Origin of the sequence: Bradyrhizobium sp. SZCCHNR1002 (assembly GCF_032381435.1) — a bacterium.
GTDB lineage: Bacteria > Pseudomonadota > Alphaproteobacteria > Rhizobiales > Xanthobacteraceae > Bradyrhizobium > Bradyrhizobium aeschynomenes.
In genome coordinates this window covers 1,263,445-1,319,662 of the sequence record NZ_JAUHIS010000001.1, presented here as the reverse complement: position 1 = coordinate 1,319,662, position 56,218 = coordinate 1,263,445, and the positions used below count along the sequence as shown (strand labels likewise).

The following is a 56,218-nucleotide window of genomic DNA, read 5'->3' as shown; positions in this document are numbered from 1 at the left end:
TGCGATGCTTCAAGTTTTGACTTCGCACGATTGTTGGAAGAGGCATCAGCCGGACCAACAAATAAGGTCGTCGTCCCGGGCAAGCCCCGCGCGCGCAGCGCGTGGGGCGCCGACCCGGGACCCATAACCACAGGACGCGGGATGGGGCAGGCTGGAACCACGCGCGTGCCAACCAATCTCCGCCGGTGGTTATGGGTCCCGGCGTTCGCCGGGACGACATCGAGAGCGGTCATCAGCAGCGGGTATTAGGTCGTATGGCGCAGTCGCATTCCCATCACGACGACCACGATCACTCCCACGATCACGCGCATTCCCACTCCCACGGCCATGCCGGCCATAGCCACGCCCCCACCAGCTTCGGCGCGGCCTTCGCGATCGGCGTCTCGCTCAACACCGCCTTCGTCATCGCCGAGCTCGTGTTCGGCTACGCCGCCAACTCGCTGGCGCTGATCTCCGACGCGATCCACAATCTCTCCGACGTGATGTCGCTGCTCCTGGCCTGGGGCGCGCTGTGGTTGGCGGGACGCCGGCCGACCGACCGCCACACCTACGGTTATCGCCGCGCCTCGATCCTGGCGGCGCTGATCAATGCCGGCCTCTTGCTGCTGGTGGTCGGCGGCATCGTCGTCGAAGCGTTCGATCGCCTGCGTCATCCGGGCGAGGTCGCGGGCGTCACCGTGCTGTCGGTCGCGGCCCTCGGCATCGTCATCAATGGCGCGACCGCGCTGCTGTTCATGCGCGGCCGCGACACTGACCTCAACATCCGCGGCGCCTACCTGCACATGGCGGCCGATGCCGCCGTGTCGTTCGGCGTCGTCGTCGCGGCGTTGATCACAATCTGGACCGGCTGGCTATGGGTCGATCCCGTCGTCAGCCTGGTCATCGCGCTGGTCGTGCTGCTGAGCGGCTGGGAGCTCGCCCGTGACAGCGTCAATCTCGCACTCGATGCCGTGCCGCGCGACATCGCGCTGCCGGAGGTGCGCGACTATCTCGCCTCGCTCGACGGCGTCAGCGAGGTGCACGATCTCCACATCTGGGCCATGAGCACCAACGAGACCGCACTGACCGCGCACCTGGTGTGCCCCGGCGGCACCGACGATGCATTCCTGCATCGTGTCTGCGCCGGGCTGTCCCACCGCTTCAACATCCAGCATCCGACGCTGCAGATCGAGACCGACGGCTGCGCCTGTAAGCTGGCCCCGGCCGACGTGGTGTGAGCCGGCGATGCGTCAGCTCCACCCCGCCAGTCTGAGCAGCACTCCGGCGGCACATGCGGCGGCGAGCACCGAGAGCATGCCGAGCTTGAGGCGGAGCACGCCGACAGCCGCAGCGAGCGAGAGGATGAGTGCGCCGCCGTCGACGCTCGAGAGCACCGGCGCATCGAAATCGAGGCCGAAGCCGCCGACGGCCACGGTCTGGCGAAACAGCGTATGCAGCGCAAACCAGATCGACAGGTTGAGGATCACGCCGACGACGGCCGCGGTGATCGCACCGAGCGCCCCCGAGAGCCCTTTGTTGCCGCGCAGCCGCTCGATATACGGCGCGCCGACGAAGATCCACAGGAAGCACGGCGCGAACGTCACCCAGGTGGCCAGCAGGCCGCCCAGCGTGCCGGCGATCAGCGGCGACAGCGATCCGGGATCGCGCGCGGCGGCGATGAAGCCGACGAATTGCAGCACCATGATCAGCGGCCCTGGCGTGGTCTCGGCCATGCCCAGCCCATCCAGCATCTCGGCAGGGGCGAGCCAATGGTAGTGCTCGACCGCCTGCTGCCCGACATAGGCGAGCACCGCATAGGCGCCGCCGAACGTCACCATCGCCATCTTGCTGAAGAACAGCGCGATCTGGCTGAACGTATTGGCAGGGCCGAGCGCCACCAGCAGTGCCGCGACCGGCACGAGCCACAGCGCGAGCCAGACCAGCGCCGTGATGATCGTGCGCCGCGCATTCGGCTTGGCATGCTCGGGCAGGATCTCGCCGAGCGCGCTGTCGCCATCGCCGTTGGAGCCGGCTCCGTGTCCGGCTGCAGCGAACTCGGAGCGTCCAGCGCGTGCACCGAGATAGCCGATCACGCCGGCGGCGATGATGATCAGCGGAAACGGCACCGCGAAGAAGAAGATCGCGATGAACGCCACGGCGGCGATGCCGATCATGACATTGTTGCGCAGCGCCCGGCTACCGACGCGCACCACCGCCTGGATCACGATCGCGAGCACGGCCGCCTTCAGCCCGAAGAACAGCGCCTCGACGAACCAGACGTGGCCGAATGCGGCATAGATCCAGCTCAAGGCCATGATCGCGATGATGCCTGGCAGGATGAACAGCCCGCCGGCCATGAGGCCGCCCGCGGTCCGATGCATCAGCCAGCCGATATAGGTCGCGAGCTGCTGTGCTTCGGGGCCGGGCAGCAGCATGCAATAGTTGAGGGCGTGGAGGAAGCGGCTCTCGCTCACCCAGCGCTTCTCGTCGACGATGATCCTGTGCATCACGGCGATCTGGCCGGCCGGACCGCCGAACGACAGCAGAGCGACGCGCAGCCAGACCCGGAACGCCTCGGTCAAGCTGACGCCATGGGTGGCATCAGCCGCGGTGGGGCTCGGCGATGAGACCATGTCTGTCATGGCTTCACCTTGTTGGTCGGCCAGTTGTGCGTCTCGCTGGTCGCGTCGCGGCACCAACGATAGAAGGCGTCGTAGAGCCCGAGGCCAGCCTCGAGCTGGGTGAGATCGTCATCATGGATGCGCGACAGCCCCAGCGAGGCAGCGAGCAAGCCCGGCGCTTCGGGACTGAGATCGAGACGTGCGGTGTCGGCGGCGCGCACGATGGTGGCCAGCCGCTGCAGGGCCGGCGTGGTCAAGCCGAACTCCTCGACCATGACGTCGAAGGTGCAGAGCTCGCCGCGATGACTCCAGAACGTGTTCTCGATGTCGAATGGCATGGCCTTGAAGCGCTCCGCCACCGCGGTGACTTCGGAGGGCGCGACGTAGAGAAACACGGCCTGCGGGTCGACGAAGCGGCGGATCAGCCAGGGGCAGGCAATGCGGTCGATCTTCGGCCGGGCGCGGGTCACCCAGACCGTGCGTTCTGCCGGGTCGTGCTGCTGCGGCAGCTTGTCGACGGGGACCAGCGGCAGACCCGCGGCCTTCCACGCCTCGAAGCCGCCCTCCAGCGACTCGGCCGGCGCGCCGGCGACGCGCAGCCATGCGGCGGCCCCGTGCGAGAGCTTGGCGCCGCGCTGGCAGATGACGATCACGGCACGGCCGGTGAAGTCCTGGCTCCATTGCGGAGCGCCCTCGGCGCAGCGCCGGATGGAGCCGGGCACCAGCCGCGGATCTGCGGAAAAATCATCAGCGGTGCGAACGTCGATCAGCACCGGGCGATCCGGGGTTCCGATCAATCGGCTGAGCCTGTCAGGAGAAATCGATGCGAAGGATGACATGATGCGTCCTCGTGCCGGAATGGCGGGACGCGATGCTTGGGCATGTCGCCTCGTGGGGAGATCGCGAAGTCCCCATGCGGAGCATTACAGCGGAACCGGTTGGTCCTGTCAATCATGCTGCAGGGCGCTCGCTTCGCTCTGTGGTAACGTGCATATCGCGCCCCGCGGGGCGCGCCGAGGCGGATGCGGGTGAAGCGAGGAGAACGGCCGATGTCATCGCAAGCGGACCATTGGGCGCATGATCACGTCTTCCTCGGCGCCGGGCACGAGCGCAACGAGCGCCGGACATGGTTCGTCGTCGGCCTGACCCTGGTGATGATGGCCGGCGAGATCGCCGCCGGCTCGCTGTTCGGGTCGATGGCGCTCCTCGCCGATGGCTGGCACATGGGCACGCATGCGGCCGCGCTCGGGATTGCCGGCCTCGCCTATCTGTTTGCCCGCCGTCACGCCCGCAACCCGTCCTTCACTTTCGGCACCGGCAAGTTCGGCGAGCTCGCGGCGTTCTCGAGCGCGCTCATATTGCTGATCATTGCGATCCAGGTCGCCTATGAGAGCGGCGTCCGGCTGCTCAACCCGGAGCCGATCGCCTATGGCGAGGCGATCGCGGTTGCGGTCCTCGGTCTTCTGGTCAATCTCGTCAGCGCCTGGCTGCTGGCGGACTCCCACCAGCACCACCATCATGGCCGCCACCACGGCGATGATCACCACGATGATCACGGCGAGCGCGATCACCACCATGGCCATCATCATCACCATGATCATGGTCATGGTCATGGTCACCACGACAACAATCTGCGCGCAGCCTATCTGCACGTGCTGGCGGACGCCGCGACCTCGCTGCTCGCCATCGGCGCGCTTCTGATCGGCAAGGTTCTCGGCTGGAGCTGGGCGGACGCCGCGGTCGGCCTCGTCGGCAGCGCCGTCATTGCCAGCTGGGCCTACGGCCTGATCCGCGACGCCGGTGCGGTGCTGCTCGACGCCAATGCCGACCGGCGGCTGGAGGCCACGATCCGGGCGCGGCTGGAAGCGGGCGGCGACCGCGTCACCGACCTGCATCTCTGGCAGGTCGGGCCCGGCCATCGGGCCGTCGTCGTGTCGATCGTCTCCCATGCCCCGCTGGCGCCGGCGATGTACAAGCAGCGGCTGAGGGACCTGCACGGGCTGAGCCATGTCACCGTCGAGGTGGAGCACGGCCTGCATGCCTGAGAGATGCCCTGCGATCGAGATCGAGGAACTGCCCCGATGACCGTGACGATCTATCACAATCCCGCCTGCGGCACGTCCCGCAACACGCTGGCGATGATCCGCGCCTCGGGCGAGGAGCCGGATGTGATCGAATATCTGAAGACGCCCCCAAGCCGCGAGCAGCTGATCGCGCTCATCAATGCGATGGGCGTCAAGGTGCGCGACGTCCTGCGTGAGAAGGGGACGCCCTATGCCGAGCTGGGGCTCGATGATCTCAAATGGAGCGACGACCAGCTGATCGAGGCGATGCTCGCGCATCCGATCCTGATCAACCGGCCGATCGTGGTGACCGGCAAGGGCGCGCGGCTGTGCCGGCCGTCCGAGCTCGTGCTCGACCTGCTCGAGCATCCCGTCGCTTCCTTCACCAAGGAGGACGGCGAGGTGGTGAGCCGGCCGGCCTGACGCGTTGGTGAGTTGGAAGCATGGACATCACGGCCCGACTTGATCTGACCAATTGGCTCGTCGCCCAGAGCCTGACGGGGGTGCCGGAGAACGACATTCTCCGTGGCTTCTGCGAGCGCTGCCGCGAGGCCGGCCTGGAGCTGTCGCGCGGGCTCACCTTCATCGATACCCTGCACCCGATCTTCGAGGGGCGCGGCTTTCGCTGGAACGAGTCCGCCAGCAACGAGTCCGACAGCTTCGAATATGGCTCCAGCAATGACGGCGAGGCCGCGCAGAACTGGCGGCGCTCGGTGTTTCACCACATGCTGGAGAAGGGCCATGACGAGTTCAGCATCGACCTGACCGATTGCGCCCATCTCGACTTCACAATGATCCATGATCTGTCGGCCAAGGGGCACCGGCATTTCCTCGCCTTCGTCCACCAGTTCGGCGAGGCCGGCACGCTGGGCCAGATGGATTGCTTCTATTCGTACTGGCTGACGCGGCGCGACGGCGGTTTCACCGCGCCGCAGATGGCCGCCTTGCGCGATCTCATTCCGCTGCTCGCGCTCGCGATCAAGTCGGCGCAGCAGGTCGACATCGTGCGCACCCTGGGGCGCGTCTATCTCGGCCGCGATGCGTCTGAGCAGGTGCTGCGCGGGCGGATCTCCCGCGGTGTCACCGAGCGTATCAATGCCGTGCTCTGGTTCTCCGACCTGCGCGGCTCCACCGCGATCTCCGAGAGCATCTCACCGGACGAGATCATTCCGCTGCTCAACGATTATGCGGAGGCGTCGATCGACGCGATCTACGATTCCGGCGGTGACGTGCTGAAGCTGATCGGCGACGGCGTGCTGGCGATCTTCACCGGCGGCGACATGGGCGCGGCGCGGCAGGCTGCGCTGCGCGCGGAGCATCGCTTCCGCCTCAACATCGCCAGGCTCAATGCGCGGCGGGCTGGCGAGGGACGGCCGGTGACCTCGGCCTATGTCGGCCTGCATCTCGGCGAGGTGTTCTACGGCAATATCGGCAGCGACGACCGGCTCGATTTCACCGTGGTGGGCCCGGCGGTCAACGAGGTCAGCCGCATCGCCTCGATGTGCCGCTCGGTCGATCGCGAGCTGCTGGCCTCCTCGGAGTTTTGCGCGGGCCTCGACGAGGAGGGGCGCCGCTACCTGGTCTCGACGGGTCGCTATGCGCTGCGCGGCATCGGCCGTGCGCAGGATCTCTACACGCTCGATCCGGAGATCGCAGCGAGCCCGTCGGCGGCGCGGGCCTACGAGAGCTACCTCGCTGACGAGATGTCGCACCCTTGACCCACGTCAATGCCCGGAAGATGCGAGTCTGCCCCATCATCGGTCGGGGAGATGACGCTCATGTACACGCATATCTTGTTGCCGACGGATGGTTCGGACCTGTCGAAGGCCGCGATCAAGCACGGCGTCGCGCTGGCGAAGGCGACGGGCGCAAGGATCACGGCGCTGGTGGTGTCGACGCCGCTGCATTCGCTGGTCGTCGATCCGCACGCCGCCACCAAGGCGCTGGCGCAGTACAAGTCGCTGGTGGCGGACCAGACCGCAAAATATCTCGACCACGTGAAGGCGGATGCGGAGCAGGCCGGCGTTGCCTGCGCCACGCTCTGCGTCGAGCATGACAAGCCCTATGAGGCGATCGTCGAGACGGCGCGCAACAAAGGCTGCGATCTGGTGCTGATGGCTTCGCACGGGCTGCGCGGCGTCTCGGCCATCCTGGGCAGCGAGACGCTGAAGGTGCTGACGCATTCGACCGTGCCCATTCTCGTCTATCGCTAGGCCGGCTGCGGCTCCGGCTGCCGCGCGATCGCGACGGCGGGCGAGGTCAGGATCACCAGCGCCTGCAGCCCGAAGATCGCGGCGACGAGATAGAGACAGACGTCGGCGCCGTAGCGCCCGCCGACGACGGCGCCCAGCAGCGAGCCCAGCGGCCGCGCGCCGTAGCTGAGGATGTTGATGGCCGAGACGCGCCCGAGCAGCCCGGCCGGTGTCACCGATTGGCGCAGCGTGGTGGTCGAGATCACCCAGAGGATCGGCCCGGCCCCGAGCATGAAGAAGCTCAGCGCCGCGAGCAGAGGAGAGGGGACGAACGTCGTCAGCGCCATGACCAGCGCGGCGGCGAAGCCGGTGACCGGACCGAGCCCGATCACGGTGCCGAACGGCAGACGCCGCAGGATCCGCGTTGCCAGCAGCGCGCCGCAGACCATGCCGATTCCGAACATCGACAGCACCGTGCCCACACCGCCCGCCGACAGGCCGAGCCGGTGCACCGCATAGGGCACGAACACGGCAAGCAGCAGGAAGTGCGCGGTGTTGAAGATGAACTGTGTCACGAACACCGGCCGCAGCAGCGCATGGTTGAGCACGAACGTTGCGCCCTCGCGGATGTCGGCGAGCGGATGGCGGCGGGGCACCGGCGCACGGCTAGGCTCGGCGATGCCGGCAAGGCAGAGTGCCGCGATCAGCGACAAGGCTGCGGCCACACCGAATGCCGGCGCGCCGCCGATCCAGCCGACCAACATGCCGCCCAGTGCGGGGCCGCCGGCAAAGGCAACCGTGCGGGCGAGTTCGATCCGCGCATTCGCAGTGGCCAGCCGGGCCGGTACGACCAGGCTCGGCACCAGCGCCGGTGCCGCCACGCTGAAGACGACGGTGCCGCACACGGCCGCGAACCCGAGCGCAGCGAGCAGCGGCAGCGTGAGCACGCCGCTCGCAAACGCCACGAGGATCGCGAGCAGCGCCAGCGCGCGCAGCGCCTCCGCTGCGGCCATGAGCAGCCGCCGCGGCATACGGTCGGCGAGCAGGCCGGCAGGAATGGCGAACAGCACGAACGGCGCGGTGAGCGCGGTCTGCAGCAGCCCGGTCTCGCCCTCGCCGACGCCGAGGGCAAGCACCGCGACGATCGGCGCCGCAGCCAGCGCGATCTGCTCGGCCGATTGCGCCGACAGGTTCGACCAGGCGAGGCGATGGAAGCTTGTGGGCAGGGCGGGTGGAGAGGGCATGGCGAGGAACCTGATGTGATGAGCCAGCATCATCGGCGTGAAGCATCCGCGCGCCCACCCGCTTTCCGATCGCGCCGGAGGCCGCTTCCGGGCCGACGGGCATCATCGGATCGTAGGGCGGCCTCGGGAGATCCGGTGAGGCCGCGGGCTGGTGCAAGAGCACGCCGAAGTCGAGCACGCGCATGTCGGCTTCGTACGGCGTCCAGCAGCGGCCACCGCCGCCGCATTGTCAGCGGGACGATTGATCCGATAGTCTGGATCCACGGCTTCATCGCCATCGTTGGAGATGTGGCTCCTGAACGACCCGATGCTCCAGTCGTTGAACGCGTCCGTGAACGGAAGGCGGCAAGCTGCGCGGCGCCATCGGCACGCCGGACAGAGGGGCGCATGCGAGGGTTGGCAGGGCCGGTTCATGTCGACGACGCCGTAGCAGTTGCCGGGGACCGTCACAGATCTTGCAGGGCGCAGGTGAATTCGGAACTGAGTTGGGCAGACAGCATGTTGGACCTCATCCGTGGGCAGGCGGCCTGTCGCCGATTCGCGCGCGTTTCAGGCAGGCGACGACGTAGCAGAGGCGGTCTCGCCCGATGATCAAACGGTATCGGAATAATTCCAGGATCCGCCACAATTCGCTCTTGCAAATAAGTTGCATTAAAGGTCGGTTTCGTTCAGGATGACGGCATGGACGCAAAATCGTCAGACCTTTCGCAGCTGCATGCCATGGTTCCGCCGAGCGACCGCCCGATGACGGGAGGATGGCGCGGCGAGCGCGGGGAGCCGTCTCTGGGCGACATGTTCGCCACGGTTCGCACCGCAACCAAGGGATCGCTCTGGCGAAAGCTGCTGGCGTTCCTCGGACCCGGCTATCTGGTCGCGGTCGGCTACATGGACCCCGGCAATTGGGCCACGTCGCTGGCGGGCGGGTCCAAGTTCGGCTACGTGCTGCTCTCGGTCGCGCTGCTGTCCAACCTGATGGCGATCGTGCTGCAGTCGCTGTGCACCCGGCTCGGCGTCGCCACCGGCCGCGACCTGGCCCAGGCCTGCCGCGACTCGACCCCGCGCTGGGTCTCGGTGCCGCTATGGCTGTCGGCGGAGATCGCGATTACCGCGACCGACCTCGCCGAGGTCATCGGCACGGCGATTGGTCTCAGCCTGCTGTTCGGGCTGCCGCTGTCGATCGGTGTCTGTGTGACCGCCCTCGACGTCTTCCTGATTCTGGCGCTGCAGGCGTTCGGCTTCCGCTGGATCGAGGCGTTCGTGGTCGCACTGCTCGGCATCATCGCGCTCTGCTTTGCGATCCAGATCGCCATGGCGCAGCCGGACTGGGCTCTGGTGATCAAGGGCTTCGTGCCGAGCAGCCAGCTGATTGCCAATCCGGAGATGCTCTATCTCGCGCTCGGCATTCTCGGCGCCACGGTGATGCCGCACAATCTGTACCTCCATTCGGGACTGGTGCAGACCCGCGGCTATGGCGACAGTCCCGCGGAGAAGCGCGAGGCGATCACGCTTTCCACGATCGACTCCACGATCGCGCTGTGTCTGGCGTTGACCATCAATGCCTCCATTCTGATTCTGGCGGCGGCGACGTTCCACCGAACGGGGCAGCACGACGTCGCCGAGCTCGATCAGGCGCATTCGTTCCTGGCTCCCTTGCTGGGATCGACGCTGGCTCCGACATTGTTTGCGATCGCGCTGCTGTGCTGCGGCCTCAATTCGACGATCACAGCGACCTTGTCAGGTCAGATCGTGATGGAAGGATTTCTCCATTGGCGCATCGCGCCATGGCTGCGCCGCCTGATCACCCGCATGATTGCGATCGTGCCGGCGGTGGTGGTGACGATCTGGGCCGGCGAAAAGGCCACCGGGCAGCTGCTGATTCTCAGTCAGGTCGTGCTCAGCCTGCAGTTGCCGTTCGCGATCGTGCCGCTGGTCCTGCTCACCGCGAGCCGAGCGAAGATGGGACAGTTCGTGGCGCCACGCTGGCTCACGGCGATTGCGGCCCTGATCGCGGTCGTGATCATCGCCCTCAACGCCAAGCTGGTGTGGGATCTGGCCACCGGATGATGTGAGGCGAATGGCGAAGAGGGAGTAGCGAATAGGCGAAGCTGGAAGCGCGCTATTCGCTACTCCCTCTTCGCCATTCGCCCTCTTTCACTCCTGCGGCTCTGGCGCGGTGTCGCCTTCGGCATCCACACGGAGCCAGCCGGCCGCTGCAAGCCGCTGCTGCGGCAGATAGCGGCTCTTGTAGTCCATCTTCTTCGAGCCTTCGATCCAGTAGCCGAGATAGACGTAAGGCAGTCCCTGGCGCCGCGCCCGCGCGATGTGGTCGAGGATCATGAAGGTGCCGAGCGAGCGCGTGGTCTCGGACGGGTCGAAGAACGAGTACACCATCGACAGGCCGTCGCTGAGCACGTCGGTCAGGGCGACCGCGACCAGCTCGCCCCCCCTGGCGTTTGGACCGTTGCTCAGGTTGCGCCGGCGATATTCGATGATTCGCGTTTCGACATGGCTGTCCTCGACCATCATCGCGTAGTCGAGCACCGTCATGTCGGCCATGCCGCCATGGCGATGGCGCTGATCGAGGTAGCCGCGGAAGATCGAATATTGCTCGGACGTCGGTACCGCGCTGCGCTGCTCGCCGACCAGGTCGGAATTGCGCGCCAGCACCTTGCGGAAGTTGCGCGAGGGACGGAATTCGTTGGCGATCACGCGGACCGACACGCAGGCCCGGCACTGGTCGCAGGCCGGCCGGTAGGCGATCGACTGGCTGCGGCGGAAGCCGCCATGGGTGAGGAGGTCGTTGAGATCGGTCGCCTTGTCGCCGACCAGATGCGTGAACACCTTGCGTTCCTGCCGGCCCGGCAGATACGGGCAGGGCGACGGCGCGGTCAGGTAGAATTGCGGGGTGTCACGCGAGTGCTGGGTCAAGGAACGTCGTGAGCCTCCGAGGCGGTCAACAACAGAATTGCGCTCCGAAGCCGGCCGGTCAATCGGTTTTGGTGGGTCACCTGCGGTCTCACCACGTCCGAGCCGGTTGGGCGAGCTGCGAGCGGACGGACGTATTGATGACGACCGTACCGAGCACGTAATCGTGCAGCAGCCGGCGGCGTCCGTTGAACAATCCGATCAGCAGGATGAAGGGCGACAGCGCCGATACCGAGATCCAGAAGCACACCGCATGCACGGCACCGAGCACAAAGTAGCCGGGCGCGCCGTACCAGGTTCGCAGCTCCAGATCCATGACCCGCATGCCGATCGTTGCCGAGTTCGGCCCGCCGATGGTCGCGCCGTAGTAGACGATCGCCCAGATCACCGAGGCTGGCGAGACCAGCCAGAACAGCGCCCAGCCGAGGCCGAGCGTGACCACGCCGAACACGGCAATGAAGATGACGGCCAGGATGACGGGGACCGCGAGGACCAGGAGGTCGATCAAGAACGCAATCATCCGCCGCGTCAGCACGCCGCGAAACAGCTCCGGCTGCTGATAGGGATCATAGGCATGCGGCCGCGGGCTCGCCCCGCCGCCGTCGTTGCCGGGGCTCGCAGACGCCATCGATGGACCCTCCCGAATTGGCAACCAGGACATGGGAACAGCGCGCGCGCTTGCAAGGGGCGATCCCTGCAACGCGCGCGGCAAATTTCCGGCGTTTTCGCGATTTGTCGCACGGAGCGCCGCACGCCCGGGCGTCGAAACCGCGCAGCGCGTCTGGCCCCGCTCAGCCGTGGCGGCGCAGCCGCTCGGCGGCCTGAGGCGCGAAATAGGTCAGGACGCCGTCGGCCCCGGCGCGCTTGAAGGCGAGCAGGCTCTCCATCATCGCCCGGTCGCCGTCGATCCAGCCATTGTTGGCGGCCGCCGCGATCATCGCATATTCGCCCGACACCTGGTAGGCGAAGGTCGGCATGGCGAACGTGTCCTTCACCCGCCTGACGACGTCGAGATAGGGCATGCCCGGCTTGACCATCACCATGTCCGCGCCCTCGGCGATGTCGAGCTCGACCTCGCGCAGCGCCTCGTCGCTGTTGGCACTGTCCATCTGATAGGTGCGCTTGTCGCCGGTCAGCGTCTTGGCCGAGCCGATCGCGTCACGGAACGGGCCATAGAAGGCTGAGGCGTATTTGGCCGCATAGGCCATGATCTGCACGTCGAGGAAGCCCGACTGGTCCAGCGCCTGGCGGATGGCGCCGACCCGGCCGTCCATCATGTCGGAGGGCGCGATGATGTCGCAGCCGGCTTCGGCCTGGACCAGGGCCTGACGCACCAGGACCGCGACGGTCTCGTCGTTGAGAATGCGGCCGTCCCGGATCAGACCGTCATGGCCGTGACTGGTGAACGGGTCCAGCGCGACGTCGCAGAGAACGCCGATGTCCGGAAACTCCTTCTTGATGGCGCGCACGGCCTGGCAGACCAGATTGTCCGGGTTGCACGCCTCCGAGCCGTGCTCGTCGCGCAGCGACGGCTCGGTGTAGGGGAATAGCGCAATGCAGGGGATCTCCAGCTTGGCGGCGCGCTCGGCGTCGCGGACGATCTCGTCGACGCTCAGCCGCTCGACGCCCGGCATCGAGGCCACCGTGCTGCGGGTGCGGTCGCCTTGCACGACGAACAGCGGCCAGATCAGGTCGTCGGTCGTCAGCACGTTCTCGCGCACCATCCGGCGCGCCCATTCGGCCTTGCGGTTGCGCCGCGGCCGGATGGTCAGATCGAGCACCGGCGGTGTTCCCGCGGCGGGGTTGCGCGCGACGTCGCGCAGATCGATCGGGCGCCCGAATTTGATCGCCATGGGGTGCTGGCTCCTTGAGCTGGCCGGCGAGCCGGAGGATTTTGATTTGTTGTAATTCCAACAATCTGTAGCACTTCGTCCGCCGCCCGTCACTTGACCTGACGCAAGCGGGCCAGGGTTGATTTCCGGCCCGGTTGATTTCACGGTGCGGGATGGCCAAGAAGCGGCCAAGAATCGCCATCCTCCTGGTCTTGAGAGGCCCGATGTTTTCGATGAAGACCTGCCCGATCTGCCTGAGCCGCCATGCCTGAGATCCCCTCGGCGCGAGACCTGGCGCGCGACAACGCCGCCATGTCCATTGCCGCCATGTCCTCAGATCGGCGCGAGGGTGACGAGAATGTCTGGACGCGACGGCTCGTGCTGTTCCTGCGCGTCATGGCGATGCTGTCGATCGTCAAGGGACTCTATCACTGGGCGCAGGTGACCGGCTTCATCGGCGGGGAGGACGATGCATTCGAGAACCAGGCCATGGCCTGGCAGGCCGCAACGGTCTATTTCGCGGTGATCGAGCTGGTCGCCGCCGTGGGCCTTTGGCTGGCAACGCCGTGGGGTGCGGTGGTGTGGCTCACCACGGTGGTCTCGATGGCGGTGATCGAGCTGATGTTCCCGGGCATCTATGGTGGCAATCTGGTGGTGGTTGCCGGCGAGGCGGTCATGCTTGCCGCCTATCTCGTATTGGCCTGGATGGCTGCGCGCGAGCGACCACCATAGGTGGTGCGTTCCAATCGTTGCCCGGCGTAAATCCTTTCAACGCATTGCGGGTAATGTTTCGAACACCTTAAGAGCGTTTGCCACAGCTGTTACAGACACCTTAGCGTGCAAGCCGTAGCTGTTTTGGAATGCGACAGCGGGATGAAACGAACCGCGAACATCGGGCATCGACCGTCAACGGACTCTTGCAAAAGCCTCTGTAATTACTGAATTAAAAGACGATTCACTCTCCGCGATTCATTCTCTCTTTATGCTCTTATTTAAGGCGATCTTCAAAGCACGCCCCTTAAGTTCGCTCTATCAGACGGGACACAAGTTTCGTCGAATAAGTCGACAAAAACGACGACAGGGGAAGTGTCATGATGAAAGCCGTTGCGACGGCCGTGGAGACTGCTGCGCCGGGTCAGGGCGGCACCGTCCAGTCGCTCTATCTGGAAGCCCTGACTCTGGTGGAGCGGCTGCATCGCCGCCTGCTCGACGTCATCAAGGACGAGTTCGACCGCCGCGGTCGTTCCGACATCAATTCGGTCCAGGCGCTCTTGCTCTATAACATCGGCGACAAGGAGCTGACCGCGGGCGAGCTGCGCACGCGCGGCTACTATCTCGGCTCCAACGTCTCCTACAATCTGAAGAAGCTGGTCGAGCTCGGTTTCCTCGATCACCAGCGCTCGCGCGTCGATCGCCGCTCGGTCCGCATCCGCCTGACCCCGCAGGGCCAGGAGATCCGCCGCATCGTCGACTCGCTGTATCAGAAGCACGTCAAGACCGTGGAGCAGGTCGGCGGCATTTCGAGCGAGGAGTTCTCCACGCTGAACAAGTCGCTGCATCGCCTCGAGCGGTTCTGGACCGATCAGATTTTGTATCGGCTCTGACACGCGCACATCGTTTCGGTTGAGCCGGCCTCCCAACGCGGAGATCAAGACCGGACAGCCGTCTGAGTTCGACCTTGCGTCGGTCCCGCTTGGGGCCGGCGCTTTTTCTTGTGGTGTTCCTATTCGCTGTTGCGAGAAACTTCCGCTCCGAGCTGGAACCAACCAGGCCTCCACGACTTGTCCCCGCCGGAGGTTGGATCATGCTGCACGATCGCGGAATGCAGGTGATGAACGTGGAGGTGGTCGCCGACTCCTACGCGATCGCGGCCAACTATCTGCGCCTGTCAGGTGTGCTGCCGGACACGATCACGCCGAACGAACAGCTCGTCGACATCATCGTGCAGCTGATCCACCGCGGAGAATTCAACAAGCTCAGGCTCGCGAACAAGGCGATCTCGATGTTCGAGATGGCCTCTGCGGCCTGACCATCAAGAGGGGATGATATGGAAGCCGCCATCGATCGGATCATGCACACTTACGACCTGCTGGCGAACCGCACTGCGGCGGCCAGCGAGGAAGCGCGGCGCAAGGTCAGCGCCTACATCCAGACCTTGTTCGAAGCTGGCGAGCGTGACCCGCATCGTCTCACCGTGTGCGGCCTGACCTATCTGCGCCAGCTCGACGGCCGCGTCGATCCGGTGAAGGCGGGCTACACCGGGCTCTGATGACCCTGGCGCAAGATGCTCGCGCTTGGCGCTTGCCTCATGATACCGGCAACCTGTATGAGACCGTCTGGTTTCATGCAGGTTGTTTTTTTGGGGGGAGCCGTCGATGCTTTTGCTGTCCCGAATGATACTGACTACCGCAGTCATGGTGTTGGTTTGCGGGGAGCTGGTCGTCTCTACGAGTACGGCCGAGCCGGTTGCCTCTCCGAAGGGACCGAACAGTCGCAAAGCCCTAGCGAAAGTTGGGGCCTGCGCAGAGACGACGATTACGAGAATCGCCGATCGGTTCGACGAGCCGCTATCGCCGACACCGTTCAAAAGCGGCGAAAAGCGCGACGAGGACGGTGAGCCGCTGATGGATTCTGGCACCTACGTTCAGTATCAGAACGGTGCCGAGCAGATCGACGCAGAGTGGAATGCCGGCGTGGCCCATTCCAAGCTGGGCGACCCCGTCCGTCTCTGCACGGTCTGGAAACCGAAGAAGTGTCCTCCCGGCGACGATCGGGGGCGGATCTACAAGGCGACCAACCTGCGGACCAACGAGACCTGGCAGATGTCGGAGAGCTGGCACTCCTGCGGCGGGGCGTGAGCAGGGGCTTGTTCCAGCGGCCGTCCACCATATCTGGCGCAAATATCCGGTTTGACCCGCAACCGCTTGACCTGTCCCTTGGCCTGCCGCCGCCCGTATGGTAAGGGCAGGGGTCTTTTCCGACCGCCTTCACTGAACCGACCGCCGGCCCCTCAAGGCCTTGCGGACGTGGAGATATTCCGCCGATGACCGCTTCCAGCGCCAAGCCCGCCTCGTCAGTCGATTCTTTCTTCTCCGCCACCCTGGCCGAGGCCGATCCCGAGATCGCCGCCGCCATCAAGGGTGAGCTCGGTCGGCAACGGCACGAAATCGAGCTGATCGCCTCGGAAAACATCGTCAGCCGGGCGGTCCTGGAGGCCCAGGGCTCGGTCATGACCAACAAATACGCCGAGGGCTATCCGGGCGCGCGCTACTATGGCGGCTGCGAATGGGTCGACGTCGCCGAGAACCTCGCGATCGACCGCGCCAAGAAGCTGTTCGGCGCCAATTTCGCCAACGTCCAGCCGAACTCCGGCAGCCAGATGAACCAGGCGGTGTTCCTGGCGCTCTTGCAGCCCGGCGACACCTTCATGGGCCTCGACCTCGCTGCCGGTGGCCATCTGACCCACGGCTCGCCGGTCAACATGTCCGGCAAGTGGTTCAAGGCCGCGCACTACACCGTGCGCCGCGACGACCACCTGATCGACATGGATGCGGTGGCCAAACAGGCTGAGGAAGTGAAGCCGAAGCTGATCATCGCCGGCGGCAGCGCCTATTCGCGCCCCTGGGACTTCAAGCGCTTCCGCGAGATCGCCGACAGCGTCGGCGCCTACCTGCTGGTCGACATGGCCCACTTCGCCGGCCTCGTCGCCGGCGGCGCGCATGCCTCGCCGGTGCCGCACGCTCACATCGTCACCACCACGACCCACAAATCGCTGCGCGGCCCGCGCGGCGGCCTGATCCTTTGGAACGACGAGCAGTTCACCAAGAAGCTGAACTCGGCGATCTTCCCCGGATTGCAGGGCGGCCCGCTGATGCACGTCATCGCGGCCAAGGCGGTGGCGTTCGCCGAGGCGCTGCGGCCGGAGTTCAAGGTCTACGCGAAGAACATCGTCGAGAACGCGAAGGCGCTGGCGGAATCGCTGCGCGCCCAGGGTTTCGATATCGTCTCCGGCGGCACCGACAACCACCTGATGCTGGTCGACCTCCGGCCGAAGGGGCTGAAGGGCAACGTCTCGGAGAAGGCGCTGGTCCGCGCCGGCATCACCTGCAACAAGAACGGCATCCCGTTCGACCCCGAGAAGCCGTTCGTCACCTCGGGCCTTCGTCTCGGCACCCCGGCGGCGACCACCCGCGGCTTCGGCGTCGCGGAATTCCAGCAGGTCGGCAGCCTGATCGCCGAGGTGCTGAACGCGATTGCGCAGTCCTCGGAAGGCAGTGCGCCGCTGGTGGAAGCCGCGGTCAAGGACAAGGTGAAGGCACTGACCGACCGGTTCCCGATCTATCAGTAAGGCTTGAAGCCACAATGCGCTGCCCGAGCTGCAACAGCCTCGATACGCAGGTGAAGGACTCCCGCCCCACCGAGGACTCCTCGGTGATCCGGCGGCGGCGGGTCTGCGTCACCTGCAACTTCCGCTTCACGACCTTCGAGCGGGTGCAGCTGCGCGAACTCACCGTCATCAAGCGCAACGGCCGCCGCGTGCCGTTCGACCGCGACAAGCTGATGCGCTCGGTGCAGATTTCCTTGCGCAAGCGCTCGGTCGATCCGGAGCGGGTCGAGAAGATGGTGTCGGCGATCGTGCGCGAGCTCGAGAGCGGCGGTGAATCGGAGGTGTCCTCGGAGGCGATCGGCGAGATCGTGATGGAGCATCTGCGCGACCTCGACGACGTCGCCTATGTCCGCTTCGCCTCGGTCTATCGCAATTTCCGCGAGGCCAAGGATTTCGAGGCCGTGCTCGGCGAGCTCTCGGCCGAGGACGAGACGCCGCGGCTGGCGCCGGTCCGCAAATGATCTTCCGGGTCCTGGTCGATCAGGTCGGTGAAAAGCTGAAGGCGCAAAAGGACGCCGACCGCCGCTTCATGCAGCTGGCGCTGGCGCTTGGCCGGCGTGGGCAGGGTCGCACCTGGCCGAACCCGGCTGTCGGCGCAGTGGTGGTCAAGGATGGCATCATCATTGGCCGTGGCTGGACCCAGCCGGGCGGGCGTCCGCACGCCGAGCCGGAGGCGCTCCGGCGGGCTGGCGCGGCCGCCAAGGGTGCCACGCTCTATGTGACCCTGGAGCCGTGCTCGCATTTCGGCAAGTCGCCGCCTTGCGTCGACGCGGTGATCGCCGCCGGCATCAGCCGCGTCGTGTCCGCGATCGAGGACCCCAATCCCGAGGTCGCGGGGCAGGGGCATGCGAAGCTGCGTGCCGCCGGCATCCAGGTCGAGGTCGGTCTCTGTTCGGCCGACGCCAAGCGCGACCATGCCGGCCATTTCCGCCGTATCCGTGATGGCCGGCCGCATGTGATCCTCAAGCTCGCCGTCTCGGCCGACGACAAGATCGCAGCCAGCGGCAGCACGCCTGTGGCGATCACGGGCGCGGCCGCACGGACGCGCGTGCATCTGTTGCGCGCCCAGAGCGACGCGATCCTGATCGGCGTGCGCACCGCGATCGCCGATGATCCGCTGCTGACCTGCCGGCTCCCGGGGATGGATCTCCGCTCTCCGGTGCGCGTCGTGCTCGATCCGATGCTGCGGCTGCCTATGACCAGCCGTTTGGTGCAATCAGCGCGAACCACGCCGCTCTGGATGGTCGCGTCCGCGCTAGCGGAGCCCGCGGCGGCGACCAAGCTCGGTGCTGCCGGTGCTCAGGTCATCCGCGTGCCGCCGCAGGCCGAGCCATCGGCGCTGGAGCCGCCCGCGGTGCTCAAGGCGCTCGCCGAGAAGGGCATCACCCGCCTGATGATCGAGGGCGGCAGCCGCGTCGCATCATCCTTCATGGCGAGCGGTCTCGTCGACGAGATCTGGCTCCTGCGCGGTCCCGGCACGATCGGCGCCGACGGGATTGCTGCGCTGGATGCATTGCCGCTGACCGCAATCACGCAGTCGCAGGCCTATCGCGTTCGTGCTAGCGAGACGCTCGATCCCGACACCCTTACGATTTACGAGCGCGTGTAATGTTCACCGGCATCGTCACCGACATCGGCGAGATCGTCAGCCTGACGCCGCGGACCGAGGGCAAGCTGCACCGGCTGCGGATCGCCTGCAGCTATGATCAGGCCACGATTGCCGATGGCGCGTCGATCGCCAACAACGGCGTCTGCCTTACGGTTGTGCAGTCGGGTGTCGCCGACGGGAAGACCTGGTTCGAGGTCGATGCCGCCGCGGAGACGCTGGCGCTGACGACGGCCAGGCACTGGCGCGTCGGCTCGAAGCTCAACCTGGAGCGGGCGCTGAAGATCGGCGACGAGCTCGGCGGTCACATCGTCTCCGGCCATGTCGACGGCATCGCGACCATCGTCAGCCGCGAGAACCTGCCGGACATGGCGCGGTTCGTGTTCAAGACGAGCCGCGAACTGGCCCGCTTCATCGCCACCAAGGGCTCGATCACCCTCGATGGCGTGTCGCTGACGGTCAACACCGTCGACGATCTGACCTTCTCGGTGCTGATCATTCCGCATACGCTGAGCGTCACCACGCTGTCATCCTGGCAGGCCGGCAGCGAGGTCAATATCGAGGTCGACCTGATGGCGCGCTACGCCGCGCGCCTCACGGAAATGAAGTAGCCTCCAAGCGAGGCTTTCCGTCTTGGCTTTGCCGGCGCTCGCGCCTACAAGGCCAGCCCTCATGGCGAGGCGGCGCTGCTGCGCCGGTTCGCAGCATGAGGCCAATTTCATCTCGTCCTTCGCGATGCGGCCCATTGGCCGCTCCCTCAAGGGCGAGGCAGCTGAAGACAATGGAAACCGAACCATGGCAGACGCACGGCGCGCGCCGCTGAAAGACCAGACCGACATCACCGGCGCTCGCGCGCTGATCGTCGAGGCGCGCTTCTACGACGACATCCAGGACGCGATGCTCGAGGGCGCCACCGCCGAGTTGAAGGCGGCCGGTGTGAGCTACGACGTCCTCACTGTCACCGGCTCGCTGGAGATCCCGGCGACGATCGCGATCGCGCTGGATGCGGCGGCCAAGACCGGCAAGCCCTATGATCTCGCGATCGCGCTCGGTTGCGTCATCCGAGGCGACACCATCCATTTCGAGATCGTCTCGCAGGAATCTTCGCGGGCGCTGATGGACCTCTCGGTCGCCCGCGGCCTGCCGCTCGGCAACGGCATCCTGACGGTCAACAATGAGGACCAGGCGTGGGCGCGCGCCCGCGTGTCCGAGATGAACAAGGGCGGCGATGCCGCGCGGGCTGCGCTGGCCGTGCTGCGCATCAAACGCCGCCTGGCGCGAGGCTGACATGGCCGAGAACAAACCCTTCAAGGGCCCGATCCGCGCCAACAACGACCGCAAGGCCAACCGCCGCGGCGCCGCGCGTCTCGCCGCTGTCCAGGCGCTCTACCAGATGGATATCGCCGGCGCCGGGATCAACGACGTCCTGGCCGAATTCGAGAGCCACTGGCTCGGCAACGAGGTCGAGGGCGAGCAGTATCTGCCCGCCGAGGCCGCGTTCTTCCGCGACATCGTCTCCGGTGTGGTGCGCGACCAGACCAAGATCGATCCGGTGCTCGATACCGCGCTGGAGCGCGGCTGGCCGCTGCAGCGGATCGACGCGATCCTGCGCGCGGTGCTGCGCGCCGGCGCCTATGAGCTGGAGCGGCGCAAGGACATTCCGGCCCGCGTCGTCGTGTCCGAATATGTCGACATCGCCCACGCCTTCGTCGAGCGCGACGAAACCGGCATGGTCAATGCCGTGCTCGAGCAACTGGCCAGGCAGTATCGCGGCGACGAGATGGGGCCGAAGTAGGTGGTGAGCCGGGCCGCAGCAGGGCTGTTGCGAACCGGCGCGGTGCCAGCGTGCTTGCTCAACTGTCATCACCCGCGAAAGCGGGTGATCCAGTATTCCAGAGACGTCGGGGGGATACCGAGGGGCCGCGGCGTACTGGATCGCCCGGTCAAGCCGGGCGATGACAGCGGAGTGCAGGGAGGGCGCCGATGACCCAAGCTCCGTCCGGCGAAGATTCCCTCATCGCCCGCTACTTCAAGCCGCTGGCGACCGACCCCGGCGCGTTCGGCCTTGTCGACGACGCCGCCATCATTCCGGCCTCGGGCGACGACCTCGTCGTCAACACCGACGCCATCGTCGAGGGCGTTCACTACCTCCCGGACGATCCGCCCGATACGGTCGCGCGCAAGGCGCTGCGGGTGAACCTGTCCGATCTCGCGGCCAAGGGCGCGGTGCCGGCTGGCTTCCTGCTGACCCTGGCGCTGCGCCGGACAGATGAAGCTTGGCTCGCCGCCTTCGCCGGCGGTCTCGGCGAGGACGCCGCGACGTTCGGCTGCCCGCTGCTCGGCGGCGACACCGTGTCCACGCCGGGACCTGTCATGATCTCGATCACCGCGTGGGGGCGTGTCCCCCGGGGCCGGATGGTCCACCGCTTTGGAGCGGGTGCCGGCGACCGGGTGATGGTCACGGGCACGATCGGCGATGCTGCGCTCGGCCTGCGCATTCTTCAGGGCAGAGCAGAGGCGGGCGCGCCGAACGCCGATCCCGCCGCGCGGGATATGCTGATCGGCCGCTATCGCCTGCCGCAGCCGCGCTGCGGGCTGGCGGCGGCGGTGAGGGACTACGCGACAGCGTCGATGGACGTCTCTGATGGCCTGGCCGGCGACCTGACCAAGCTTTGTGCTGCCTCTTCCGTGAGCGCCGACATCGATCTGTCACGTGTTCCGATCTCAACAGCAGCTGCACAGCTTCTCGCTGCCGGATCGGTCCAACTGGAAACGCTGATCTCGGGCGGCGACGACTACGAGATCCTCTGCACCGTTCCCGCAGCGCAATGCGAAGCATTCCGCGCTGCAGCTACGACGGCCGGCGTGGACCTGACCGAACTCGGCGCCATCGCCGAAGGATCGCATCCGCCGCGCTTCCTGGACGGGCAGGGCCGTCCAGTTGCGCTGACGCGCCTGTCCTTCAGTCACTTCTGACATTTGTTCGCAACCGCACATTGCGACCAAAGAAGCGTCTGAATTTGGAGCGGTTCAGGCGTCGCGGCGTTGCGTCATCATGGCGATTTTGGCAAGGTCCATGACGTTCGAGGCGGCTCCGCCCGGAGCGGCCTGACAGGGGGCGTGCGTCGCACCATCGCGGCGTGACGTAGTTAGAAAAGCAAAGAGCCGAGGAAACTAAATGTCAGCTTTATGGGTGATCGTGCTCTGCGGAGCGCTGTCGATCGTCTATGCGATCTGGGCCACACAATCGGTGCTCAGTGCGGACGCCGGCAATGCGCGCATGCAGGAAATCGCAGCGGCCGTGGCCGAGGGCGCTCAGGCCTATCTCCGCCGCCAATACACGACGATCGGGTTAGTCGGCGTCGTGATCTTCGTGCTCCTTGCGTATTTCCTCGGTATGCTCGTCGCGATCGGCTTTGCGATCGGCGCGATCCTCTCCGGCGCCGCCGGCTTCATCGGCATGAACGTCTCGGTGCGCGCCAACGTCCGCACCGCGCAGGCCGCAATCACTTCGCTCGCTGGCGGCCTCGAGCTCGCCTTCAAGGCCGGCGCGATCACGGGCCTGCTGGTCGCCGGTCTCGCGCTGCTCGGCGTCACCATCTACTTCGGCATCCTCACCGGCTTCATGAAGCTCGCGCCCGACAGCCGCACCGTGATCGATGCGCTGGTCGCGCTCGGCTTCGGCGCCTCGCTGATCTCGATCTTCGCCCGTCTCGGCGGCGGCATTTTCACCAAGGGCGCCGACGTCGGCGGTGACCTCGTCGGCAAGGTCGAGGCCGGCATCCCCGAGGATGATCCGCGCAACCCCGCGACCATCGCCGACAACGTCGGCGACAATGTCGGCGACTGCGCCGGCATGGCCGCCGACCTGTTCGAAACCTACGCGGTGACCGCGGTCGCCACCATGGTGCTCGCGGCGATCTTCTTCGCCAAGTCGTCGCTGCTCGCCAACATGATGACCCTGCCGCTCGCCATCGGCGGCATCTGCATCATCACCTCGATCGCCGGCACGTTCTTCGTCAAGCTCGGCGCCAGCCAGTCGATCATGGGCGCGCTCTACAAGGGCCTGATCGCGACCGGCGTGCTGTCGCTCGCCGGTGTCGCGATTGCGATCGGGTGGCTGATCGGCTTCGGCAAGCTCGACGGCGTCGACTACACCGGCACCGCGCTGTTCGTTTGCGGCGTCGTCGGCCTCGTCGTCACCGGCCTGATCATCTGGATCACCGAGTACTACACCGGCACCGACTTCCGCCCGGTGAAGTCGATTGCGGCGGCCTCGGTGACCGGTCACGGCACCAACGTGATCCAGGGCCTCGCCATCTCGATGGAATCGACCGCGCTGCCAGCGATCGTGATCATCGCAGGCATCCTGGTCACCTACAGCCTCGCCGGCCTGTTCGGCATCGCGATCGCGACCACGACGATGCTGGCGCTGGCCGGCATGATCGTCGCCCTCGACGCCTTCGGTCCGGTCACCGATAACGCTGGCGGCATTGCCGAAATGGCCGGCCTGCCCAAGGAGGTCCGCAAGTCCACCGACGCGCTCGACGCCGTCGGCAACACCACCAAGGCGGTGACCAAGGGCTACGCGATCGGCTCCGCCGGTCTCGGCGCGCTCGTGCTGTTCGCGGCCTATAATCAGGACCTGCAGTTCTTCATCGCCGACTCCGCGAAGCATCCTTACTTCGCGGGCATCAAGCCGGACTTCTCGCTGAACAACCCCTACGTCGTGGTCGGCCTGTTGTTCGGCGGCCTGCTGCCGTATCTGTTCGGCGCGATGGGCATGACCGCGGTCGGCCGCGCCGCAGGTGCGATCGTCGAGGAGGTGCGCCGGCAGTTCCGCGAGAAGCCGGGCATCATGCAGGGCACGGACAAGCCGGATTACGGCAAGGCCGTCGACCTGCTGACCAAGGCGGCGATCAAGGAGATGATCATTCCCTCGCTGCTGCCGGTGCTGTCGCCGATCGTCGTCTACTTCCTGATCTACGCGATCGCGGGCGGTGGCGCGGCTGGCAAGTCGGCGGCGTTCTCGGCCGTCGGTGCCATGCTGCTCGGCGTCATCGTCACCGGCCTGTTCGTTGCGATCTCGATGACCTCCGGCGGCGGCGCCTGGGACAATGCCAAGAAGTACATCGAGGACGGCCATTTCGGCGGCAAAGGCTCGGATGCGCACAAGGCGGCCGTCACGGGTGACACCGTCGGCGATCCCTACAAGGACACGGCGGGCCCGGCGGTGAACCCGATGATCAAGATCACCAACATCGTGGCCCTGCTGCTACTGGCGATCCTGGCGCACTGAGTAGTCGTGGTCCGAAAACAAAGCCCCGCGGTGTGAGCCGCGGGGCTTTGATTTGAACTCGGTTCGTTGTTGAGAAAGACTACTCCGCCGCGCGCTGTCGTGTCCGATAGCTTTGCAGCATGCTCTGCGCCATGCGCGGCTGCATTTGCGTGAAGCTCGCCAGGTGCTGATCGAGCTGCGGGCGCGCGCTGCCGCTGACATGCGCCTGCATGAACAGCAGCGTCGTCGTCGTCACCCAGGACAGGTCGAGCGCCTTGGCGATCACCAGGAGCTGGTCCGGCTGCTTGCGGACGAAGGCGCGCTCGACCAGATCGAGCGGCAGCTTGCACATCAGGGACAGCGCCAGCGTGACCTTGTCGAAGCTGCCTTCCTTGGCAAAGCCGTGCAGCTGCGCCTCGTGCAGTTGGCCGGTGGCGTGGAGCTGCTCGACATAGGCCTTGGCATGATCAAAATCGTTCGAGCGCGTCCGCGCCGCGGCTTGCATATGGCCCGACGCTTGGGCGACGGCGAGCTCGACGATCTCGGAGCGCGCCGCGTCGGCACTGGCGAGTTGGTTGCGCACGGCATCAGAGGCTTCGACGAACAGGCGGACCAGCACTTCGCGCGGGCTGTCGGGGCGGCTCCAGAGCTTCAGCGCCAGGCCCGGATCATCGGAGGCCTTGGTCACGAGGCCGGAGAAGCCGTGATTTGAGAAGCGGGCGCCGTCATTGTTCGCGGTGTTCGAAACAACGGCCTGGTCGCCGCGATCGACCAGCACGTCGGTGACGGATTCGGTCAGGGTCTTGCGGCCGGAGATGGCAAGCAGATGCTCCTGGCCACGGGTCTGTGCGGCCGCGACCAGCGTAGTCTCATCAAGCCGGTCGCTCTGGCGCAGCACCGGACCGGCAACCGCAATCGTTTCATCCGCGGCCAGGTGCTTGATCAGGCGCGGCGGCGCATCGGGAAGCACCGCGAGCCGGCTGCCGAGTTCCGCGCGCGCGGCGATCGCCACGTTATCGAGCAGCTTGAACAGCACGTGGTCGAACAGATCGACATGCTCTTCGTTGAACTTGCCCGAGCCGACCACGAACAGGTCGGTCACGCGTTCCAGGATTTCCGCGCGCCGCGAGACGTAGCGGCTGGCAAGAATGTCTTCGAGCTGATGCAGGACGCTATTTGGCAAGACGCGGGCTCATGCGATGGACATCGCCGGTGCCTGCCCCTCGGACGGTCACCGGGCCGCCTCTTTGGAGGGAAGAGGCCCGGCATCCGCTGACGGTATCCAAAAACCAGATCAAAGACACGCGGCCGCCATCTATCGCACCACCCCGCTTAAGGTGCCGTTACACCATGGACTGTATCGGGCTACTGCATGCTGGATCGCAGCCGGCGGGATCCGGCGTGCCGGTCACTGCGCGTCCATCTGCAGGCCTTCCTTTTGGATGATGGACGCGAACTTGCTCGTCTCTGCCTGCACGAAGTCGCCGAATTGCTGCGGCGTGCCGTAGTCGGCCCGCGCGCCCATGGCCGCGATATTCTTGCGGATGTCCTCGCGCTCCAGCATCGCCTTGACCTGCAGGTTCAGCGCGGTGACGATCTCGGGCGGGCAGGCCTTGGGCAGGAAGACGCCGAACCAGGACGAGACGTCGAACTTGGCCAGCTCCGGCGCGCTCTCGCGCATGGTCGGCAGGTCAGGTGCATTGGCGCTGCGCTCCGGCGTCGTCACGCAGAGCCCGGTCAGCTTGCCGTCCTGGATCTGCGGGAGCGATGGAAACAGATTGTCGAACAGGATCTGAATGTCGCCGGCGAGCGCGGCCTGCAGCGCCGGGCCGGCGCCGCGGAACGGGATGTGCGTCATCTTCAATCCCGTGAGCTGCAGGAACCATGCGCCGGTGAGGTGCGGGCTCTGGCCGACGCCGGAGGAGCCGTAGTTCAGCTTGTCGGGATTAGCCTTGAGAAATGCGATCAGCTCGGGAATCGACTTGATGCCGGTGGAGGGATGCGCCGAGACGATGTTCGGGATGCGGATCATGTTGGACACCGCCTGCAGCTGATCCGGCTTGTAGGCGAGGTTGCGGAAGATGGAATAGGCGATCGCGTTCGGGCCGGGATTGCCGATGAGGATGGTGGAGCCGTCGCCCTTGGTGTTGCGTGCGACCTCGGCGGTGCCGATGGTGCCGCCGCCGCCGGAGCGATTCTCGACCACGGCCGATTGTCCCCACGCCGTCTGCAGATGCGCCGCGAGCAGCCGGCCCATCACGTCGGTGCTGCCGCCGGGCGCGGCCGGCACGATCAGCTTCACCGTCTCGGTGGGGCGCCAGTCGGCGAGACTCGTGCGCGGAAGAATGGCGGCGGTCGAGAGCGCGGCGGCGCCCGTGAGAAGCTTGCGGCGCGATAGCGCGGTGCGATGAGCCAATGATTCCTCCCTGCTGTTGTTTTGTCGCAGGGTAGGGAAGGTTGCTGCGCCAGCGCAAGCGCATGGATCACGCGCATGCTGCGCCAATCAGCGCAGCGAGCGCATTTTGTGCCGTGGCCCGGAATCATATTCCGGACGACGGCGATCGGCGCTGGATCAGTTGAAGCTGAGCAGCTTGAACAGCGGCGTCAGGTAGCTGAGCTCCTGGCCGGAGGTCGCCGTGGTGCGGCTGACGAAGTCGAAGATCTTGCCGTCCTTCATGCCGTAATTGGCGAGCCGGCGGACCTGGCGGTTCTTGTCGAAATAGACCGCGATCACGCGCTGATCGACCACCTTCTGGTTCATGAAGGCGACGGGGCGCTCGGCGCGCTGCGAGATGTAGTAGAACACCTCACCGTCGAGCGTGGCGACGGTCGATGGCGTGCCCATCACGATCAGGACCTGGTCCTGGCTCGCCCCGATCGGGATCTGCTCCAGCGCGCCGGGCGGCATGATGTAGCCCTTCTGGAACTGCTCGCCGGTGCAGGCGGCCAGCGCCAGACAGGTCAGCGCGATGGCGCCGGCAGTGCGCAGACGGGTGCGGAGGCCACGGGTAAGCAGGCTGGCAGTCGTTCGCATTGTCTGGGTCATCTTCTCAAGATCGGATCCCGTCCCCTTGCGTCGGGCAGGGCGTTGACGTACCGGGCAAACTTGCGGATTGCAACATGCCGTCCGAACCGGGTCGGGAAAACTCAGCCGCGGAACCTTCATGCTCTGGCCATTCAACCATCTCAGGAAATTGCGACCGTCCCCGCGCGGGACCATCGAGCCGATCTATGGCACGATCGTGGCGCAAACCCGAGAACCGTTGTTTTATAGACACTTAAATGTCCCCGACACGGTCGAGGGACGGTTCGATCTGCTGATTCTGCACCTCTGGCTGGTGCTGCGCCGGCTGCGCGGGGTCGGTGCGGAGCTGTCGCAGGCGCTGTTCGACCGGTTCTGCGCCGACATGGACGACAATCTGCGCGAGATGGGGGTTGGCGACCTCACCGTGCCCAAGCGCATGCAGAAATTCGGCGAGGCCTTCTACGGCCGCACTGCCGCCTATGATCTCGCCTGGTCGGAAAGCGAGGCCCGGCTGGCGGAGGCGCTGCAGAAGAATATCTTGAATGGAGAGCATCCGGACAGCGCGGCGGAACTCGCCGCCTATGCGGGACGGGTGGCGGCGCACCTCGCCACCCTCGACGACAACAAGCTGCTCGGCGCGACCTGGAGCTTCCCGCGCCCGGTGCAGCAGGACTGAACGACATGAGCAGAGACAGAGACATTTCCCGCGACCCCGGCCGCGATCCGACAAAAGATCCCTGGCGGGCCGCGCCGGTGATCGTGGCGCAGATCCCGGACGCCGGGCTTCATCGCGAGATCGAGGCGGACGCGGCCACACGAAGCGCGCTCGCGGTCATGGGCGAGCTGCGCGAGGTGATGTCGGCGCACGCCGCCTTCGATGTGGTCCAGAAGCGTGACGGCAAGGTGCACGTCGAAGGCCGGGTGCGCGCCCGGATCGGCCAGACCTGCGTGGTGACGCTCGATCCGATCGAGACCGAGATCGACGAGCCGATCGACCAGATGTTCGCACCGCCGGAAGACATTCCGGAATTGGCCGAGTTCGTCGAGGACGACCCGAACAGCGAGGTCGATACGGCCGATCCGCCCGAGCCGATCGTCAATGGCCAGATCGATCTCGGGCGGCTGGCCGCCGATGCGCTGTTCCTGGGGATTGACCCCTATCCGCGCAAGCCGGGCGCGGCGTTCGAGCAGCCGGCCGAGGCCGCCGACCCGGAGGATCACCCGTTTGCGGCGCTGAAGGCGTTGAAATCCGCCGGCGGCGCAACGTCCGGCCCGGCCAAAGCGAAGAAAACGGGTGAGGATTGATGTCTGAATGTGCAGGCCGGCCGCGCTCCCGTCCTGTCACGAAGCCTCCCGAATTCGGCTCAAGTTGCTGATTTCGATGGCAAAGACCGATCCGTCTCCCGCTCCTTGCACCGCCGCGGTTGCAAAATCCGTCGCCGCCGGGAGGTTGTTTCGACACGGAGAGACGCTATTGTCGCGCCGGGTCGGGGTGCGACGAAAATGCTCGGCGGCTGTGGGATTGTGCCTCAACTCTCCCCTGGCCGTGCAGTGCCTCTGAACGACCACCAAAACACGGCTAAGCAAGGCCAAGCGAGTCAAGGCCAACACGAGATCAAGCTCGAGATCAGGTTTCCGGGACGTCATGCCTCAAAAGGTTCGAATCGCGCTGGACGCCATGGGCGGGGATTTCGGCGCGGCCGTCGTCATTCCCGGAGCTGCGATTGCGCTGAGCCGCCATCCGGACGCGGAGTTTCTGCTGTTCGGTGACAGTGCCAAGATTGCTCCCGAGCTCGACCGGCATCCGCGGCTGAAGGCGGTCTCGCGCGTCGTTCACACCGACGTCGCCGTCAGCATGGAGGACAAGCCCAGCCAGGCGCTGCGGCGCGGCCGGAAAACCTCCTCGATGTGGATGGCGATCGAGGCCGTCAAGAAGGGCGAGGCGGACGTCGCGATCTCCGCCGGCAATACCGGCGCGCTGGTGGCGATGGCGCGGTTCTGCCTGCGGACCCTCGACGGCATCGACCGGCCGGCGCTGGCGGCGATCTGGCCGACGATGCGCGGCGAATCGGTCGTGCTCGACCTCGGCGCGACGATCGGCGGCGACGCCCGGCATCTGGTGGCGCTGTCGGTGATGGGCGGCGCACTGGCGAGCGTGCTGTTCAACAAGCCCAGGCCGACCGTCGGCCTGCTCAACATCGGCGTCGAGGAGATCAAGGGCCACGAGGAGATCCGCGAGGCGGCCGAGCAGCTGCGCGCGATGAACCTGCCGCAGCTCGACTATATCGGCTTCGTCGAGGGTGACGGCATCGGCAAGGGCGCGGCCGACGTGGTCGTGACCGAAGGCTTCAGCGGCAACATCGCGCTGAAGGCGGCCGAGGGGACGGCGCGCCAGGTCGCGGAATTCCTGCGCGGCGCCATCCAGGCCAGCTTTTTGGCCCGGATCGGCTATCTTTTCGCGCGCGGCGCCTTTGCCGCGCTGCGCGCCCGGCTCGACCCGCGCAAGTCCAATGGCAGCGTGGTGCTCGGGCTCAAGGGCATCGTGGTCAAGAGCCATGGCGGAACCGATGCCGAGGGCTTTGCCTCGGCCGTGCGGGTTGGCTATGAGATGGCCCGCTACGATCTCCTGACCAAGATCACTCAAACACTCAATCGCGACGGCGGCGCATTGGCGTCCGAACCGGTCGCCCAGGAGGCTGTCTCGTGACAATTCGTTCGGTCGTGCTCGGCTGTGGCTCCTATCTCCCGCAGCGGGTCGTGACCAATGCCGAGCTGGCAAGCCGCATCGAGACCTCCGACGAGTGGATCGTTCAGCGCACCGGCATCCGTGAGCGCCATGTCGCAGCCGACGGCGAGTTCACGTCGCATCTCGCGATCAATGCCGCCCGCGCCGCGCTCGCCGCAGCCGACGTCGATCCGCAATCGATCGACCTGATCGTGCTGGGCACCTCGACCCCGGACAACACCTTTCCGGCCACCGCGGTGGCCGTGCAGAACGGGCTCGGCATCAATCATGGCGCGGCCTTCGACCTGCAGGCGGTGTGCTCCGGCTTCGTCTATGCGCTGGCGACCGCCGACAATTTCCTGCGCAGCGGATCGTTCAAGCGGGCGCTGGTGATCGGCGCGGAGACCTTCTCGCGCATCCTCGACTGGAACGACCGCACCACCTGCGTGCTGTTCGGCGACGGCGCCGGTGCGCTGGTGCTGGACGCGCAGCAGCAGGGCGAGGGCGCTGCCGGCCGCGGCGTGCTGACCACCCATCTGCGCTCCGACGGCCGCCACAAATCCAAGCTCTATGTCGACGGCGGTCCGTCCTCGACCCAGACGGTCGGCCATCTCCGGATGGAAGGCCGCGAAGTGTTCAAGCATGCCGTCGGCATGATCACCGACGTGATCGTCGATGCCTTCGAGGCCACCGGCCAGTCGGCCGAGACCATCGACTGGTTCGTGCCGCACCAAGCCAACAAGCGAATCATCGACGCCTCCGCACATAAGCTGCACATCGCCCCCGAAAAGGTGGTCCTGACGGTCGATCGGCACGGAAATACCTCGGCTGCCTCGATTCCACTGGCCCTCGACGTCGCCGTCAAGGACGGCCGCATCAAGAAGGGCGACCTCGTTCTGCTCGAGGCCATGGGCGGCGGCTTCACCTGGGGCTCGGCGCTGGTGCGCTGGTGAGCCATTCCGCCGGACGAGATTGCTTGGGACGACCTGCGCTGCGGCATGCAGTTCCGTTCACGCTGCTGTTGACCATCGCCGCTTAACCTCTTAATTTCCGGGCCGAATTATTCGCCGTGAGTGTGGGGCAGGCGATGGCGGGAACCGGAAAAACAGTTACACGCGTCGATCTCTGCGAGGCCGTCTACCAAAAGGTCGGACTGTCGCGGACGGAGTCGTCTGCGTTCGTCGAGCTGGTCTTGAAGGAGATCACCGACTGCCTGGAGCGCGGCGAGACGGTGAAGCTGTCGTCGTTCGGGTCGTTCATGGTGCGCAAGAAGGGTCAGCGCATCGGACGCAACCCCAAGACCGGCACCGAGGTGCCGATCTCGCCCCGGCGGGTCATGGTGTTCAAGCCGTCGGCGATCCTGAAGCAGCGCATCAACGGCCAGCCGGCCTCCGGCAAGATGAACGGCGAGGCCAGCGCCGAGTTCGGCGCCGAGCCGGAATAGGGCCGTTCGGCGTGGCCTGAGGGCCGGAGTCGGCGTCGCATGCGTTCAATTCGTCCAATATCGTCAGCGTAGTCGTCGCGTTTCTTGGCAGCACGATCGAAGGGGAACGGGCATTTGGACAAGGCGCCCGATGCGTTTCGGACGATCAGCGAGGTCGCGCAGGAGCTCGACATCCCGCAGCACGTGCTGCGGTTTTGGGAGACGCGGTTCGCCCAGATCAAGCCGATGAAGCGGAGCGGCGGCCGGCGCTATTACCGGCCCGACGACGTCGATCTTCTCAAGGGCATCCGCCGTCTGCTCTACAGCGAAGGCTACACGATCAAGGGCGTGCAGCGCATCCTGAAGGAACACGGCGTCAAGTCGGTCCAGGGGCTGGCGGATACCTCCGCGGCCGTCTCCTTCGGCGCGCTCGAGGAGACCCTCGGCCAGGCGATGATGGAGGAGGAGCCGCTCAGCGAGGAGGAGGTCGAATCGGAGGATGAAGAGGAGGAGGCCTCCGAGGAGGAGGGCATCGATTTCCGCTTCGTCGACACCGAGGACGACATTCTCGACACCTTCCGTGTCGGCCCGCCCACCCGTGCCGGCATGAAGCCGGAGGAGCGCGAAAAGCTCGAAGGCGTGCTCAAAGAGCTCGTCGACTGCCGCGCGCTGCTCGACCGCGCGATGAAGGAGGTCTGAGGGAGCCTCCGCGTGCCAACGGGCGGATTCGTTCGCTTCGGCGCGCATCGCGCCTTGGCTCACCCCCGATCCCAAGGTTTCGGAGCAGAGAGCGCGCGACGAGCTGCGCCCCTCCCCCTTGCGGGGAGGGGGCAGGGGTGAGGGGCGCCAACCTCCGCTCCCTCCATGAGCCCCCACGAAACCCGCCCGCCGTACCTTGCATCCCATCCCGATCACGGCTACAGGATCGGCCATCGGAGCGTGGCGCAGCCCGGTTAGCGCACTAGTCTGGGGGACTAGGGGTCGTGGGTTCGAATCCCGCCGCTCCGACCATTTTTCGAGATGCGATCTGGCTCGTTGGAGTTCGCTTTGTCCCGAGCGGCGATCAGAGCAATTCGACGTAAGGCCTCAGCAGGTTGACGGTTTCGAGCAAACCATCGGCCTCCATTTCCAGAAGCAGCGGCTGACCTTCCGTTAAAGATGAGCGCGAGGCTGACGAAGGCAGGCTGACCGAGCGGAAGCCGATTGAGCCGACCAAGCCTGTCTGGTCGGGCTGACGGGGCGTGATCAAGGCGTGGAGAGAAGCCGCTTGGCAAGATGATCTCGCGAGACAGCAGCAAGACGCCAAACGCGTTGGAGCGATCAACGCGTGCATGCTCTCAGCGACACTGGCTTTTCAACGTGCTGACGGCTGCTTAAACTCCGCGGCGGCTCCCGGTGCGCTGGCTCGCGTCAGAGGCCATTTTCGTTTCTGTCATTGCTGTCGAGTTCCTCATGGACGCCGCCGTCGTCGATACCTCTTTTGGCCATTTCGAGAACGCCGAGCAGATCGCCTTCTGGAACGGCGCGGGCGGCGAGCGTTGGGTGGCGCGGCGGGCGGAGCTGGATGCGATGCTGGCGCCGGTGCAGGACGCGCTGCTGGAGCGGGCGGCCATTCAGCCGAACGAGCGGGTGCTCGACATCGGCTGCGGCTGCGGCGCCACGCTGATCGCCGCGGCGGACCAGGTCGGCCGGGGCGGCAGCGTGCTCGGCCTCGACGTCTCCGCCGCCATGTTGACCGCGGCACATGAGCAGGCGCCGGCCGAGGCGCCCGTCAGCTTCGTGCAGGCCGATGCCATGGTGCATCACTTCAAGGCCGCGAGTGCCGATCTGGTGATCTCGCGTCTCGGCGTGATGTATTTCGCCGATCCCGTGCGCGCCGTGCTGAACATTCGCACGGCCCTGCGCTCCGAGGGGCGGGTCGCATTCGCCTGCTGGGGTGAGCTGCGCGACAACCCATGGGCGCTGGAGCCGCTGCAGGCGGCCTATGATCACGTGCCGAAGCTGCCGGGTCTGCGGCCGCACGCGCCGGACGATTTTGCGTTCGGCACGGCCGAGTGGGTGGAGAAGGTGCTGACCGACGCGGGGCTGCGCCGCGTCCGCCTCGAGCGCTGCGACGTCGCGTTGGATCTCGGCGCCGGCGGCGGTCTCGATGCCGCCGTGCAGACGGCGCTCGCGATCGGGCCCGCCGGCCGCGCCGTCGCCGGGCAACCGACCGAGGCGGCGGAGGCCGCGACATCGGCGGTGAGAAAGGCGCTCGGGCGGTACGCCAAGGCGCACGGCGTGATGGTGCCCGCTTCGTTCTGGACCGTGACCGCCGTCGATCCCTGACACGGGCCGGAGACCACCAGCGCGCTCTGCACCCTCGACAACGCCGCAAGATCGGTCGAGCGCGCGATATCCGGGCGCGATTAGCTTGTGCTGCCACGGAGCTCGGAACGATGAAGGCGGCGCTGCGAAACCACCATGCCCGGATGCAACGGGTGCTCGATCACATTGACCGGCACCTCGACGATGATCTGGATCTCGATACGCTGAGCGGCATCGCAGCCTACTCGAAATATCACTTCCACCGGCAGTTCACCGCGACCTTCGGTCTGTCCGTGCATCGCTACATCCAGCTCGCCCGTATGAAGCGTGCGTCCTACCAGCTGGCCTACAGCGATGCCCAGAGCGTCACCGATGTCGCGATGGATGCCGGCTACGACGCACCGGATGCCTTCGCCCGCGCCTTTCGGCAACGGTTCGGGCAGACGCCGTCGTCGTTTCGGAAGTCTCCCGACTGGGAGCTGTGGCTTGCGGCCTTCGGGCCTTTCGACGATGCGAGGAGCAAGCTGATGCAGAAAACCTTCACCGCCCATGACGTCACGGTGCGCGACGTGCCTGCCACGCGCGTGGCCATCATCGAGCACCGCGGCGATCCGGCGACGCTCGGCGCCACGATCCAGCGCTTCATCGCGTGGCGCAAGACCGCCGGCCTGCACCCCAGGATCAGCCCGACCTTCAATGTCTGGCGCTCCGAGCGTCGTCCGGCATCGCCTGCGGATTACAGCGTCGACCTCTGTGTCGGGACGGACCAGCCGATCGCGGCGCATGGCGAGGACGTCAAGGCCGGCGAGATCCCCGGCGGACGCTGCGCCGTGCTTCGCGTCGTCGGCAACACCCACAATCTGGAGCCGGCCGCCCTCTTTCTCTATCGCGACTGGCTTCCGGCCAGCGGCGAGGAGGCCCGTGACTTCCCGATCTATTGCCAGCGGCTGAGCTTCTTCCCGGAGGTTCCAGAGCACGAGACGGTGGCTGACCTGTTCCTACCGTTGAAATAGCGTTCGAGGCGGCCCGTCCGTCTGAAGACCTGCGGCGGCCCGTTCGTCGATCCGTTTCGACCAGTGCCGGCGCACTTTTGAAAGGTTCCAGTTCCATCCGCGGAACCGGGGCCTGTGCCTTCGCGTTGATGCGCCGGAGAAGCCGGGGCCCACACCCTGGCATTGAACCTTTGCGCGCACGCGCGCACCAACCTGGTGTTCGACTCGCCGCAGAGTCGGGTTTTCAGGAAATTTCAGACGGATGTCGGGGTTCACCTCGATGTGCTGCTCATTGTCGTTCAAGGAGGCGCGTATGGTCCTCAGGACTTTGAAAGTTTCGCTGTCCGTTTTCGCCGCTGCAACGTCGGTGGTGTCGCTATTCGCCGTCGGCTGGGTGGGTCTCGCGCTGCTCGGCTACTGATAAGTTCACGGAATGATGCATAGAGACGCACCGGCGTCTCATGTCCTGCAAGGCGCGCCCGGATCAAGCCTGATCCGGGCGCGCTTGTTTTTGCGGATGCGAGAGGAGCGCTCCGGTTCTACGCGAACGCCTTCTCCACGGTTTCGATCAGCACGCGGAACGATTTGTCATGGCGCGTGATCGGCGGAATCGCCCGGGTGATGCCGAGCAGCTGATAGACCGCCATCTGCGCCGCGCGCACCGAATATTCCACCGTGAACACGACGTCGTCGGGGATCTCGACGAACTGGCTGACGAAAGCGAGGTTCTTCGAATTCGCCGGCACCGGCAGCGGGCGGTCGCTCCTGCTTCGCGGCATGAACATGCTGGTGATGTAAGGCAGGCGGCAGGGCACGCAGGTCGCCGCTTCGAACACCGCCAGATCGAAGTTGAGGTGACCGCAGAGCTCCTTGAGAATGTCGGCGCCGCCGCAATCGGCCATCGCCTTCCCAACGAAATTGCCGATGCGGTCGGGATGCAGCGCATAGCCCCAGAACACCTGCACATCGTCAGGTTGACCGGCGAAATGCGGCTGGTGATACAGCACGACCGACATCAACCAGTTGGACTCGGTGAAGGTGACGAGCCCGCCGGTGCCGGCCGCGTTGCCGCTGAACGTCTCCATCGCGTCGAAGAAGCGCGGATTGCGGCAGGTGACGGTGAAGGACTCCCAGCAGGATTCCGGGATTGATGAGTTGAACGCGGCGGGATTGCCGAACTCCGGACGCCCCCTCGCGATCTTCTCCCACAGCGCCCAGCCCTGGCTGTCCTGCTTGCTGAGCCGCGGCGGCGGCGCATCCTGGGTGCCGAGGCTGGTCGCGTCCGTCATCGAGCCGTTCTGCAGGAAGACCAGGTCGTCGCTCGAAAGTGCGATCGTCTCCGGCCTGCCGCTGCGATCGAGCTCGAGGCGCTTCACGACGTGCTTGCCGCCCTCCGTCTCGATCGCGATGTCGGTGACATCCACGCCGCCGGCGAAATGGACGCCGTGACCCTCGAGCCATTTGACCAGCGGCACCACGATCGCATCGTACTGATTGAACACGGTGCGCTTGACGCCGGCCAAGGTCTCGATGCGCGGAAACTCGTTCATGAAGCGATGCAGATAGCGCTTGAACTCGACCGCGCTGTGCCACGGCTGGAACGCAAACGTCGTCTGCCACATGTACCAGAAGTTCGTGGTGAAGAACGGCGGCGACAGCCAGTCGGTGATGCGGGACTTGCCGAGCTTTTCCTCGGACGCCTCCGTCAGCCTGACCAGCTCGAGCCGGTCCTGCATCGAGAATCCCATCGTGGACACGTCGATCTTGTGCCGGTTGCGATCGACGAGGCGCGCCTGCGAATGCGCGACGTGGTCCCTGTTGAAGGCGATGGTTTCGTCGCGCACGGTGCGGCTGGGATCGCTCGCGCCGGGAATGGTCGAGAGCAGGTCCCACGTGCATTCGTAGTGGTCGGTCGTCAGCATGCGGCCGCCGCGCAGCGAGAATGAGCCGTCGGGCAGTTGCGTGCCGTCGAGGCTGCCGCCGAACGGCAGATGCTTTTCGAAAATCGTGATGTCGCGTCCTGCCACGCCGCCGTCGCGGATCAGGAATGCCGCGCCTGCCAGCGCGCCGATGCCGCTGCCGATGAAATAGGCCTTCATGATGGTTCACCCGGATCGTCTGTACCGATCCGGGGATTAGCGGCCGTGTGTCGCGACGGAACTGATTCAGATCAACCGCGGCAGGCCACTGACGATCACAATCTCGCGCGCGAGGTCAGGCGAAGGATTTGATGGCGGCCTGCGCCAGCACCTTCAGCGATTTGTCCCACGGTGTGACCGGCGGAATGGCGCGATCGATGTTCATGAGCTGATACACCGCGTGCATGGCCCCGCGCACCGAATATTCGATGGTGAACACGGCATCCTCCGGCAGCTCGACGAACTGGCCGATGAAGGCGAGGTTCTGCGAATTGGCCGGCACCGGTAGCGGCCGGTCGCCCATGCTGCGCGGCATGAACTCGCTCATGATGTAGGGCATCCAGCACGGCACGCAGGTGGCCTCGTCGAACACGGTGAGCGGGAAGCGCAGATGCCCGCACAGCTCCTTCAGGATCTCGGCGCCTGTGCATTCCGACATCGGCTTGGGCACGAAATTGCCGACGCGGTCGGGGTAGAGTCCATAGCCCCAGAAGATCTGGATGCCCTCCGGCTGGTCCGGAAAATAGGGCTGAGTGTACAGCACGATCGACATCAGCCAGTTGGAGTCGGTGAAGGACACGAGGGCGCCGGTGCCGGCGACATTGCCGCTGAAATTCTGCATCGCATCGAAGAAGCGCGGATTGCGGCAGGTGACCGTGAAGGATTCGAAGCTGGATTCCGGGATGTTGGAGTTGAAGATCGCGGGATTGCCGAACTCGGGACGGCCGGCGGCGAGCTTCTCCCACAACGCCCAGCCGCGGCTGTCCTCCTTGGTCAATTGCTTCGGCGCGCTGTCATGGCTGCCGAGGCTGGTCGCATCGGTCATCGAGCCCGCCGTGTAGAACACGAGATCGTCGGGGGCGAGTTCGATGCTGCGGCTGGCGCCGTTCTGCGTCAGGTCGAGCCGCGTGGCGCGATGCCTGCCGTTCTCCGTGACGAGCGCGATGTCGGTGACATCGGCGCCGCCGACGAAGTTGACGCCGTGCTCCTGAAGCCAGCGCATCAGCGGCTTCACGATCGAGTCGTTCTGATTGTAGACCGTGCGCTTGACGCCGCCGAGCGTATTCATCGTCGGGAATTCGTTCATGAAGCGGCGCATGTAGCGCCTGAATTCGACCGCGCTGTGCCACGGCTGGAACGCGAACGCCGTCTGCCACATCAGCCAGAAATTCGTGGTGAAGAACGGCGGCGACAGCCAGTCGGAGATCAGCGAGTTGCCGAGCTTGTCCTCCGAAGTTTCGGTAAGCCTGGTCATCTCGATGCGGTCCTGCATCGAGAATCCCATGGTGGAGACGTCGACCTTGTGCCGGTTGCGGTCGACCAGCCGCGCCTGCGCATGCGTGACGTGCAGCTTGTTGAACATCTCGGTTTCGCTGAGGATGTTCTCGGACGGCTGCGAAGCGCTCGGGATCGTCGAAAGCAGATCCCAGGTGCACTCGTATTGCTCTGTTGTCAGCATGCGCCCGCCGCGCATCGAGTAGGAGCCGTCCGCAAGCCTGGCGCCGTCGAGACTGCCGCCATAGGGCAGGCGTTTCTCGAACAGGGTAATGTCGCGCCCGGCCACGCCGCCGTCGCGTATCATGAACGCTGCGCCTGAGAGTGAGCCGATGCCACCGCCGATGAAATAGGCCTTCATGATGTCGACCTGCTGTTTAAAGGTTTGAAGGAAAATGAGAAATATGCCGGCAGGCGCGGCCGGTCACCGGCCAAACAAAGCCCGCCGGAGCGCAATTTACCGCAGCGGGATGAATTAGTCGTCAACACGCTGAGGTCGTTTGCCCGGGTGCGGCGCAATGTCCCGGCATGGGCACGCGCCAGTCTTTCCGTTGTCATTGCGAGCGCAGCGAAGCTCATGCCGCCGATGCTGGGGGTCTTCAACGGCTCCCTCAGGCAGCGGCGACATCTTGTGGCGTGGCCGGCCAGCACCTCGACGAGCTGGCGCTGGCCGTTGCCGGAAACGCTGGCAATGCTGATCATGTCGCTGTGCCGATGGTCAGAGCCAGATCATGGACGGCGCAAGCGCCGGCGTCATCGCGCGTCAAGTCACAGCCGATCATCTCTTTACGAGTGTGGACAGAAGAGCTTGCACCGAACTTCTCCATGTCAGTCGATGGCGCATTGCGCCGAGCAATTCGAACGCATCGCGGAATGATGCTTCACGGTTGCGCAGCGTCGCCTCGATGGCATTCGCCCATTGTTCGACGTCGGGATCGGGGTTCGCGTCGTTTCCCGTCATCTCGACGCTCACGCGAGCGGCCACCTCGGCGGCCAACTGCTCTTTCAAGAGTTCGGCGAGTCCACTCTGACTGCTAAGGAGGATAGGGTGGCCCGACACGATCGCCTCAAGCCCAACAAGACCAAATCCCTCGCTCCGCGATGGCATCAGCACAAGACTCGATGAACGCAGGTCCCGATCCAGGGTCTCCGGGTCGGTCGAGTAGTTGCGGACCGTGATGAGTAGACCCGGTGCTGCCGCCCATTCCGACAATCTGGTCTGCAGGCCATCTGCATCTGCAGGTTTTGCCCCGCGAACGACGAGTTCGATTCCCGGCAACCCGTGGGGGCGACGCTTGAAGACCCGGCCGATCGCAGCCGCAGCGATATCCAGGCCTTTGAGCTTTTCATCCTCGGCCCGGCCCAACAGAAGAATCTTCCAGGGCGCACCAGGCGGTGGCGTTCGGGCCGAGCTCACCGCCGAATCGAAGCCCGGGTCGAAGCGCAGAGGCTCCGGCGTGCCGAACGGATGCAGGTCGCGCAGAAAGCGGTTGCAAAGCCGCGGTCCCACGGCGACCGCCCGATGGGCCGTGTGTGCGAGGTCGAGCTCGAGTTTCGTGCGGTCTTCCGCACGCTGCCCGGCAGGCAGCTCGCGGTCGAACTTGTGCCATTCGATCTCGTCCGGTGCCATGTGCAGAAAATGCAGACGCTTTGCGCCCGGGAAGACATCCTCCGCCAGTCGCAGGGCTGCCGGTCCGGTGATCCGGCCGTGACCGATCACGTAGTCCGGTTTGTAGTCCAGACCGAGATCAGAGGGGCGGCGCGCGAGCCATTCCCGCTCATCCACACCAGACGTGGCGCGGGCCGCGACGAGCCGCACACCCAACGATGCGGCCTCGTCGATGTCCTTCTGGGCGGGAGCGATGGCAAGGCAGCTGACATCGGCACCCGACGCGGAAAGCGCGATGCAAAGTTGCCGGTTGAAGGTGCTGAGGCCACCCTGACCCGAAGCCCATTCCGTCCCGACGGTGAGAATCCGTATCCGATCAGCCTGCACCACCTGCGCGACGTCTGCGCCGGTCCGGTGTTGCGGCAAGACAGGCGTGCCGTGCTGGGGACGGATGACTGGGGCCGAAAGCCCTGACAGGCTCGGCGGCAGGATTGGGAATTCGAGCGCCGGGTTCGGCTCCGAGAGCGTAGCGACGCGCGTATCCCACTCTCGGATCAACGCGCGCTCCATGGTTGCGGCGTCTCGCGGCAATGGTCCGTCGATGTAAAGTTCGGCAAGCGCGTGTCCGCGAGCGAGATCGCCCGTCCTGAGGGCTATCGAAGCCGCAAGCCAAGTATTGCCTGCCCGTGTGTCATAGATCCAGTTGATTGGAAATCTGTCGAGAGCCTTTTGGGCCTCTTCCGGTTGTTCTGCTCCCAACCAACAGAAGGCCTCATGGAGCGCCAGATGGAGGTAATTCGGAAATCTCCGTCTCGCGATCTGCGCCCGCTCGGCTCCACCCCTCCATTCTCCCGCCCGCTCGTGGAGAATGACGTTTGCCAGGGCCACCTGCTGTTCAAGGTCACCTGCCGCTTCAGCCCAGTCTCTGACACGCGTCAGATCAGCAACAGTTGGCGTAGCAGCAGCACACGCCAGCACCTGCTCGGTCAGACGCGCCTTGTTCTGCCCCTTTATGAACGCTGCCCCCTCAAGTAGCGTTTCGATCGCCTCCACGTCGCGTCCCACATGATTCAACGCGAAGCCATAAACCTGATAGACGGAGTAGAGGTTCTTCGCCGGGTGCACCGCCGCAACGGCTTCAGGCCCAAGGGCAATGACCGCCTCCGGTCCGTGCACGAGTTCAGTGAGCTGCATTCGCAGGACCCATGGAGTGCTGAAATCCTGGCCGACCGTCGCGCGGGCCGCATGACCGAGCGCTCGCACCATATCATCGCGTTCACCGCGCAGCTCCAACCGACGGGCAAGATGGAATTCCGCAGCAGCCGGTCCCGGCTGCTCGAGAATGAGTTCGAGCAGTGAAATCTGAGCATCCCGCTCCGCCTCGGTCGATGGCATGCGGGCGCCCCAGTCGAACCGGCGCTCGATATACGGGCGGACGACTTTGACCGCCTCCAGCAGGGCATCACGGGCCTCAGCCGCCAGCAAGTGATGACGCACGGCGCCAAGGTGCTTCGCGATCGCCGCATCATCGCTCCTCGCGACTGCCTCGCCCAGCTGCGCTGCATGCCAGCGACCCACGCGCAGGTTTGCGACGCAGAACGCAGCCTTGTCGCGTGTCAGGCGCGGCAGTTCGACCTCGCGGACCAACGGGTGTGCAAGGCGAAGCGACTTCCGCTGGTCAACGAGAAATCGCTTCTGCAATTCGGCAAGTAGTGTCTGCACGTTGCCCAGATGCGCGGCCAACGCTCCGAGCAGGCCGATGGGCGCGGGTTCCAACAGGATGGAGAGATCGCGCAGGAATTCGCCGGCGGCGTTGGACAGACCTTCTTTTGCCCGATCGAGCAGACTGCGCTCGATCTGCTCGGACAGCTCCTCGAGGGCCAATCCCTCCTGAACGGCCTGAGGCTGTCCGATCAGTTCTTCCAATGCATAGCTGCGCATCAGATTGCCAAGCAGCCGTAGGGCTCGTGGATTGCGCCCGAACCGCGAGGCAATCTCGGCGTGGCGGCTTGCGGGGAGGCGTTCGGCCGCATCCGCCGTCCCCAGCGCCTCGACCACGATCCGCACCACGTCAGCCGTGTCGTCGGGGGGCTCGAGCACTGCCGTGTGGAATGGCTCGCTCCACACGGGGTCGACGTTCCGGTTCGTGAGCAGCCAAAGGCAACCGCCATCTGGCGGCCGACGTGCGAGTTTCTGCAGCTGCTCCGCGTATGGCTCGGGGGGAATGCCGCACGGGATCTGCAAGAGGCGTTGAAACTCGTCGATCACGACGAGGCCGCCAGCGCGAAGCACGTGCCGCACGCCGCTCACAAAACTCGGCTCCCTCGCCACCTGGCCCGCGAGGTCGAGCGCAGCTGTATCCCGCAGAGCCTCGGTGAGGACCCCGAGCAATTCCTGATCGAGTTGCGTCGGACGTGCCGGCACATCGAAATGCATGGCCGGGAAGCCCTCGGCACGGGCAGACCCGACGAGAGGCAGGGCAACTCTTTCAGATTTCCCGGTTCCGGAGAATCCGACCAGGATCGCCGCCGGGCGACGACGCTCGCGGAAGGTTGCCCATAAGTCCGCGGCGACAGCCTGACGTCGCACTCCCGATAGTCCCTGAAGTTCGTTCAACGCTGCCCCCAGACCGAGCACGGGCAAGATTGGCCGAGCAATCAAAGATTTAATGCAAGGCCGGCCGGCAATGAAGATGTTTGTCGCTGGAGTGCTGGCGCCTTGAACAGCTGTTTTCGCTCGGCCGCTCTATCGCAGTGCAACCTGCACCTGTGTCGGGCATGTCGCCCGACTTTGACCGCTGCCTTGGGAATGATGAGGGCAGGATACCCGCGACTGCGGAACCGATGGGGCTTTGTTGGTCCCCCTCAGTGCCCCGCCATGTGCCGGCCGAGCTCGGTGAGGTCGGCGTCGCTCGCCCGGGTCTCGTAGACCAGCTGGCCGTGAAACATCACCAGCAGGCGGTCCGAAAGCTCCAGCAACTCGTCGAGATCCTCGCTGACCAGCAGCACCGCGGCGCCGCGGTTGCGGGCGGCCATGATCTCGGCGTGGATCTGGGCGACGGCCGCGAAGTCGAGGCCGAAGCAGGGGTTGGCGGCGATCAGCACCTCGACGTCGTGGCCGAGCTCGCGCGCCAGCACCGCGCGCTGCACGTTGCCGCCCGACAGCGCCGAGATCGGCGTATCCGGCGTGCGGGTCTTGATCTTGTAGCGGTTGATCTTGCTGGTGGCGTCCTTGCGGAAGGCGGATTTGTTCAGCCACCAGCCGCCGCTGGCGAACGGGGCGCGGTCGAACTCGCGCAGCGCGATGTTGTCGGCGACGCTCATGCCGCCGACACAGGCATTCTTCAGCGGCTCCTCGGGCAGCAGCGACATCTTGTGCCGCCGCATCTCCTCGCGGCTCGCGGAATAGGGCGCGCCCGACACGCGGACGGCGCCGCTCTCGGCCTCGCGCTGGCCGGCGAGCACCTCGACCAGCTGGCGCTGGCCGTTGCCGGAGACGCCGGCGATGCCGACGATCTCGCCGGCGCGCACGGTGAGCGAAAGATCGTGCACGGCGAGGCCGCCGGCGTCGTCGCGCGCGACCAGCTTTTCGACTTCGAGCCTGACCTTGCCGGCCTCGCCGGTGCGCGACGGCTGCACCGTCAGCTGCTCGGCGCCGATCATCATCCGCGCCATGTCATCGGGCGTCAGCTCGGAGACCTTGCCGCGGCCCGCGAGCTTGCCGCGCCGGAGGATGGTGACCTCGTCGGCGAACGCCATCACCTCGCGGAATTTGTGCGTGATCATCAGGATGGTCAGCTCGCCGGCCTCGACCATCTTGCGCAGCATCCCCAGCACCTCGTCGGCCTCGCCCGGCGTCAGCACCGAGGTCGGCTCGTCCAGGATCAGGAAGCGGCGCTTGAGATAGAGCTGCTTGAGGATCTCGCATTTCTGGCGTTCGCCGGCCGAAATGTCAGAGACCTTTGCGTCGAGCGGCACGCGGAACGGCATGCGCGACAGGAACGCCTCCAGCTGCTGCTTCTCCTTAGGCCAATTCACCACCGCCGGCACATCGTCGCGCGCCAGCACCAGGTTCTCGGCCACGGTCATCGCCGGCACGAGAGTAAAATGCTGATAGACCATGCCGAGGCCGAGCGCGTGGGCGTCCTTCGGGTTGCTGATCGCGCGCTCGCGCTCGGCGATCAGCACGTCGCCCTCGGTCGGCCGGTAGTAGCCCATGATGCATTTGACCAGCGTCGACTTGCCGGCGCCGTTCTCGCCGAGCAGCGCGTGGAACGAGCCGGGGCGCACCTTGAGCTCGACATTGTCGAGCGCGGTGAACGCGCCGAAGCGCATCGTCATCGCGATGGCCTCGACGCCGAACGCGCCCGTTGGTGTCGGATCGTCGCCGATCACGACAGCGCCTCGATCAGCGCGGAGGAGGTTGCGACCGCGCCGAACACGCCGCCCTGCATCTTGATCATCTTCAGCGCGTGGTCGTGATTGCTTTGATCGGTGGCGCCGCAACAGTCCGACAGCAGCACGCATTCGAAGCCGCGATCATTGCCCTCGCGCATCGTGGTGTGGACGCAGACGTCGGTGGTGATGCCCGTGAGCACGATGTTCTGGATGCCCTTGAGGCGCAGGATCAGCTCCAGATCAGTGGCGCAGAACGAGCCCTTGCCGGGCTTGTCGATGATGATTTCGCCAGGCAGAGGAGCCAGATCCGGGATGATCTCCCAGCCGGGCTCGCCGCGCACCAGGATGCGGCCGCACGGTCCGGGATCGCCGATCCCGGCGCCGATCTGCTGCGAGCGCCAGCGCTTGTTGGCGGGCAGATCGGAGAGATCGGTGCGATGGCCCTCGCGGGTGTGGATGATCAGGAAGCCTTGCGCCCGCATCACCGTCAGCAGCTTCTTGATCGGCTCGATGGGGGCACGGGTCAGCGACAGATCATAGCCCATCTTGTCGACATAGCCGCCGACGCCGCAGAAATCGGTCTGCATGTCGATCACGATCAGCGCGGTATTCTCGGGGCGCAGATCGCCGTTGTAGGGCCAGGCGTAGGGCTCGGAGCGGATGGTGCGCGTTGTCATGCTGAGGCTCCCGTTAGCGTGTGTTGGGGCCTCATGGTTCGAGACGCGTCGCAAGGGCGACGCTCCTCACCATGAGGGTTTGGTTGGCCGGTCGCCGCGCAAAGACTCCTCATCCTGAGGAGGCCGCCAAAGGCGGCCGTCTCGAAGGATGGCCGCAGCAAGATTGCCTGCTTCAACATCTTCAGCCTGCCCACTGATATCACCGCGTGATCGACAGCTCGGCCGGCGCGCCACTCAGCGTGCGCTTGGGCGAGCAGGTGATGATCATGATGAGCAGCGTCAGGATGTAGGGCGCGGCGTTGAACAGATGATAGCCGGAGGTGACGCCGACCGATTGCAGGGCCGGTCCGAGCGCGGCGGCGCCGCCGAAGGCGAGCGAGGCCCACAGGCACAGCATCGGGTCCCAGCGCGCGAAGATCACGAGCGCGACCGCGGTGATGCCTTGTCCTGATGACAGGCCCTCGTTCCAGCTGCCGGGATAGAACAGCGACAGGAACGAGCCGCCGATGCCGGCGAGGAAGCCGCCGGCCATGGTCGCACGCAGCCGGATCATCAGCACGGAGTGGCCCATCGCGCGCGCCGCATCCGCGCTCTCGCCTGCGGTGCGGATCAGGAGGCCCCAGCGCGTGGTCTTGAACGCCCAGAACAGGATCGGCGCCAGCGCGACGCCGAGCAGGAACAGCACGTTGATGCGCAGCGCGGCGCGCACCTGCGGCACGTCGCTCCACCAGCCGAAATCGATCGCCGGCAGCCGCGCCGCGGTCGGCTCGATCAGCGGCTTGCCGAGGAAGAAGGCGAGCCCGGTGCCGAACAGCATCAGCGAAATGCCCACCGCGACGTCGTTGACGCGCGGCAGCGAGCAGATGCCGGCATGCAGCGCGCCCAGCAGCGCGCCGGTGAGGCCGGCGGCGAGCACCCCTAACCACGGCGAGCCCGAGAGATAGGAGATGCCATAGGCGCTCATCGCGCCCATCACCAGCGTGCCCTCGAGGCCGAGGTTGATGCGGCCGGAGCGCTCGGTGATGCATTCGCCCAAGCTGACAAACAGGAACGGCGTGGAGACACGGATGGCGCCGCCGAGCACCGCGAGCGGAACGGTCCAGAGTCCGATGTTGCCGTCAGCCATGGATCAGGACTTTCCCTTTAGGAAGCCGATGCGCCCGTACAGCGCGTCGCTCGCCAGCACCGAGATGAAGATGATCCCTTGCAGCACCAGCACGGAGGCATCGGGCAGGCCGAGCCGGCGCTGCAGCAGCCCGCCGGAAGCGTTGATGCCGCCGAGCAGGATCGCGACCGGGATGATCGCCAGCGGATTCTGCCGCGCCAGGAACGCCACGAGAATGCCGGTGAAGCCGTAGCCGACCGCGAGGTTCGCGTTGGTGCGGCCCTGCACCGCGGCGACCTCGACCATCCCTGCGAGGCCTGCGCAGGCTCCGGCCAAAAAGCACACGGTGAGGATCAGCTTGCCGACGGAGAGACCGACGATCTTCGCGGCGCGGATGTTGCCACCCGCCACGCGCGCGGCGAACCCGAACGTGGTGTGATAGATCAGCACGTAGGACGCGACCGCCAGGATCAGCCCGAACACCAGGCCCCAATGTACGTCGGTGCCCGGGATGGTCCCGATCATGTTGGCGGCGCCGATCTCGCGCGTCGACGGCTTGTTGAGGCTCGCCGGGTCGCGCATCACGCCTTCGACGAGATGGTTGAGGATCGCGAGCGCGATGTAGACCAGCAGCAGGCTGGAGATGGTCTCGTTGACGCCACGATACTGACGCAGGCCACCGGACAGCAGAATCCACAATCCTCCGCCGGTCATGCCGGCGATCACCATGGCGATCTGCACGACGAGCGGCGGCATCCCTTGCAGCGCCAGCGCCGCTGATGTGGCGGACAGCGCACCGATCAACAGCGCACCTTCGCCGCCGATGATCACCATGCCCAATTGCGCGGGCAGGGCGGTGCACAGCGCGGTGAGAATGAGCGGCGCGGCGCGGCTCAGCGTGTTCTGCCAGGAGAACCAGGTGCCGAACGCGCCGTAATACATGTACCAATAGAGATCGAGCGGGTTCTTGCCGAACAGCGCCACGAACCCGCCGAACACCAGGAGCGCGGCGACCAGCGCCGCGCCCGGAATGAGGATGTATTCAATGCTCGCGCCGTAACGCTGCAGGAAGCCTGCGTCGGCGGCCGGCGCGATGGCGGCCGCATCAACCGGATCGGCCGCCTCCGTGGTCACGACGTGGCTCCGATCACGCCCTCGACCAGATAGTCCATCTTCTCGAGCTCGGGATCCTTCTGGCCGCGCTCGGTGCCCGCGGTGATCACGGTGTTGCCCTTGTTGTCCTTGATCGGGCCCTTGAAGATCGTATAGCCGTCGCCGAGAAACTTGGCCTTGATCTCGTCGGCATGCTTGCGCGCAGCTTCCGAGACGGCCTCGCCATAGGGCGACACCTTGACCAGCTCTTCCTTCAAGCCGCCGCGATAGAAGTTCGGAATGCTCTCACCCGCGGCCAGCATCTTGACGAACTTCGGATACAGCGCCTCCCAGTTCCACTCGGCGCCGGTCAGATAGGCCTTCGGTGCCAGCGGCGACTGGTTGACGTGGTAGCCTGTCACGAAGGCGCCGCGGCGCGCGGCGTTCTCGACCATCGTCTTCGGACCGTCGACATGGCAGGTCAGCACGTCGACGCCCTGGTCGATCAGGCTGTTGGTCGCCTCGGCCTCCTTGACCGGCATCGACCAGTCGCCGGTGAAGATCACCTGGGTGGTGGCCTTGGGATTGGCGAGTTGGGCGCCGAGCGTGAAGGCGTTGATGTTGCGCAGCACCTGCGGGATGGGCTTGGCGGCGACGAAGCCGAGCTTGCCGCTCTTGCTGGTGTAGCCCGCGACGATGCCGGCGATGTACTGCGCCTCGTCGATGTAGCCGAAATAGGAGCCGGCGTTCTTCGGGTCCTTCTCGCTCCACAGGCCGCCGCAGTGCTCGAAGCGCAGCTTCGGGTACTTGTTGGCCATCTTGATCATGTGCGGGTTGTAGTAGCCGAACGAGGTCGGGAACAGCAGCGTGGCGCCGTCGAGATTGATCATCGACTCGATCGTCTTCTCGACCGCGTCGGTCTCCGGCACCTTCTCCTCTTCGATCACCTTCAGCCCGGGCAGCTTCTTCAGCGCCGCCGCGCCCTGCGCGTGCGCTTGGTTGTAGCCGTAGTCGTCGCGCGAGCCGACATAGATGAAGCCGATCGTCGTCTCCGCCGCGAAGGCCGGCCGCAGGCCCGCGGCTGCGCCGAGCGTCAGCGCCGCGCCACCCTGCAACAGATGCCGTCGTGAAATCCTGCCAAAGTCCATTGGTGTGCTCCCTCGGCGGGCTATCGTGCCCGCGCCTCTCGGCTTCGCCGGCACGGCGCAGCCTCGGCGGGGATCGCAAGCTTCGTGCCAGGGGCGTTTGGCCCGGCAGGAAACCTAAGCCACTGACGGACCACTGCTTTGTGATTGGCTGCGAATTGGGCAACGATTGCTGCGAACGAAATGTGGCCTAATTTTTAATCAATCGACTTCAATTGTATGCAACAAGTTCGGCGGAGCGAGACTGCCCTAGCGAGACCTCTGCGGTCAGCGCGCGTTCTGAAACGCGGTTGTGAGAACTCGGTCCGGAGACGGGAAACGGGTCTGCTCTCTCCACGTCATTGCGAGGAGCGCAGCGACGAAGCAATCCAGAGTCCCGTCAAGAGCCCTGGATTGCTTCGCTGCGCTCGCAATGACGGAGGAAACAGCGGCGCGCACGTGTCCACACGCCATGCTTGGCGAGGCCTTCTGTCACGTCATGACGATGCGCGTCGCGCCGATCAGATGCCGAGCAGCCAGACGGCGACGATGGTGCCGATCACGGCGAGCCCTGAGATGGTCCAGCCGGTGACATAGGCGCCGTCGCCGGGACCGGCCGGATCGACCATCGTGTCGCGCCAGCTCTCGTCCTGCCAGTGCCCCTGTTGGTACGCCATGCGAACCTCCTCGAGCCTGCCTCCCCACGGAATAAGTCGGAGCGCTGCCGCGCGGGTTCAACCCGGGCGTGAAATGTTTCGCTTCCGCGCTGCAACGGAGATCGTCGACATCGGCTCTGGTCAGGCGCGCCAAACGCCCTAAGCTCATCCCCGCGTTCCGAGAAGAGAACGAGCAAGTCGCCGGGACGGCCGCGGCCGACCCGCAGCAGGGAAGGACAGACGTCGATGAAGGATTTCGCCGGCAGGATCGCTGTGATCACCGGAGGCGGCACGGGCATGGGCCGCGAGCTGGCGCGCCAGCTCGTCGCTGAGGGCTGCAACGTCGCGATGTGCGACGTCTCGGCCGAGGCGATGGCCGAGACCAAGCGGCTGTGCGAGTCGGAGGGACTGCCGCAGGGCCTGCGCGTCACCACCCACGTCGCCGACGTCTCGATCGAGGCGCAGCTGCAGCGTTTCCGCGATGAGCTCATCGAGCAGCAGGCGACCGACAAGATCCATCTGCTGTTCAACAATGCCGGCATCGGCGGCGGCGGCAGCCTGTTCACCAATTCCCGTGAACAATGGGAGCGCACCTTCAACATCTGCTGGGGCGGCGTCTATCTCGGCGTCCGCACCTTCCTGCCGATGCTGCTGAAGGCCGACGAAGCCCACATCGTCAACACGTCCAGCGTCAACGGCTTCTGGGCCTCGGTCGGCATGGGCGTCTCGCACACCGCCTACAGCGCCGCGAAATTCGCGGTGAAGGGTTTTACCGAAGCGCTGATCAACGACCTCCGCCTCAACGCTCCGCACATCAAATGCTCGGTGGTCATGCCCGGCCATATCGGCACGTCGATCGTCTCGAACTCGCGCAAGGTCCAGAGCGGCGGCGAGTCGGACGAGCTCAGCGAGACCGAGCTCGCCCAGGCCCGCCAGCGCATGAAGGGCATGGGCATCGACGTGTCAGCGATGAGCGATGCCGACATCCAGAACGCCGCCCGCGAACGCGCCCGCAGCTTCCTCGAGGACGCGCCGACCACGGCCGCGCAGGCGGCGAAGATCATCCTCGACGGCGTGAAAGCCGAGCAGTGGCGCATCCTGGTCGGGGAGGATGCGAAGCTCCTGGACATGCGCGTGCGGCAGTCGCCGGAGCAGGCCTACGAGCCGGAATTCTTCCAGCGCTTCGCGCAGGAGGCGGGGTGGAAGCTGGGGTAGGGAATACCTGTTAGTTGTGGACATCGCTCGTACGGCGCGGACAGTGAGTTCCCCTCCCCCTTGCGGGCAGGGCTATCGCATATCGCGATCGATGTTTTGCGCCCATCTCCCTCCGCGTCGTCATGGCCGGGCTTGTCCCGGCCATCCACGTCGTCCAGCATGCTGAGAACGACGTGGATGCCCGGGACAAGCCCGGGCATGACGATGTGGAGACGGTTTCGCGACACACTCAGATTGACCATATGCGATAGCCCTGCCCTGGAGGGGAGGGGAGACGAGACCGCCGCGCCGTCCTCGCAGAACGCGGCGACCGAGCGAAGCGTAGCAGCGTACGTCAGCTCTCTCTATGCGAGCTTTGCTGCCTGTGGGCGGGCGCTCCGAGACCTGAGTGCGGCAGATTGCTGCTCACCGCGACGACGCCACCCGATACGCCATCCGTGTGTGGCTCGGGCAATACGGCAAACCCTCGATCGGCTTCGAGCCGCAGAAGCAGAAATCATCCGCGCCGGGCGTCGAGATCGGCCAGCGGCAGCGTTCCTTGGAGAGTTCGAACAGCGAGCAGCCGTTCTCGACGGGGCCGGCGGGCGGCTCCTCGACCATGATCGGCGGCGGATCGTTGCTCACCGCGCGCAGGATGCGGCGCCGCAGTTTCGGCACCGGGCGGCGCGCGCCGTCGCGGGTGGTCTCGGCGCGCACCACGCGCCTGGAGTCGCCGCCATTGTCGCGCGTCAGCGCGAGGCGGGAGATCTTGCCGATCACGGCATTGCGGCTGACGCCGAGCTCGGCGGCGATCTCGCGGCAGGTCAGCCCGGCTTCAAAGTGCTGCTTCAGGGCCCGGAGGCGTTCCTCGGTCCAGGTGGGTTGGGTCTGTCGTTCGGCGGGCATTGTTGTCGCTTCCAAGTTTGATCCGTCCTGGATCGTCCTGGCCGACGGCCGCACCGAAACTGTCGCCGCGTGTCGTGTCCCTGTTAGGCCCGTCCGTTGTCGCGAATCGACAGCAGCCCGTCCTTGATGGCGAGCCGGATGCCTTCTTCAATCAACGTTCTGCAGACACCCGGAACGCTGGTGCCGTGGGTGCCCTGTTTCACGAGCTTTTCGAGATAGCCAATGGTTGCCAGGGCCAGGGTTACGGGGATGCGGTCAGTTTCGGCTTTTTCCGTCGCCATGCCTAAAAGCTAGTCCGTAACCGGTGTACAGAAAAGTAACTTTTTAGACTCTATTAGGAATCCAATAGGTTGTACAGCGTCCTGGGGATAAGTGGTTAAACTATTGAATTTTATAGAAATCTGACGAATCGGGTGGGTCGCGGCGGTGACTCTCCGCGCGCTCGGCGAGTCCGGGCCCGGATGGTACGGTGCACGAGCGGGTGGAGAGGATTCGCGGCGCAACCAATGGAACTTCATCATGCGTCGGTCTCCCCCGGCCGATCGGGTGTTCGCCCCGGTTGCGCACGGCGAGTCGGGAACCGCCTCGAGCGAGGATGCGTTCGGCAATTTCTATAATCCAGAAAATAACGCTTTCGTTTTTCCGGAAATCGTGCTCTATTGCACGCATCCCGCCTCACTCGGAAGGGGCGTTGCGCGCGATCGTCACGACACGCGAGGCGGGGAGCGATGGCCGCGAGCGAGCCGCAGCGTGTCCGAGAGGATGCGCGGACGAACGGTTCGGCGCGGACGTGAAGTCGCAGCGTGCTGGCACCCCGATGCTGGTGCTACGTTCGTGACGGCGCTTGCGCGCCGCGCGGGCAATGGTGGCCAACAAGCCCGGCGCACCAGGCAGACTGCGTATAAGCGTGAAGACCATCGCGCAGGGAAGGCCGGGCGTTTCTCGGCTGCACCTGTGGTACCTGCCGCCTGCATTTTTTCTCGCAGGCGGGCCGCAGGCGTCAGCCGACGCCTGGCCTTCCCTGCGCCCTCCGAACTTCGTGAGGGTGAGATGAGCGGCATGACTCGGCGCGAGCGGCGCGCGAGGATGAAAACGCTTGTCTGTTGGGATAGGCGAGGGCGCGTCACATTCGATCGTCATCCCCGCGCAGGCGGGGATCCAGTACGCCGCGGCCTATCGAGGACCCACCATGGCCGCGGAGTACTGGGTCGCCCGGTCAAGCCGGGCGACGACAATGGAGCGAGCCGCGCGAGCGCGGCCCACGACGACCTCACCCGTGCACGACCGACTTCGCGATCATGCAATGAATGCCCTTGGAGCCGTTGACCGTCTGCGTCACCCGCAGATCCGCCGCGAGGCTGCACAGCGTGTAGGCGTCCTCGCGCGACAGATTGCGCTTCTCGCCGAGCAGCACGATCATGTCGCGCAGCGCGCGCACCACGCACTGGTCGAGATCCGGGTCCATCGCCATCGTCATGTAATGCGTGGCGGTCTCGGCGCGCGGATAGTCGAATTTGAGATCCTTGCGCACGGTGAGACGAAAGCGGCCCTGAAGCGCGGTCTCGATCGCGGTGACGCAGACCTCGCCATCGCCCTGCACGCCATGGCCGTCGCCGCAGGAGAACAGCGCGCCCGGCACGAACACCGGCAGATAGAGCTTCGCGCCGGGCCTAAGCTCCTTGTTGTCGAGATTGCCGCCCATCGCGCGCGGGATCAGCGAGGTGATGCGGCCCCAGGCCGGCGGCGGCGCTACGCCCATCACGCCGAAGAACGGCGCCAGCGGCAGCTCCAGCCCCCACGGCATCTTGCCGACCATGCGCTCCCGGTCGAGCGGGATGTTCATCAGCCGGCTCTCGTGGAAATCGTCGGGCAGGGTGCCGGCCAGCGGACGGATGAAATTGTAGCCCCAGTCCTGGCGCAGCTGCACGTCGAGGATGTCGACCTCCAGCACGTCACCGACCTCGGCGCCATGGACCGCGATCGGCCCCGTCAGGATGTGGCCGGGCACCATGCGCTCACTGCGGGCGTGAACGTCGAACAGTTCCGGCGGCACGTGGAATTTGCTGGTATCGGGCACCACGTCGGGCCCGCCGCTGATCGAGTCGATCGTGACCTCGTCACCGCTGTCGACCGTGAGCACCGGCTTCAGCCGGGATTCGAAGAAGCCCCAATGGCAGGTCTCGGGGCTGGCGTGCAGATGGTGATGGGCCATGATGCTCTCATTGTTGCCGGATCTCGCCCGAGCTTAGCGCATCCGATCGCGTTCGCGGAGAGATGGCGACGCATGGCGGCTGTCGTGTATGAGGGCGGCCATACGATCTCACCCCGCGCCGGAGCCCGGAATGTTCTTCGTCCTGTCCAAGACGCTCGGCCTGCTGGCACTGCCGACCAATTTCATGATTGCGCTGGGCCTCGTCGGCGCCATCCTGATGCCGACGCGGTTCACCGTGCTGGGGCGCAGGCTGGTCGTCACGGCCATGCTGCTGCTGGCGATCGTCGGCCTGACGCCGCTCGGCAGCCTGATGCTCTCTCCGCTGGAGAGCCGGTTTCCGAAATGGGACCCGGCGAAGGGCGCGCCGGACGGCATCATCGTGCTCGGCGGTCCCGTCGACTCCGACCTCTCGGTGATGTACGGCATGCCGGTGACGGTGGCGGGCGCCGACCGGGTGATCCAGGCCGCGGTGCTGGCGCGGCGCTATCCGAATGCGCGAATCCTGTTCACGGGCGGCAGCGCCAACCTGATCGCGACCGAGGCCAAGGAGGCCGACGTCGGCGCAGAAATCCTGGAGAGCCTCGGCGTGCCCAAGGAGCGCCTGCTGCTGGAGCGGCAATCGCGCAACACCTACGAGAACGCGATCTTCTCCAAGGCGATGATTGCGCCGAAGCCGGGCGAGCGCTGGCTGCTGGTGACCTCAGCCTATCACATGCCGCGCTCGGTCGGGCTGTTCCGGAAAGCGGGCTTTCCGGTCGAGCCCTATCCGGTCGACTGGCGCGTCGGTCGCGTGCTCGAATTCGACGGCATCTCGCTGCTCGGCCTGCGGCGCGCCGACATCGCCGTGCGCGAATGGGTCGGGCTCTTGGCCTACCGCCTGCGCGGTCGCACCGACGATCTGTTTCCGGGACCGACCTAGGCCGTCGTCTTGTTGAAGCCGGTGCTCATCGCCGCGAGCTCGGTGCACACGGCGTGCACGACCGGCTCGAAGCGGCGACCGGCGTCCTGGCGGAACAGCCGCGCGCTCGGATACCACGGGCTGTCGTGGCGATCCCTGAGCCAGCGCCAGTCGGCGAGGTGCGGCAGCATGATCCAGGTCGGCCGTCCGAGCGTCGCGGCGAGATGCGCGGTGCTGGTGCAGACGGTGACGACCACGTCGAGACAGGACATCAGGGCCGCCGTTTCGGCGAAGTCGGCCAGATCAGCCGTGAGGTCGCGGATGCGGCTCTGCTGCGCGAGCAGCGCCCGGTCCGCTGGCCGCAGCTCTTTTTGCAGGCTGATGAAATCCGCCGCGACATCGAGCAGCGGCAGCAGCGTCGACAGCGGCATCGAGCGGTTGCCGTCGTTGGCCTGGTGCGGATTGCCGGACCAGACGAGGCCGACGCGCAGCCGGTCGTGCCCACCGAGCCGCTGCTCCCAGGCGGCGACGCGATCGGCCGGCGGCGGGGGCAGATAGTTGGCCGGTGGGATGGTGTCGAGCGTGGTGCCGAAGGCGAGCGGCAGGCTCATGATCGGACAATGCATGTCGAAGGCCGGCCGCTGCAGGTCCGGCGTGAAGGCGAGGCACTGCGACACGCCGTCGATGCCGGCCATCAGCCGCCGCAGCGGCTCGCGTACGACCAGGATCACCTTGGCGCCGCGCGCCGCGACCATCGGCAGATAGCGCGCGAACTGGATGTTGTCGCCGAAGCCTTCGTCCTCCTCGACCAGGATGGTCTTGCCGGAGATATCCTCCTGGCCCAACCATTTTGGCTGCGTGAAACGCGGATAGTCGGGCGAGAAATCCGGCATGTTCCAGCGCGCCTCGCGGTGCGCCCAGCCGGCGGCATAGTCGCCGCATTGCAGCTCGATATGGGCGAGCTGCCATTCTGCTTTGGCGTTGTCCGGTTCGAGCGCAAGGACCTTGCGGTAGACCGCGGCAGCCTCCTCGAAACGCAGTGCTTGCAGCAGCGCGAAGCCCTTGTTGTGCAGCACGTCGACGAAGCCCGGCCGCAGCGCCAATGCCCTGTCGAACCAGACCAGCGCCTCGTCGATCCGGCGCAGGCAGACGAGGGCATCGCCGAGATTGTTGCAGACGAGCGCATCGTCGGGCGCCAGCGCCTGCGCGCGCTCGCAATCCGCCAAATAGTCGTCGTAGCGCTTCAGCTCGCGGACGCATCTGGCACGCATCTGCAGCGATTGCAGGTCGTTCGGCTGCTGCGCCAGGCACACCGTGAAGGCCTGCGCGGCCTCGTCATAGCGCTGCTGCTGATGCAGCAGCAGGCCGCTCTGGAATGCGGACTCCCGATGCGCGGGATCGATGGTGAGGGCATGCTGATAGCTCAACAGCGCCTCGGCACCGCGATCCAGCGCCAGCAGCACGCCGCCCATGTGCTTCCACAATTCGGCGTCGTCGGGCCTGAGCTGGATCGCCTTGTCGAACACCGCGAGCGCGTCGTCGAGCCGGCCCATCTGCTTGAGCGTGAAGCCGAGGCTGGTGAGATAGTCGATCTTCGGGCTCTGCCGAATGGCGCGCGAGAACCAGGCCACGGCGTGGTCGTGCTGCCCGGTCTGCAGCGCGATGATGCCCATCAGCGCAAGGCTGTCGGCGTGGGTCGGCTCGGCCGCCAGCGCCTGCTCGCAGCAGACCTGCGCGTCGAGCAGGCGGCCGGCGCCGAGGTGGTGCAAGCCCGCCTCGTACAGGGCGGCCGGGGACAGAACGTTCGTTCCGCCCGGGCCGGCCGTTGCGCTCCTGGCGCCCTTCTTCCGGTCACTGCGGCTCATCGCGTCGTCCTGTCCAAGGATCGAAAATTCATAAGTGATTCCCGATGCATCGAGAAGGATCATAGTATGGCACGCGAGCCGGCGGGGCGGATTTGCTGGCATCATCAGGTGCGAGGGTCTAACAAGCGCCCCGAAGTCGAACCACGCGATGCACGGGCAGACGGTGCGGCAGGGAGGAAACGCCACATGCAACAGCCGAACGCGACAGACAGGCTGGACCTGGCGGCCATGGTGGCCGATCTCAACGGCCTGCTGCGGCTGAAGACGACGGTGATCGGCATCAAGATGTTCGCCCGCGTCGAGGACATGGAAGCGATCGAGAGGATCCGCCGTCCCAACGCGGTGCACACCACAGACCAGATCGTCAGCATGGCCGCGCGGCTGGGCTGGACCGTCGGCATCACCGGCGATGATCTCGTCGGCGCGCAATGCCGCGCGGTGATCGGGCTCGGCCCGCAGGACGAGACCTGG

Annotated in this window: 54 protein-coding genes and 1 tRNA gene (1 of these 55 cut by a window edge); 31 read left to right on the top strand and 24 right to left on the bottom strand. The window is 65.8% G+C overall.

Going from position 1 to position 56,218, the window contains the following annotated elements:
* Positions 1-254 precede the first annotated feature (254 nt).
* Positions 255-1,217 carry a cation diffusion facilitator family transporter gene (locus tag QX108_RS05910; protein ID WP_315780485.1) on the top strand — a complete coding sequence of 321 codons (963 nt, stop codon included), beginning with the start codon at positions 255-257 and terminating at the stop codon, positions 1,215-1,217.
* A gap of 12 nt (positions 1,218-1,229) precedes the next feature.
* Here QX108_RS05910 and chrA read toward each other — a convergent pair whose 3' ends face one another.
* Complete coding sequence (chrA, locus tag QX108_RS05905) at positions 1,230-2,621, bottom strand: chromate efflux transporter (protein ID WP_315780487.1); 1,392 nt, start codon at positions 2,619-2,621, stop codon at positions 1,230-1,232.
* On the bottom strand, positions 2,618-3,439 hold the full coding sequence (locus QX108_RS05900) for a sulfurtransferase/chromate resistance protein (protein WP_315780489.1): 822 nt from the start codon (positions 3,437-3,439) through the stop codon (positions 2,618-2,620). Before QX108_RS05900 ends, chrA begins: the two co-directional genes overlap by 4 nt.
* A gap of 210 nt (positions 3,440-3,649) precedes the next feature.
* Here QX108_RS05900 and dmeF point away from each other — a divergent pair, with 210 nt between their 5' ends.
* The 4 genes from dmeF to QX108_RS05880 are packed head-to-tail and all read left to right on the top strand — an operon-like array spanning position 3,650 to position 6,876.
* The gene (gene dmeF / locus QX108_RS05895; protein WP_315780491.1) at positions 3,650-4,645 is read left to right on the top strand and encodes a CDF family Co(II)/Ni(II) efflux transporter DmeF; all 996 of its coding nucleotides are present in this window, start codon (positions 3,650-3,652) and stop codon (positions 4,643-4,645) included.
* Between the two features lie 36 nt (positions 4,646-4,681).
* Positions 4,682-5,086: an arsenate reductase (glutaredoxin) gene (arsC, locus tag QX108_RS05890; RefSeq protein WP_315780493.1), complete on the top strand. Its 405-nt coding sequence runs from the start codon at positions 4,682-4,684 to the stop codon at positions 5,084-5,086.
* Between the two features lie 20 nt (positions 5,087-5,106).
* Positions 5,107-6,381, top strand: coding sequence for an adenylate/guanylate cyclase domain-containing protein (locus QX108_RS05885; protein ID WP_315780495.1), 1,275 nt, complete (start codon positions 5,107-5,109; stop codon positions 6,379-6,381).
* 60 nt (positions 6,382-6,441) lie between these two features.
* A complete protein-coding gene (locus QX108_RS05880) occupies positions 6,442-6,876 on the top strand; it encodes a universal stress protein (RefSeq protein ID WP_315780497.1) in 435 nt (144 codons plus the stop codon).
* On the opposite strand, the gene QX108_RS05875 is transcribed toward QX108_RS05880, so the two are convergent.
* The gene (locus QX108_RS05875) at positions 6,873-8,099 is read right to left on the bottom strand and encodes an MFS transporter (protein ID WP_315780499.1); all 1,227 of its coding nucleotides are present in this window, start codon (positions 8,097-8,099) and stop codon (positions 6,873-6,875) included. The two genes, QX108_RS05880 and QX108_RS05875, sit on opposite strands and share 4 nt — an antisense overlap.
* Positions 8,100-8,780: 681 nt before the next feature.
* On the opposite strand from QX108_RS05875, the gene QX108_RS05870 reads away from it, so the two are divergent.
* Complete coding sequence (locus QX108_RS05870; protein ID WP_315780501.1) at positions 8,781-10,163, top strand: Nramp family divalent metal transporter; 1,383 nt, start codon at positions 8,781-8,783, stop codon at positions 10,161-10,163.
* An 87-nt stretch (positions 10,164-10,250) separates the two neighbouring features.
* On the opposite strand, the gene QX108_RS05865 is transcribed toward QX108_RS05870, so the two are convergent.
* The 3 genes from QX108_RS05865 to hemB form a co-directional block, all read right to left on the bottom strand.
* Positions 10,251-11,027 carry an arginyltransferase gene (locus QX108_RS05865; protein ID WP_315720511.1) on the bottom strand — a complete coding sequence of 259 codons (777 nt, stop codon included), beginning with the start codon at positions 11,025-11,027 and terminating at the stop codon, positions 10,251-10,253.
* A gap of 88 nt (positions 11,028-11,115) precedes the next feature.
* Positions 11,116-11,652, bottom strand: coding sequence for an RDD family protein (locus tag QX108_RS05860; RefSeq protein ID WP_315780504.1), 537 nt, complete (start codon positions 11,650-11,652; stop codon positions 11,116-11,118).
* Between the two features lie 163 nt (positions 11,653-11,815).
* Complete coding sequence (gene hemB / locus QX108_RS05855) at positions 11,816-12,877, bottom strand: porphobilinogen synthase (protein ID WP_315780506.1); 1,062 nt, start codon at positions 12,875-12,877, stop codon at positions 11,816-11,818.
* A 243-nt stretch (positions 12,878-13,120) separates the two neighbouring features.
* Between hemB and QX108_RS05850 the strand changes: the two genes are divergently transcribed.
* From QX108_RS05850 to QX108_RS05790, 13 genes are all read left to right on the top strand, one after another.
* Positions 13,121-13,588 carry a DUF6163 family protein gene (locus QX108_RS05850; RefSeq protein WP_172109725.1) on the top strand — a complete coding sequence of 156 codons (468 nt, stop codon included), beginning with the start codon at positions 13,121-13,123 and terminating at the stop codon, positions 13,586-13,588.
* Positions 13,589-13,947: 359 nt separating this feature from the next.
* Positions 13,948-14,460: a transcriptional regulator LdtR gene (gene ldtR, locus QX108_RS05845; protein WP_008962376.1), complete on the top strand. Its 513-nt coding sequence runs from the start codon at positions 13,948-13,950 to the stop codon at positions 14,458-14,460.
* 200 nt (positions 14,461-14,660) lie between these two features.
* Positions 14,661-14,885, top strand: coding sequence for a hypothetical protein (locus tag QX108_RS05840; RefSeq protein WP_315720508.1), 225 nt, complete (start codon positions 14,661-14,663; stop codon positions 14,883-14,885).
* A gap of 18 nt (positions 14,886-14,903) precedes the next feature.
* On the top strand, positions 14,904-15,125 hold the full coding sequence (locus tag QX108_RS05835; protein ID WP_006612770.1) for a hypothetical protein: 222 nt from the start codon (positions 14,904-14,906) through the stop codon (positions 15,123-15,125).
* Positions 15,126-15,231: 106 nt separating this feature from the next.
* Positions 15,232-15,714, top strand: a complete 483-nt coding sequence (locus QX108_RS05830) for a hypothetical protein (protein ID WP_315720507.1) — start codon at positions 15,232-15,234, stop codon at positions 15,712-15,714.
* 185 nt (positions 15,715-15,899) lie between these two features.
* Positions 15,900-17,204 (top strand): serine hydroxymethyltransferase, encoded by a 1,305-nt coding sequence (gene glyA / locus QX108_RS05825; RefSeq protein ID WP_172109723.1) that lies wholly within the window; start codon positions 15,900-15,902, stop codon positions 17,202-17,204.
* A gap of 14 nt (positions 17,205-17,218) precedes the next feature.
* Complete coding sequence (gene nrdR / locus QX108_RS05820; RefSeq protein WP_011927287.1) at positions 17,219-17,704, top strand: transcriptional regulator NrdR; 486 nt, start codon at positions 17,219-17,221, stop codon at positions 17,702-17,704.
* Positions 17,701-18,852, top strand: coding sequence for a bifunctional diaminohydroxyphosphoribosylaminopyrimidine deaminase/5-amino-6-(5-phosphoribosylamino)uracil reductase RibD (gene ribD, locus QX108_RS05815; RefSeq protein WP_315780510.1), 1,152 nt, complete (start codon positions 17,701-17,703; stop codon positions 18,850-18,852). Before nrdR ends, ribD begins: the two co-directional genes overlap by 4 nt.
* Positions 18,852-19,460 (top strand): riboflavin synthase, encoded by a 609-nt coding sequence (locus QX108_RS05810; protein ID WP_315720505.1) that lies wholly within the window; start codon positions 18,852-18,854, stop codon positions 19,458-19,460. The genes ribD and QX108_RS05810 overlap by 1 nt, the downstream gene beginning before the upstream one ends.
* Before the next feature lie 184 nt (positions 19,461-19,644).
* Entirely contained in the window at positions 19,645-20,136 is a 492-nt protein-coding gene (ribH, locus tag QX108_RS05805; protein WP_315720504.1) for a 6,7-dimethyl-8-ribityllumazine synthase, read from the top strand.
* Between the two features lies 1 nt (position 20,137).
* The gene (gene nusB / locus QX108_RS05800) at positions 20,138-20,644 is read left to right on the top strand and encodes a transcription antitermination factor NusB (RefSeq protein WP_315780513.1); all 507 of its coding nucleotides are present in this window, start codon (positions 20,138-20,140) and stop codon (positions 20,642-20,644) included.
* Between the two features lie 188 nt (positions 20,645-20,832).
* The gene (gene thiL, locus QX108_RS05795; RefSeq protein WP_315780515.1) at positions 20,833-21,825 is read left to right on the top strand and encodes a thiamine-phosphate kinase; all 993 of its coding nucleotides are present in this window, start codon (positions 20,833-20,835) and stop codon (positions 21,823-21,825) included.
* A gap of 202 nt (positions 21,826-22,027) precedes the next feature.
* Positions 22,028-24,148 (top strand): sodium-translocating pyrophosphatase, encoded by a 2,121-nt coding sequence (locus QX108_RS05790; RefSeq protein WP_315780517.1) that lies wholly within the window; start codon positions 22,028-22,030, stop codon positions 24,146-24,148.
* 79 nt (positions 24,149-24,227) lie between these two features.
* Here the strand turns inward: QX108_RS05790 and QX108_RS05785 are convergent, their stop codons facing one another.
* The 3 genes from QX108_RS05785 to QX108_RS05775 form a co-directional block, all read right to left on the bottom strand.
* The gene (locus tag QX108_RS05785; RefSeq protein WP_315780519.1) at positions 24,228-25,310 is read right to left on the bottom strand and encodes a DUF2336 domain-containing protein; all 1,083 of its coding nucleotides are present in this window, start codon (positions 25,308-25,310) and stop codon (positions 24,228-24,230) included.
* Positions 25,311-25,535: 225 nt separating this feature from the next.
* Complete coding sequence (locus QX108_RS05780; RefSeq protein WP_315780521.1) at positions 25,536-26,543, bottom strand: tripartite tricarboxylate transporter substrate binding protein; 1,008 nt, start codon at positions 26,541-26,543, stop codon at positions 25,536-25,538.
* A 156-nt stretch (positions 26,544-26,699) separates the two neighbouring features.
* Positions 26,700-27,161, bottom strand: coding sequence for an outer membrane protein assembly factor BamE (locus tag QX108_RS05775; RefSeq protein WP_172109714.1), 462 nt, complete (start codon positions 27,159-27,161; stop codon positions 26,700-26,702).
* Positions 27,162-27,291: 130 nt separating this feature from the next.
* Between QX108_RS05775 and QX108_RS05770 the strand changes: the two genes are divergently transcribed.
* The 7 genes from QX108_RS05770 (at position 27,292) to QX108_RS05740 (ending at position 32,311) form a co-directional block, all read left to right on the top strand.
* Positions 27,292-27,828: a ubiquinol-cytochrome C chaperone family protein gene (locus tag QX108_RS05770; RefSeq protein WP_315780582.1), complete on the top strand. Its 537-nt coding sequence runs from the start codon at positions 27,292-27,294 to the stop codon at positions 27,826-27,828.
* 5 nt (positions 27,829-27,833) lie between these two features.
* Positions 27,834-28,457, top strand: a complete 624-nt coding sequence (locus tag QX108_RS05765) for a DUF177 domain-containing protein (protein ID WP_315780523.1) — start codon at positions 27,834-27,836, stop codon at positions 28,455-28,457.
* Positions 28,458-28,797: 340 nt separating this feature from the next.
* Positions 28,798-29,859, top strand: a complete 1,062-nt coding sequence (plsX, locus tag QX108_RS05760; protein WP_315780525.1) for a phosphate acyltransferase PlsX — start codon at positions 28,798-28,800, stop codon at positions 29,857-29,859.
* Complete coding sequence (locus tag QX108_RS05755; RefSeq protein WP_172109710.1) at positions 29,856-30,830, top strand: beta-ketoacyl-ACP synthase III; 975 nt, start codon at positions 29,856-29,858, stop codon at positions 30,828-30,830. The genes plsX and QX108_RS05755 overlap by 4 nt, the downstream gene beginning before the upstream one ends.
* A 134-nt stretch (positions 30,831-30,964) precedes the next feature.
* A complete protein-coding gene (locus QX108_RS05750) occupies positions 30,965-31,321 on the top strand; it encodes an integration host factor subunit alpha (RefSeq protein ID WP_172109709.1) in 357 nt (118 codons plus the stop codon).
* A 114-nt stretch (positions 31,322-31,435) separates the two neighbouring features.
* Positions 31,436-31,999, top strand: a complete 564-nt coding sequence (locus tag QX108_RS05745) for a MerR family transcriptional regulator (RefSeq protein WP_315720495.1) — start codon at positions 31,436-31,438, stop codon at positions 31,997-31,999.
* Positions 32,000-32,233: 234 nt separating this feature from the next.
* A tRNA-Pro gene (locus QX108_RS05740) sits at positions 32,234-32,311 on the top strand.
* A 52-nt stretch (positions 32,312-32,363) separates the two neighbouring features.
* Here QX108_RS05740 and QX108_RS05735 read toward each other — a convergent pair.
* Positions 32,364-32,516 (bottom strand): hypothetical protein, encoded by a 153-nt coding sequence (locus QX108_RS05735; protein ID WP_315720494.1) that lies wholly within the window; start codon positions 32,514-32,516, stop codon positions 32,364-32,366.
* A gap of 236 nt (positions 32,517-32,752) precedes the next feature.
* Between QX108_RS05735 and QX108_RS05730 the strand changes: the two genes are divergently transcribed.
* The gene (locus tag QX108_RS05730; protein ID WP_315780528.1) at positions 32,753-33,628 is read left to right on the top strand and encodes a class I SAM-dependent methyltransferase; all 876 of its coding nucleotides are present in this window, start codon (positions 32,753-32,755) and stop codon (positions 33,626-33,628) included.
* A gap of 110 nt (positions 33,629-33,738) precedes the next feature.
* The gene (locus QX108_RS05725; RefSeq protein ID WP_315780530.1) at positions 33,739-34,620 is read left to right on the top strand and encodes an AraC family transcriptional regulator; all 882 of its coding nucleotides are present in this window, start codon (positions 33,739-33,741) and stop codon (positions 34,618-34,620) included.
* A gap of 518 nt (positions 34,621-35,138) precedes the next feature.
* Here QX108_RS05725 and QX108_RS05720 read toward each other — a convergent pair.
* The 10 genes from QX108_RS05720 to QX108_RS05675 all read right to left on the bottom strand — a co-directional run bounded on the left by QX108_RS05720 (position 35,139) and on the right by QX108_RS05675 (position 48,693).
* Entirely contained in the window at positions 35,139-36,698 is a 1,560-nt protein-coding gene (locus QX108_RS05720) for an oleate hydratase (protein ID WP_315780532.1), read from the bottom strand.
* A 115-nt stretch (positions 36,699-36,813) separates the two neighbouring features.
* Positions 36,814-38,373, bottom strand: coding sequence for an oleate hydratase (locus tag QX108_RS05715; protein ID WP_315780534.1), 1,560 nt, complete (start codon positions 38,371-38,373; stop codon positions 36,814-36,816).
* Positions 38,370-38,714: a hypothetical protein gene (locus QX108_RS05710; protein ID WP_315780536.1), complete on the bottom strand. Its 345-nt coding sequence runs from the start codon at positions 38,712-38,714 to the stop codon at positions 38,370-38,372. The genes QX108_RS05715 and QX108_RS05710 overlap by 4 nt, the downstream gene beginning before the upstream one ends.
* 76 nt (positions 38,715-38,790) lie before the next feature.
* A complete protein-coding gene (locus QX108_RS05705; protein ID WP_315799389.1) occupies positions 38,791-42,237 on the bottom strand; it encodes a glycosyltransferase in 3,447 nt (1,148 codons plus the stop codon).
* A gap of 248 nt (positions 42,238-42,485) precedes the next feature.
* Positions 42,486-43,961: an ABC transporter ATP-binding protein gene (locus tag QX108_RS05700; RefSeq protein ID WP_315780584.1), complete on the bottom strand. Its 1,476-nt coding sequence runs from the start codon at positions 43,959-43,961 to the stop codon at positions 42,486-42,488.
* 50 nt (positions 43,962-44,011) lie between these two features.
* Entirely contained in the window at positions 44,012-44,695 is a 684-nt protein-coding gene (locus tag QX108_RS05695) for an isochorismatase family cysteine hydrolase (protein WP_315720489.1), read from the bottom strand.
* Positions 44,696-44,894: 199 nt separating this feature from the next.
* Complete coding sequence (locus tag QX108_RS05690; protein WP_315720488.1) at positions 44,895-45,821, bottom strand: ABC transporter permease; 927 nt, start codon at positions 45,819-45,821, stop codon at positions 44,895-44,897.
* Positions 45,822-45,824: 3 nt separating this feature from the next.
* Positions 45,825-46,934, bottom strand: coding sequence for an ABC transporter permease (locus QX108_RS05685; protein ID WP_315720487.1), 1,110 nt, complete (start codon positions 46,932-46,934; stop codon positions 45,825-45,827).
* Positions 46,931-48,040: a BMP family ABC transporter substrate-binding protein gene (locus tag QX108_RS05680; RefSeq protein ID WP_315720486.1), complete on the bottom strand. Its 1,110-nt coding sequence runs from the start codon at positions 48,038-48,040 to the stop codon at positions 46,931-46,933. Before QX108_RS05680 ends, QX108_RS05685 begins: the two co-directional genes overlap by 4 nt.
* A gap of 497 nt (positions 48,041-48,537) precedes the next feature.
* Positions 48,538-48,693, bottom strand: a complete 156-nt coding sequence (locus QX108_RS05675) for a hypothetical protein (protein ID WP_315720485.1) — start codon at positions 48,691-48,693, stop codon at positions 48,538-48,540.
* 225 nt (positions 48,694-48,918) lie between these two features.
* Between QX108_RS05675 and QX108_RS05670 the strand changes: the two genes are divergently transcribed.
* On the top strand, positions 48,919-49,887 hold the full coding sequence (locus QX108_RS05670; RefSeq protein WP_315720484.1) for an SDR family NAD(P)-dependent oxidoreductase: 969 nt from the start codon (positions 48,919-48,921) through the stop codon (positions 49,885-49,887).
* A gap of 405 nt (positions 49,888-50,292) precedes the next feature.
* Here QX108_RS05670 and QX108_RS05665 read toward each other — a convergent pair whose 3' ends face one another.
* The 3 genes from QX108_RS05665 to QX108_RS05655 form a co-directional block, all read right to left on the bottom strand.
* Positions 50,293-50,772 carry a GcrA family cell cycle regulator gene (locus tag QX108_RS05665; RefSeq protein WP_172109694.1) on the bottom strand — a complete coding sequence of 160 codons (480 nt, stop codon included), beginning with the start codon at positions 50,770-50,772 and terminating at the stop codon, positions 50,293-50,295.
* An 83-nt stretch (positions 50,773-50,855) separates the two neighbouring features.
* Complete coding sequence (locus tag QX108_RS05660) at positions 50,856-51,053, bottom strand: hypothetical protein (RefSeq protein ID WP_006614936.1); 198 nt, start codon at positions 51,051-51,053, stop codon at positions 50,856-50,858.
* A 989-nt stretch (positions 51,054-52,042) separates the two neighbouring features.
* Positions 52,043-52,984, bottom strand: coding sequence for an acetamidase/formamidase family protein (locus QX108_RS05655; RefSeq protein ID WP_315720483.1), 942 nt, complete (start codon positions 52,982-52,984; stop codon positions 52,043-52,045).
* Between the two features lie 130 nt (positions 52,985-53,114).
* On the opposite strand from QX108_RS05655, the gene QX108_RS05650 reads away from it, so the two are divergent.
* Entirely contained in the window at positions 53,115-53,903 is a 789-nt protein-coding gene (locus QX108_RS05650; protein ID WP_172109692.1) for a YdcF family protein, read from the top strand.
* Here QX108_RS05650 and QX108_RS05645 read toward each other — a convergent pair.
* A complete protein-coding gene (locus QX108_RS05645) occupies positions 53,900-55,747 on the bottom strand; it encodes a tetratricopeptide repeat protein (RefSeq protein ID WP_315779474.1) in 1,848 nt (615 codons plus the stop codon). The genes QX108_RS05650 and QX108_RS05645 overlap by 4 nt on opposite strands.
* Positions 55,748-55,933: 186 nt before the next feature.
* Here QX108_RS05645 and QX108_RS05640 point away from each other — a divergent pair, with 186 nt between their 5' ends.
* A protein-coding gene (locus QX108_RS05640; protein ID WP_315720481.1) for a DUF169 domain-containing protein crosses the window boundary here: on the top strand, positions 55,934-56,218 show its 5' portion. Its footprint extends 501 nt past the window's final position; 285 of the gene's 786 nt are visible here — the first part of the coding sequence; its start codon is at positions 55,934-55,936; its stop codon lies off the right edge, out of view.

Excerpts from the sequence above, each read along its gene's own strand:
- QX108_RS05725 (WP_315780530.1), top strand. The coding sequence starts at position 33,739 with ATGAAGGCGGCGCTGCGAAACCACCATGCCCGGATGCAACGGGTGCTC.
- ribH (WP_315720504.1), top strand. The coding sequence starts at position 19,645 with ATGGCAGACGCACGGCGCGCGCCGCTGAAAGACCAGACCGACATCACC.
- QX108_RS05835 (WP_006612770.1), top strand. The coding sequence starts at position 14,904 with ATGGAAGCCGCCATCGATCGGATCATGCACACTTACGACCTGCTGGCG.
- QX108_RS05690 (WP_315720488.1), bottom strand. The coding sequence starts at position 45,821 with ATGGCTGACGGCAACATCGGACTCTGGACCGTTCCGCTCGCGGTGCTC.
- QX108_RS05775 (WP_172109714.1), bottom strand. The coding sequence starts at position 27,161 with ATGCGAACGACTGCCAGCCTGCTTACCCGTGGCCTCCGCACCCGTCTG.
- QX108_RS05790 (WP_315780517.1), top strand. The coding sequence starts at position 22,028 with ATGTCAGCTTTATGGGTGATCGTGCTCTGCGGAGCGCTGTCGATCGTC.
- nusB (WP_315780513.1), top strand. The coding sequence starts at position 20,138 with ATGGCCGAGAACAAACCCTTCAAGGGCCCGATCCGCGCCAACAACGAC.
- glyA (WP_172109723.1), top strand. The coding sequence starts at position 15,900 with ATGACCGCTTCCAGCGCCAAGCCCGCCTCGTCAGTCGATTCTTTCTTC.
- QX108_RS05830 (WP_315720507.1), top strand. The coding sequence starts at position 15,232 with ATGCTTTTGCTGTCCCGAATGATACTGACTACCGCAGTCATGGTGTTG.
- QX108_RS05750 (WP_172109709.1), top strand. The coding sequence starts at position 30,965 with ATGGCGGGAACCGGAAAAACAGTTACACGCGTCGATCTCTGCGAGGCC.
- QX108_RS05665 (WP_172109694.1), bottom strand. The coding sequence starts at position 50,772 with ATGCCCGCCGAACGACAGACCCAACCCACCTGGACCGAGGAACGCCTC.
- arsC (WP_315780493.1), top strand. The coding sequence starts at position 4,682 with ATGACCGTGACGATCTATCACAATCCCGCCTGCGGCACGTCCCGCAAC.
- QX108_RS05850 (WP_172109725.1), top strand. The coding sequence starts at position 13,121 with ATGCCTGAGATCCCCTCGGCGCGAGACCTGGCGCGCGACAACGCCGCC.
- QX108_RS05900 (WP_315780489.1), bottom strand. The coding sequence starts at position 3,439 with ATGTCATCCTTCGCATCGATTTCTCCTGACAGGCTCAGCCGATTGATC.
- QX108_RS05880 (WP_315780497.1), top strand. The coding sequence starts at position 6,442 with ATGTACACGCATATCTTGTTGCCGACGGATGGTTCGGACCTGTCGAAG.
- QX108_RS05870 (WP_315780501.1), top strand. The coding sequence starts at position 8,781 with ATGGACGCAAAATCGTCAGACCTTTCGCAGCTGCATGCCATGGTTCCG.
- QX108_RS05645 (WP_315779474.1), bottom strand. The coding sequence starts at position 55,747 with ATGAGCCGCAGTGACCGGAAGAAGGGCGCCAGGAGCGCAACGGCCGGC.
- QX108_RS05860 (WP_315780504.1), bottom strand. The coding sequence starts at position 11,652 with ATGGCGTCTGCGAGCCCCGGCAACGACGGCGGCGGGGCGAGCCCGCGG.
- ribD (WP_315780510.1), top strand. The coding sequence starts at position 17,701 with ATGATCTTCCGGGTCCTGGTCGATCAGGTCGGTGAAAAGCTGAAGGCG.
- QX108_RS05660 (WP_006614936.1), bottom strand. The coding sequence starts at position 51,053 with ATGGCGACGGAAAAAGCCGAAACTGACCGCATCCCCGTAACCCTGGCC.
- QX108_RS05650 (WP_172109692.1), top strand. The coding sequence starts at position 53,115 with ATGTTCTTCGTCCTGTCCAAGACGCTCGGCCTGCTGGCACTGCCGACC.
- ldtR (WP_008962376.1), top strand. The coding sequence starts at position 13,948 with ATGATGAAAGCCGTTGCGACGGCCGTGGAGACTGCTGCGCCGGGTCAG.
- QX108_RS05875 (WP_315780499.1), bottom strand. The coding sequence starts at position 8,099 with ATGCCCTCTCCACCCGCCCTGCCCACAAGCTTCCATCGCCTCGCCTGG.
- plsX (WP_315780525.1), top strand. The coding sequence starts at position 28,798 with ATGCCTCAAAAGGTTCGAATCGCGCTGGACGCCATGGGCGGGGATTTC.
- chrA (WP_315780487.1), bottom strand. The coding sequence starts at position 2,621 with ATGACAGACATGGTCTCATCGCCGAGCCCCACCGCGGCTGATGCCACC.
- QX108_RS05710 (WP_315780536.1), bottom strand. The coding sequence starts at position 38,714 with ATGATCAGCATTGCCAGCGTTTCCGGCAACGGCCAGCGCCAGCTCGTC.
- QX108_RS05885 (WP_315780495.1), top strand. The coding sequence starts at position 5,107 with ATGGACATCACGGCCCGACTTGATCTGACCAATTGGCTCGTCGCCCAG.
- QX108_RS05765 (WP_315780523.1), top strand. The coding sequence starts at position 27,834 with ATGAGCAGAGACAGAGACATTTCCCGCGACCCCGGCCGCGATCCGACA.
- QX108_RS05670 (WP_315720484.1), top strand. The coding sequence starts at position 48,919 with ATGAAGGATTTCGCCGGCAGGATCGCTGTGATCACCGGAGGCGGCACG.
- hemB (WP_315780506.1), bottom strand. The coding sequence starts at position 12,877 with ATGGCGATCAAATTCGGGCGCCCGATCGATCTGCGCGACGTCGCGCGC.
- QX108_RS05695 (WP_315720489.1), bottom strand. The coding sequence starts at position 44,695 with ATGACAACGCGCACCATCCGCTCCGAGCCCTACGCCTGGCCCTACAAC.
- QX108_RS05730 (WP_315780528.1), top strand. The coding sequence starts at position 32,753 with ATGGACGCCGCCGTCGTCGATACCTCTTTTGGCCATTTCGAGAACGCC.
- QX108_RS05840 (WP_315720508.1), top strand. The coding sequence starts at position 14,661 with ATGCTGCACGATCGCGGAATGCAGGTGATGAACGTGGAGGTGGTCGCC.
- QX108_RS05675 (WP_315720485.1), bottom strand. The coding sequence starts at position 48,693 with ATGGCGTACCAACAGGGGCACTGGCAGGACGAGAGCTGGCGCGACACG.
- dmeF (WP_315780491.1), top strand. The coding sequence starts at position 3,650 with ATGTCATCGCAAGCGGACCATTGGGCGCATGATCACGTCTTCCTCGGC.
- QX108_RS05655 (WP_315720483.1), bottom strand. The coding sequence starts at position 52,984 with ATGGCCCATCACCATCTGCACGCCAGCCCCGAGACCTGCCATTGGGGC.
- nrdR (WP_011927287.1), top strand. The coding sequence starts at position 17,219 with ATGCGCTGCCCGAGCTGCAACAGCCTCGATACGCAGGTGAAGGACTCC.
- QX108_RS05720 (WP_315780532.1), bottom strand. The coding sequence starts at position 36,698 with ATGAAGGCCTATTTCATCGGCAGCGGCATCGGCGCGCTGGCAGGCGCG.
- QX108_RS05715 (WP_315780534.1), bottom strand. The coding sequence starts at position 38,373 with ATGAAGGCCTATTTCATCGGCGGTGGCATCGGCTCACTCTCAGGCGCA.
- QX108_RS05810 (WP_315720505.1), top strand. The coding sequence starts at position 18,852 with ATGTTCACCGGCATCGTCACCGACATCGGCGAGATCGTCAGCCTGACG.
- thiL (WP_315780515.1), top strand. The coding sequence starts at position 20,833 with ATGACCCAAGCTCCGTCCGGCGAAGATTCCCTCATCGCCCGCTACTTC.
- QX108_RS05770 (WP_315780582.1), top strand. The coding sequence starts at position 27,292 with ATGCTCTGGCCATTCAACCATCTCAGGAAATTGCGACCGTCCCCGCGC.
- QX108_RS05680 (WP_315720486.1), bottom strand. The coding sequence starts at position 48,040 with ATGGACTTTGGCAGGATTTCACGACGGCATCTGTTGCAGGGTGGCGCG.
- QX108_RS05910 (WP_315780485.1), top strand. The coding sequence starts at position 255 with ATGGCGCAGTCGCATTCCCATCACGACGACCACGATCACTCCCACGAT.
- QX108_RS05700 (WP_315780584.1), bottom strand. The coding sequence starts at position 43,961 with ATGACGATGCGCTTCGGCGCGTTCACCGCGCTCGACAATGTCGAGCTC.